Genomic DNA, 57,135 nt, shown 5'->3' with positions numbered 1-57,135 from the left:
TGAGTTTCGAGGCGCCGGAGATGCGACGGGCCCGCGTCACGGTCAATGCGGCCTACGTCAAGCAGCGGCTGGAAGAGGTCGCCCAGGACGAAGATCTGAGCCGGTACATCCTCTAGCCCTCTATCGGTCGCTTCCTGCCTACTACGCCACGTCTTCCATCGCCTCCCCCGCGCTCGGACCGGCAAAGGGAGCGATCGCCGCCGCCTCGCGATGCGGCCTGACGATGACACCATCGCCCCCCAGCGCGTCCAGAAACTTGCGCGGCAGTCGACAATGAATCGTCACGCGATTTTCGTGGTACTGCTTGTCGTGGATCTCCCCATGCGCCGCCAGATACGCGACTAGGCGGCCGTTTTCGACTCCCGCCTCAATGTCCACCTCGACAAAGTGGCGGCTCAAGGCGCCCGACACGGTTCGCGCCAAGGCGTCCATTCCCTGCCGCGAACGCGCGCTGACCGGAATGGCGTTGGGATATCGGGCTAGCAGGCGATCGATCGGTCCGTGATCGGCGACCAAATCGATCTTATTGAGCACCAGCAAGGCGTCCTTTTCTTCGATGCCCAGTTCCTGCAACACGCCGTAGACCGCCGAAATCTGCTCGAATACCGCCGGACTCGCCGCGTCGGCCACGTGCAGCAACAAGTTCGCCTGCTTGGTTTCTTCCAACGTGGCGCGAAAGCTGGCCACCAGATGATGCGGCAGATCGCGTATGAAGCCCACCGTGTCGGAGAGCAACACCGGCCCCCACCCCGGAAGCTGCCAGCGGCGCGTGCGCGTATCGAGCGTGGCGAACAGCTTGTCCTCGGCCAAGACCCCCGCGCCGGTCAGCGCGTTCATCAGCGTGCTCTTGCCGGCATTGGTGTAGCCCACCAGGGAGACCGTCATGTGGTCTCTGCGGCCAGCGACCTGACGCTGCTTGCGTCGCTGAATCTCGTCAAGCTCGTCGCTGAGATCATGAATGCGCTTCTCCACCAGTCGGCGGTCGACTTCCAACTGCTTTTCGCCCGGACCGCGCATGCCGATGCCCATCTTCAATCGCGACAAGTGGGTCCACATCCGTTTCAGTCGCGGCAACGCGTATTGCAGTTGGGCCAACTCAACCGCCAGACGAGCTTCGTGCGTTTGGGCGCGGCCGGCGAAGATGTCAAGAATCAATTCGGTGCGATCCAGCACCTTGACGCCGATCGCCTTTTCCAGATTGCGCGTCTGTGCCGGCGACAGATCGTTGTCGAAGATCACCACGTCGGCGTCTGCGGCCTCGACCGCCAAGCGCAACTCGCTTACCTTGCCGCTGCCGAGGTACGCCGTTTTGTCGGGCGCCTCACGTCGCTGCACCAAGCGCCCCACCACGCGGGCGCCGGCTGTGGTCGCCAGCCCCTCGAGTTCTTCCAGCGGTTCCTCCTGCTTCGGCCGATCCGGCAACAACACGCCCACCAGGATCGCGGCCTCGTGCGCCACGCTTTCCGTGCGTTTTAATTCGGTCACTCTGTAAGCGCCTCTGCGTTGGTTTAAGCATTCAGGCGCGAGCGCGCCTGGCAGAACTATTGTATATTCCCCATTTGCCAGGGACAGCGCGGCGCGCCCCAAGGTTCGACCTGCTCGGCCGGCGGCGGGCGTAGGGCCCATTGCGGCCATCCAGACGACGGCCAACCGCCTCGCCGCCCAGGCAGTTCGAGCTAGACACCTCGTTCCCGGACCACAAGGGACAACACATGCCGAGCACTGCTCAACGATGTTGCCGCTGGTTGATTGGCTGCTGGCTCGTCCTGGCCGGCGCCTCGCTGACTTATGCGGCCCGGCCGAATTTTGTGATCCTCATGACCGACGACCAACGCTACGACGCGTTGTCGGCCGCCGGCAACACCATTCTGAAAACTCCGAACATCGACCGCCTTGCGGCAGAAGGCGTGCACTTTCGTAACGCGTTTGTCACCAACGCGCTGTGCGCCCCCAGCCGCGCCAGCCTGCTCACGGGAACCTACTCGCACACGCATGGCGTGATCGACAACAACCAGCGCCGCATTGATCCTGCCCTGCCCTTCTTGCCCGACCTGTTGCGCCAAGCGGGCTATCGCGTGGCCTTTTGCGGCAAGTCGCATGTGGCCGGTGCGCTGCGCGACCGAAAGTGGGACTACTACTTTGGCTTCAAGGGACAAGGCGATTATCTGCGGCCGATGCTCGCCGAAGGCGTGGACGGCAAGGACAAGCTGTACGACGGGTACATGGACGATGTCGTCACCGACAAGGCCGTCACCTGGTTGAAACAGCAGGGCGCGGAGCCATTCTGCTTGTTTCTGTGGTTTAAGGCGCCGCATCGCAGTTGGCAACGCGCGCGACGTCATCACGACTTGTTTCGCGATGTCGTGATTCCCAAACCCCAGACGTACGACGACGATCTGCGCGGCTATCCCGGCAAGCCGCGAGCCTTCGCCCTGGCCGACAACAAGATCGGCGATTTCGCCGATGTGCGCACGGTGGAAGGCATGGTCAAGGACTACTACGCAACTGTTGTGGCCGTCGACGAGAATGTGGGCAAAGTGTTGAACACGCTCGATGCGATGGGGCGCGCTGGCGACACCCTGGTGATGTACACGTCCGACAACGGCTTTTTTCATGGCGAGTGGCGATTGTTCGACAAGCGCTTGATGCATGAGCCATCGATTCGCGTGCCGCTCCTGATGCGCTTGCCGAAGTTGGCCCGGACTGCGGTGCGCGACGAAATGGCGCTAAACATCGATATTGCGCCCACCCTGCTCGACCTGGCCGAAATCGAAATTCCCGTCGGCATGCAGGGCCGCAGCCTCAAACCACTGCTGTCGGGCGGCGCCGCGCCATGGCGAAAGGACTGGCTCTATGAGTACTTCGAGTTTCCCGGGGTTCACTCGGTGCGCAAGCATCGGGGAGTGCGCACCGAGACGCACAAGCTGATCCATTATTACGAAGCGCCCGAGGAGTTTGAGCTCTACGATCTGGCGCGCGATCCGCAGGAGCGCGACAACTTGCATGGCCGCGCGGAATATCGCGAACTGGAAAACCAACTCCTGCGCCGCATCGAAGAACTTCGTCGCGAAACCGACGACCCGGATCTTGCGCGACAATAAAAAGAGCCGCCACGCGATTGGTTCTCGCGCGGCGGCTCGAAAAGCTTGGCGATCAAAACTGGCCTAGGACTTCTCCTCCACTTCGATCACCATCGGCAGTTGCACCGCGCGTCCGCTCTCAGGAGTGGCGATCACGCGGATTTGATGCTCTCCCAACGGAGCGTCTTCGGCAACCTCCACGCCCACAGTCACCTTGTTCGTGCCGGCCTCCAGCTTGGGATTATCTGGGTTCATCTTGAAGCCCGGGGGCGCTTCAAATTTCAGTGTCACCGCCTGATCGAAAGCGCTGCCACGATCGATCGACAGGCTCACATCTTCCGCAGATCCTCGAGCAATGCCCGTCGATGTCGATGGCACTTTGAGCGTAAACGTGTTGTCCGTGCTGTCGGTTGTGTCCGCGGGAGCGGCATTGTCGGCTGGGGTTGCCGCCGGTTGATCCGTGGCCGGCGCCGTGGGGCCAGCCGATGGCGCCGGCTCCACGGTATCATTCGTTGCGGTCGCGCCAGGGCCGCCCGGAATGCTTTCTTGAGCGCAAGAAGCCAACAAGATCGCGCTCGTCGCCAGCGCCAAACCAAACAAGACTCTCATCACACACCTCCGCTTGTTGAACTGCTGGGACAATCCACTACATAACCCCTGGCCATTTGGCGCCAAAAAACAGTTCAGTCGCTCAAGCATTCGGCGTTCCAATGTGACTGTGTTCGCCGCTCAGTCGACTCTTTTCGCAGGCCCTAACCGGTTTCGATCATGCGGATTGCGATCCGAGCGGATCTGTTGGCGACAAACGCCGAGAGAACTCGAGCTGTCACCAGTGTCCCGAGCATGAGCGCCAAGCGACCAGTGAGAGCGACGACCGCACTCGAAATTTGTCGCCGACCAGACAAACGCCGGCCATTGGCGCAATGTGAAGACGCGAACAGGCCGATGTTGTTGCGATCCTGCGCCGCGCTACGACTGCTCTTGCAGCAGTCGCTGCGAGCAGTACTCCAACACGTCGCGCACCGAGATGACGCCGCAAACGCGCCCTTCGCGTAGCACCGGCAAATGCCGGCAGCCGCCCAGATCCATCTTGTGCAGCGCGTGCGCGACCGGGTCATCGATCGAAACGACAACCGGCGCACTGGTCATGAACTCGCTCACCGGCCGCTCCTTGACCGCGGCGATGTTCGCGCCAATCCGTAGCAACGCGTCGCGCTCGGTGAAGATGCCCACCAGTTGCTCTTGCCCATCGACCACCAGCACCGAGCCAATCTTCCAATTGACCATCCGCCGCAACACTTCGTCGAGCGTCGTGTCGCGATGCACCAGCACCGGTTCGTGTGGCGCGAGGGCGGCGATGGTGTCTTTGAGGAGGTTTCGCTCCAGCACCGACTTGGCATGTGGCTTGGTCAAAAAGACCAAAGTCTGCTGACAGTGCGAACACTCGTCCGCGCCGGCAATGTTGTCGTGGCCGCAGGATGGACAGGCGCTCATGATGGCCAACCTCGCATGCTCGGTTCGTCGTGCCCCGGGGGACAGTTGACGCGCGCTCAGTTAATCTCCCAGGTCTCCCCGGCATGAAACAGCTTTTCCAAACTGCCATCGCCACGCGCTTGGCGGGCGGCCGCGACCTGTTTGTTCAACTCGTCGTCGTAACGCGGTTTTTCCACGGCGCGGAACACGCCGATCGGCTCTGGGAACTCTGGATACCTCATGCGGCTGAGCAAATACGCCAAGCTCGGTTCCGGCGCTTTCTCGTCGTGGAACAGCAGGTCATCCTCGCTAACTCCCTTGCCAAGCTCCACCACTTCCGGGTCCAGGCCATGCAGCCGGATGCCTTTGTCGCGGTTCTTGCCAAAGATCAAAGGCTTGCCGTGTTCCAACTCGATCACGTTGTCGGCCTTCACATTGCGGTCGGTGGCCCATTCCCAGGCGCCGTCGTTAAAGACGTTGCAGTTCTGGTACACCTCGACGAACGACGTGCCGCGATGTTGCGCGGCGCGCTCCAGCACCATGCCCAGATGCTTGATGTTCACATCCACACTACGGGCAACAAAGGTCGCCTCGCAGCCAATCGCCACCGAAATCGGATGGATCGGGTTGTCGATGACCCCCATCGGCGCGCTCTTGTTGATCTGACCCAGCGGCGAAGTCGGGCTGTACTGGCCTTTGGTCAAGCCGTAGATGCGGTTGTTGAACAGCACGATGTTGATGTCCAAATTGCGCCGGATGACGTGCATCAAGTGGTTGCCGCCAATCGATAGGGCGTCGCCGTCTCCGGTGATTACCCATACCGTCAGTTCGGGCCGGCTCACTTTCACGCCCGTCGCGATCGCCGGCGCGCGACCATGAATGCTATGGAAGCCATAGGTGTTCATGTAATACGGAAAGCGGCTGGAGCAGCCGATGCCCGACACGAACACCGTCTTCTCGCGCGGTACGCCGATTGTGGCCAATACCTTTTTCATCTGCGCCAGGATCGAATAATCCCCGCAGCCAGGGCACCAACGAACATCCTGATCGCTGGCGAAATCGCTTGCGGTCAGCACGGGCAGAGCAGTTTCGGAACTCATGATTTCTCTTGCAACGTTGAGAGCGTTTCTTGGATCTTGGATTCGACTTCACGCACGGAGAACGGTTTTCCCTCGACTTTGTTCAGGCCGATCGCGTCGACCAGGAACTCGGCCCGCAGCAACAGGCGCAATTGCCCCATGTTGAGCTCCGGCACGAGCACCTTTTTGTAACGCTTGATGATCTCGCCCAAGTTAGCGGGCAAGGGATTCAGATAACGCAAATGGCACAGGCCCACTTTGGCGCCACGCTCATTGGCGCGGCGAACGGCGGTAGTCAGCGCGCCGTAGGTTCCGCCCCAGCCCACAACCAGCACGTCGCCGCTTGGCGCGCCTTCGATCTCTTGCGGCGGAATATCGTTGGCGATGCCGGCGATCTTGCGGGCCCGCGTCAGCACCATGTGCTGATGATTGGCGGGTTCGTAATTCACGTTGCCCGTCACATCCTGCTTTTCCAGGCCACCGATGCGGTGCATCAGCCCTGGCGTGCCCGGTAGCGCCCAAGGGCGCGCCAAGCGTTCGTCGCGCTTGTACGGCATGAACTTGCCTTGGCCGTCTTCGTGGCGCGCTTCGCCGTCGCCATTTAAGCCCGCCGGATGCTGCACGACGATCGGCGCCAGGCTCTTTACGTCGGGGATCAGCCACGGTTCCGAGCCGTTGGCGATGTAGCCATCGGTGAGCAACATCACCGGCGTCATGAAGCGCGTGGCAATGCGCCATGCTTCTTGCGCCGCGTCAAAGCAATCGGCCGGGCTCCGGGCCGAAATCACGGCCAAGGGACATTCGCCATTGCGGCCAAACATGGCCTGTAGCAAGTCAGCCTGCTCTGTCTTCGTCGGCAGCCCCGTGCTCGGACCGCCGCGCTGCACATTGATGACGATCAACGGCAATTCGGTCATCACTGCCAGCCCAATGGCCTCCCCTTTGAGTGCGATGCCAGGGCCGCTCGAAGCCGTCACCGCCATGGCGCCGGCGAACGCGGCGCCCACCGTCGAGGCCATTGCGGCGATCTCGTCCTCGGCCTGAAATGTGCGTACGCCAAAGTTCTTGTACTTGGCCAACTCGTGCAATACGTCGCTGGCGGGCGTGATCGGATAGCTGCCAAAAAACAGCTCTTTGCCGCTGCGCTTGGAAGCCGCGACCAAACCAATCGCCGTGGCCTGGTTGCCCATGATGTTGCGATATTGGCCTGGTGCCAGCGCGGCCTTCGGCACTCGATATTGGCTATGGAAGGCTTCGACGGTTTCGCCGTAGTTGTAACCGGCCTTGAGCGCCCGCCGGTTGGCCTCGGCGACGGCCGGGTTTTTGCCGAACTTGTCGTCGATATAGCGCAGCGTCGGATCGAGCGGACGATCGTAAAGCCAAAATACCAGGCCCATCGAGTAGAAGTTCTTGCAGCGATCGGCCTCTTTTTGGCTGAGTCCCAAACCTTCGACGGCCAGACGAGTCAGCTTAGTGACGTCCACCTTGAACAGCTTGTATTGGTCGAGGCTGCCGTCTTCCAGCGGATTGCTCTTGTAACCCGCCTGTTCCAGTCCCTTGCCATCGAACGCGTCGCTGTTGGCGATTAAGATGCCACCGGGCTGCAGGTCGCTCAGGTTGGTGACCAGCGCGGCGGGGTTCATCGCCACCAGCGCGTCGAGCTGGTCGCCGGGCGTAAAAATGTCGCGGCTGGCGAAGTGAATCTGAAAACCGCTGACGCCGGCCTTGGTGCCGCGCGGGGCGCGAATCTCGGCGGGAAAATCGGGAAACGTGGCGATGTCGTTTCCCATCAGCGCCGATGTATTGGAAAGTTGCGATCCGGCCAGTTGCATGCCGTCGCCAGAGTCTCCGCAAAACCGTACGGTGGCGGACACCAAATCGACGACAGGTTTGGAACTACTCGCCTCGGTGCTGACAGTAGCCATTGTAGATGGTTTAACCTCTTCTCTTCGCGGCTGTTCGTTCAGTCTTAGGGCGGGAACCGCGGCAGGAAAGCGAAAGGCTTAAGCGCCCTCACGATCCTGCATCGCGACTTGCGTAACGGGGGGTTGGTTGTAAACCGTGGTCGGAAAGTGTTCGACCAGGTAGTGCATGATGGCGGAGGCCTTCAACAGGCCCAAGGGGCGATTCTCGCGGTCGACCACGGGCAAACGTCGGTAGCGCCCGCGCGACATGCGCTGGATCGCGCTCGATACGGTGTCCTCCGCGGACACCGTTACCGGTTGGCGCGTCATGACCGTTTCGATGGCAGCGTCCCAATCGGCGTCCGCGGCCATCAATCGCAACGCATCGCGTTCGGTGAAAATTCCGACCAATTTGCCTGCATGGCAAACCAGGGCGCTGCCACTGGCGTCACGCTGCAGGGCCGACATCACCTCGCGGAGACTCGCCGCGCTTTCAACGCACACGGCGGGCGACGTCGCGACTTGCTGAACCGACTCTGTATTTAGATTGAACTGAATATCCATCTGGCGCGCCTCAGCCGCACACCGGGTCGGACTTCTATTGCTGGGCCGGGGCCGAGTGACTGCGACTCCCAATGGCGTCCACCAAGTGGACGAAGCAGAGTTCTGATCAACAGCTCCCGGGTAGCAAGCCGATCGTGCGATCTTTGGCGCCACGGCTTGCGACACTCAAACTTTAGCACGATTCACTGAGTAGTTAAATCGCGTTTTTCCGCATTTTCCGCAAACTACCGCCAAAATCACCCATCCGAGGGAGGCAGTTGCCCCTCGGCGCCGTAAAACTTGCTTAGATCGATGCCGCCACGCGATTCTTCTTCTTGCAACTTCATCCGCAGCTCCAGCTTGTCCATGCGGCGAGTGAGCAACTTGACCTGCGATTGCGGATCTTCGGACACTTTGGGACGCGAAACCGCTGGATAGCCCAAATGCCGTTGCAGCGCGGAGAATAGCAGCAGCGGGTCCTTGCGGCGATTCGCCAGCGCGATTCGCCCCTCTTTTTCGCCAAATAGCGGTGGCGGCAACGGCGAATCCGCATCGGCGAATTGTCCACGTTGCTTGATATAGAGTTCGCTGCGCACGTATAGCAGGTCCGCGAAATCGACCATGCCGATTTGACGACGAATGGTCAAAATCCACTCGCGCCAAGCGGCGTTGAAGATCGGATCATCCGCCATGGCAGTCAGCCCTCGATCGTAGCCCAGGCGATTGCGCGAGATCGCCTCGAACTGAAAGACAAACACTCCCTGTGGGGTGGGTTGGCCAGCGCGGTAATTTGCCTCCTGTTCCAGCAGCAACAGCGCCGTGAACAGATCGAAGCGGCCGCGCTCGTTCTCCGCCTCGCTGACCAGAAATGTTTGGAATGGCGTGAAGTAGTGCGATAGCTTGGCCATGGCGGGCGACATCACCCCTTGCAGTCGCAACTCGCCAACCAGAAAGTCGATCGCCAGCGGCAGCTTCGTCGTAGAAAGCACTTCGTCCTTGAGCCGCAGCAACACCTCTTGCGCGGCTTCGCTATGCATACGCTCGGCCAGCGCATGAAATAGGTACGCTTGCTCGACGTACTCCTCCCGATCGAGTGCCTGTATCTGGCTCATGGCGCGGCGGTCGACTCCGCTGGCTTGCCCTTCAAGTGCTCATCAAGAAACGCGATGGCCTCTTTGCCCGCCGCGCCGTCGAAGATGGCTTGAATGTGCCCCGCCTTTGGAATGACATAGAGCCGCGTGGCGACCCCGGCCGCCTTCAGGTCGGCCGCCATGGCTTCGGGGCTGGCCATTTGCACCAGCTTGTCGGCGTCGCCGTGGTAAAAGAAAATCGGTGGATCGTCCGCGGTGACATACGCCCGCGGCGAGGCCTGTTCGTACGCCTTGGGGTTGTTTTTGCGCGCGCCATCGAGCCAAAACGCCAATTGCGTCGATTCTTCCGGCGCCTCGCGGAAGTCGCACGGCGCTCCTCCCGCAATCACCGCTTGCAAGCGCGTCGAAGGATCGCCCGGCTTGGCGTCGGCGCCCTCCAGACCGTCATCGGCGTCGGTCGTACCCAAGAGGGCCACCAGATGGCCACCTGCCGAATAGCCCCAACCGGCAATTTGGTCCGGGTCAATCTTATAGTCCTTCGCATGAGCGCGCATCCAGCGAACCGCCGATTTGCAATCCTCAATCTGGGCCGGAAACTTGTGTCGCGGCGCCAAGCGATACGAGATCGCGACCGCCACGTAACCCGATTCGGCCAGCCGTTCGGCGACGAACGTCATTTGCGTTCGGCTGCCACTGCGCCACGCGCCGCCATGCACCACTAGCACCGCCGGAAATGGCCCTTCGCCCGCCGGCAGGTAGATGTCTGCCTCCAAAGGCTCGTCGCCGCGCGTCGCATAAACCACTCCGCGCTGCGGCTGGGGTGGTTCCTCAGCAGATGCGACTCGGCCGCAAAAATCGGCCAAAGCCAACAGGCAGACCACGATCAACCATTTACGCATGGCAAAGCTCCGGCAAATCGTCGCGGTTCAGGCAAGTTCGACGGTTATGGGCCATCGGCCAACGCTCTATAATACAGAAGAATCTCCCTCGCCGAATCCATTGTCCCAATCAGCCTAGGTGAACCGTGGCCGATGAGTTCTCTTCCATTGACGATGCGGCAGCGGCCTTGGCGCGCGGCGAAGTCATTATTGTCGTCGATGCCGAAGACCGAGAAGACGAAGGCGACTTTGTCTGCGCCGCCGAGATGGCCACGCCCGAGCGGGTCAACTTCATGATCCGCGGCGGCGGACTCGTCTGTATGCCGATCCTGCCCGACGTCTGCGAGCGGCTAAAACTCCACCCCGTGGTCGAGTCCAACACAGCTCCGTTAGGCACCCCCTTCACGGTCCAGGTGGATCATCGCTCGTGCAAGACCGGCATCACCGCGGCTGAGCGATCGTTGACCATCCAATCGATCATCGACCCCGAAACCAAACCCGGCGATTTTGTGCGCCCGGGGCACGTGTTTCCACTGGTGGCCAAAGAAGGTGGCGTGCTGCGCCGCGCCGGCCACACCGAGGCCACCGTTGATCTGTGCCGCATTGCCGGGCTCACGCCGGCGGGCGTGCTTTGCGAGGTGCTCAACGAATCGGGAGACCGCGCCAATCGCCGCGAGCTTTTCGAAATTGCCCGCCGGCACAAGCTGCAAATTTGCTCGATCGAAGATCTCATCCGCTACCGCCGCCGCATGGAAAAACTGGTGTTTCGCCTGGCGGAAACGGTCATTCCCACCAAACGGTATGGCGACCTCACCGTGATCGCCTATGGTGTGAAGTACGAATCGAGCGAGCCGGTCGCGCTCGTCAAGGGCGACCCCACCTCCGTCGCCGCGCCGCTGGTGCGGTTGCATTCGTCCTGCTTCACGGGCGATCTGATCGAGTCGCTGCGCTGCGACTGCGGTGATCAGCTTCACATGGCCCTCGACATGATTCACCGCGAGGGAACCGGCGTGCTCGTGTACCTCATTCAAGAGGGGCGCGGCATCGGACTTGTCGAAAAGCTCAAGGCGTACAGCCTGCAAGACAAAGGACTAGATACGGTCGAGGCCAACCTGGCGCTCGGCTACAAAGCCGACGTGCGCGATTACGGCGTCGGCATCCAACTGCTCAAGGATCTTGGGCTGACCAACGTGCGGCTACTGACCAACAATCCCAAAAAGACAGACGCCTTCATCTACGGCGGTTTCGATCTGCATGTGGTCGATCAAGTGCCGATCACGCCGCCGCCCAACGTCCACAACGCCAAGTATCTGGCGACCAAGCGAGAAAAAATGGGGCACCGTCTGCCGGAGCCTCAAATCGGCAAATCGAGCGCCAAGTCAAGCGGTAATGGGGCCACTCCGCCGGTCGGCGAGGCTGCGGCAGAGTAACCGGCGCTCGGCCGATTTGCCAACCCCCCTTTTCTGAACTATGAGTTTCAATGCCGCCGTGCGCGGTCATCACCAGGTTGGCGCCGCAAACCGACCGCCCCTGCCGATGCTCATCGAACTCGCTTTCGCGAAACTCAAGAACGGCAACGCATGGCAACCGCGTCCAATCGCTGGACCAATGAGCAATCGTCGTTTGAACTGGTCGTGCCGGGCGTGTTGGACGCCGACTCATCCGCCGGCCCCGCGAATTTGGATGCCGAGATTCGCACGCAAGTCTGGCTGCTGCTCGGCGCACTCTATCCACAGGCGCGGCCAATCAACCGGCGGCGGTTCCAGCGATATCCGTATCCGCATCTCATTCATTTGACCCCCGTCGGCGAGTCGGGCGAATCGCTCGACGAGCGCCCCCTGGTGGTGGCCGGCAAGAACATCTCCGAGCACGGCATCAGCTTCTTTCACTCGGGGCCGTTGGCCTTGCGGCGCGCGATCGCTTCGCTGGAAACTGGCAGCGGAAATTGGTTCCACTTTTTGGTAGATCTCACCTGGTGCCGATTTACGCACCACGGTTGGTATGAGAGCGGAGGCTTTTTCCTGCGGCCCGTGTCGGCGCCGCCGGCAATGATCCGTGGATAAAAAAAGGGCCCGGTTGGCTCGACCTTCCAACCGGACCCTCACACCCGTGAAAAACGGCTTCGGCCCGTAGCGGGCAACTGTCGTCGTGCGACGATCCGCGACTAAGATTCACGGTTTCTACATGGGCTCCAGTCGCGGACAGGCTGCGGGGCCTGGGGCTGGCGACTGTTCTCGAACGAAGGATGCTTCTCCTTAAGCAGCCTGCGTGCCAAAGCCAATTGCTCGGCCGCGAAGTCTCGGACAATGCCTCCTAAGTGGCCATCGGTGCGTAGTTTGGAGACTTCCGCTGGCATGCGCATGACTTCGCCCCCTCGTCGGCGTTTGTAGAACCTACAAGCGTCCGTTTCCCTCCTCGACAGTCGCGGGCTGCTGCGTCAGACTGACCTCGCGGCAATAGCCAGTATTCTCCTTTCAATCGGAACTGTTGAATGAGGCGCGGCAAGGTTTTACTAATCGCGAGAGTTACGAGCTGCCGCGAAGAGATGCGATCATGACGCGTCGGCATCGCATCGCTGTTTATCCCGGCGACGGCATCGGCCCAGAGGTCGTTGATCAGGCGCTCTTGGTGTTGGAAGCGGTCGCCGCCGACGGGGGATTTGAAGTTGAAACCACTACATTTCCGTGGGGATACGAATTCCACCGCAGAAACGGCAAGGTCGTTCCTGACGAATTTCTTGATCTGCTGCGCCCCTTTGACGCCATCTTTCTCGGCGCCGTCGGTTGGCCCCAAGAATTGCCAGACCACGTCACCTTGGCGCCGCTGGTGCAAATTCGGCAGCGCTTCGAACAATACGCCTGCTTGCGCCCGGTAAAGCTCTATCCAGGGGTGAAAAGCGTCCTGGCGGGCAAGGGAGCGCGCGACATCGACTTTGTCGTCGTACGCGAGAATTCCGAAGGAGAATACGTCGACTTAGGCAACCGCTTTCAGGTGGGGCGGCCAGAAGAATTTGCGCTGCAAACCGCGTTGCACACGCGCAAAGGGGTGGAGCGTGTCTTGCGATTTGGCTTTGAACTGGCGCGGCAGCGTCGCGCGCCACTGACCATGGTCACCAAGTCGAATGCGCTGCGCTATGCTTACGTCATGTGGGACGAAATTTGGGAGTCGCTGCGCGGTGAATTTTCAGACGTGCCGACCGACAAGCAGCACGCCGACGCCTGCGCGATGAACTTTGTCCGCTGGCCAGAGCGCTTTGGCGTAGTGGTGGCCTCCAACCTGTTCGGTGATTTGCTGACCGACCTGGGCGGAATCATCGCCGGCGGACTGGGATTGGCCGCCAGCACTAATATCAATCCGGGCCGCGAATTCCCGTCGATGTTCGAACCAGTGCACGGCTCGGCGCCAGATATCGCCGGTCTCGGTGTCGCCAATCCTTTGGCCGCGGTGCTCAGCGCCGCCTTGATGCTCGACTGGTTGCAAGAAACCGAGGCCGCCGCGCGTGTGCGCGCCGCCGTGGAAAATGTGCTGGTTGAAGGCCATGTGACCCCTGATCTAGGCGGCGCGCTATCGACAGCGCAGGTCGGCGCAGCGCTGATCGATTCTCTGAAGAAGTGATCCACACCCCATGGCGACTGTCTATCTGCCAACGCAACTTCGCGAAGCTGCCGGCGGCAATACTCAATTCGAACTGCCGGGCAGCACGGTGCGCGAGCTGGTGAGCGCCCTCGCGGCGCAACATCCGGGCATTGAAGATCGCTTGATCGACGACAACGAACTGGCGCGCGGTTTGGCCGTCTCGATCGACGGCAGCGTGGCGCCGTTGGGGCTTTTGGCCAAAGTGAAGTTGACGAGCGAGGTGCATTTCTTGCCGGCCATTGGCGGCGGATAAAGCGCTATCGCGGTACGACTTTATGCTCCAGAAGTTCGCGTTCCCACTTGGCGTATTGCGAATCACCTTCGCGGAACGAGAACACGGCGTCAGGCAGCGGGCGACCGTCGGCATCGCACGAAGCGACGCGCACCACGATCGCGCCGTCGCGGCGGCGCTCCACGCGCAAGTCAGAAGTCAAAGCACAATCGCTCAAGGCAATCCTCAAGGCGCGCGCAAGCAAACTGCTTGGCGTCTACTCTGTTCGAATGGTGGTCTTGCGACCTGTCCAGGCGGGAAACGGACGTAGGTGGGATGCGCCCCTGACCACCGAATACTACAACGTGGCCGGGCCCGAGGAAAGAGTAGCTTTTTTCACCCCATGCCGCTGGTCGAAATTCGACCAATTTCACTCGCTACGGAGTGGCCGCCGGCTCCTTGCTTTCGACAAAGCCCGCCTTGATCAGGTCTTGATAACCCGCCTTGATCTTCCGGGCGTCGAATCCCATTTTTTTCAATTGGTCCGCCGCGATGCCGGCCCGCTTGCCCGCCGCGCAATAACAGTAAACGATCTTCTTCTCGGGCAGCATCTTGGTCAATTTCTCTTTGTTCAGTTTGCGAAACTCGGGCAGCGCGATCCAAAGGGCTCCTTCGACGTGCCCCTGGTCCCACTCCCCTTGGTTTCGCACGTCGAGCAGCACTGCTCCTTCGTTCTCGATCCGTTCCTGGATCGTTTCAAGGCTCTCGGTGTCCGCGTCCTTGGCATCGGCGCCCAAGAGCGCTAGCGGCAGCAGGCAGAACAAACTAAGGGTCAACAATCGGCTCATGGCTTGTGGTTCCTGTTGAGATTGGGTTAACCGTGTAGCGCGGACGCGCGGGCTTCGAGCTCCAGCAACCGCCGCTTCGTGCCCAGCCCGCCCGGCGCCGAATAGCCGCCGATGCGCCCCCCGGCGGCCAGCACTCGATGACAGGGAATGATGATCGGAATCTCGTTCTTCGACATCACCGTGCCAACCGCTCGCGCCGCTCCGGTCGAACCGGCGCGCCGCGCCAATTCACCGTAACTGATCGTTTTGCCCGCGGGGATGCGCCGGCAGTGCCGCACCACTTTGGCGGCAAAGGGAGACTTCTCGCCATAGGCGACCGGCACATCGAGAAAATCATCGACCGCGCCTGCCGAATAGTCTTGCAGCCGCGCGATCAAGGGGTGATCCATGTCTGGCTCCACGGCGCCGCAACAAAAATCGAGCGCCGCCAATGCCGCTGCCCGCGAACCGTGACCAATCACTAGACGTCTTACCAGCGGCCCCTCGACGACCAGCGCCATCCAGCCAACCTCGGTCGGAAACACGTAGAGGCGTTGAACTGCCATGCAAACCCAACCTCCGGGCACGCGGCGCGGCGGAAACGCGTGGAAAGCCATGTGACTTTGACAGTCTTTCAACGTGGATTCTATACTGAAACTACTGAAGCACCAACGTTTTGCGTTGCCGTCGCCATGCCGACGCCGACGTGGAGGATAGCGGCACGATGCAGCGGTATGCGTCACTGAGCGACGACTTTTACGTCAACATGAATCTCAGCACGGAGATGGAGCTCCCCCAAAACCGCGATACGGTGCTGCACTTCTTTGAGCACGTGCAAAAACGCTATCCCACCATGCGGAATTTCTATTGCCGCGAGAAGGGAGACTTCGTCCTCGAAGAGGACAAAGAGCGAGGCCATTATCGCTGGGCGACCATCGAAACCCGCCGCGTTTGCTCCGGGCAGGTGAATCCTGAAAGCGTTGAGGGAGCGCTGGAGCAGCATCGGCATGTGCTGGAACTCGCGCCGTATATGCTCTCGGTAAGCCAACTGGATTGCGAGGCCCTCGACTTGTTGTTTGGTTTCGATTTTACCTATCGCGGCAACCAGAACGAACTGGTGGCCGAGGCGCTCGGCTTCAATCCGGCGATGGAGCGCCTGGTCGACATCCCCGGCTCGACCGTAGTGCACTACGAGCCGTCGCTCACCTTCGCCCTCGACGACGACTGTCGCATGCAATGCCGCGTGAGCGTGGAGAACCGCACCACGCCCTATCACATTCGCACGCGCGATTTCCCGGAGGAGCAATTGAGCGTCTACGTCACGGCGCGGCGCTATGGCAGCCTCGGGGCGAACTCCGGCTTTTCCGACGCGCTCGACCAGCTCAGCAAGGTTTGCCACGAGATCGTCGATCAATACGTGATCGACCAGATCTTGCAGCCATTGGCCCGCACCATCGCCCTCAAGTAGGCACGGCGCTACAAGTTCGGTCGGCGCGGATAATCGTCCAGTCGCGACAACCGCTCTTCTAGGGCACGCATCACCGCCAGCACAACGTCTTCGCGCCAGTGTGGCGCGGAGATCTGCACACCCACCGGCAGGCCAGCGCTGTCTTGTTCCACTGCGCGCGCCGCTTTTTCCACCAGATCGCCGCTGGCGGGCCGATCGCTCTCCTCCCCCGACCGCATCCGGCAGACGGGCACGACTCCGCCTGGCGTCCCCAGCAGATTGCCCAGCATGCAATAGCTGCCAGCCGTCGCCAGCCAGGCCGTGCTGCCGTGCGTGAGCGCCGGCAAGGGATGCACCGGGGTAATCCAGGCGTCAATACGCTCGTCGCGCAGTCGATTCATGAATCCTTGTGTGTACAAGCGCCGTTCGTGCGTGAGTCGCCAAACTTCCTTTCCATCGCGCGGCCCCGTGTCGCGCAACAACTCGGCCAACGACGCCTGACCAGCCATGCGCAGCGCCGCGGCCAAGGGGGTGCGCACGGGCCACGCCAGGCCACCCAGTCGCTCCAGCCATTTGACCCGCCAATCGCGCTCGCTGTCGCCAATCAGTGTCTTGAGTTCGGCGCCACCGTCGGCGCTGAGCAAGCCAAGATACAGCGCCATCGCGTGACGCATGTCGGGCGGATCGATGGCCTCCACCGTGGCCCCGGCCTCCCGCAATGCGCCGGCAGCGACTTCGACCGCGCGGCGAATTGCCGGCGCCGGACGAAAGTAATGGTCGTCGGTCCAGTAGCCAATGCGCAAGCGATCGACGTCAATATGTCTCGAATCGCCCACCGAAACGGGCGGCGTTTGATAATCAAATGCTTCCCAGCCCGGCGCTGCCAGCAGTCGATACGCCAGTTCGATGTCGTCCACGCACCGCGCCAATGGTCCTGGTTGCACCCCAACCGCCTCCATGCCGTGCAGATTCTCGAAGCTGTCGGCGTTGCTCAGCCGGCCCGTTGTTGGTTTCAGTCCGTACAAACCGCAGGAATGAGCCGGCTGCCTAATGCTCCCTCCCAGGTCGTTGCCCAGCCCCAAGGCCGAGCCTCCCGCCGCGACGATGGCGGCTTCTCCGCCGCTCGATCCGCCGGGGCCGCGCTCCAGATTCCAAGGGTTATTGGTGCGCCCATACACCGGATTGTCGGTTTCGTGCATCAGCATCGCTTGAGGAATGTTCGTCTTGCCGATCACCACTGCCCCTGCCGAGCGCAGCCGCGCCACCTGTGGGCTGTCGTGCGTCGATAGCTTGCCGACAAATCGCCCCACGCCAATCGTGGCCTGCGTCCCCGCAACATAGAAACACTCTTTCACCGTGATCGGCACGCCCGCCAACGGTCCCAGCGCGGCGCCGCGGGCACGATCGGCGTCGACCGCCTCGGCCTCGTGGCGCGCTTCCTCAAAACGCGGCACGACCACCGCGTTCAGCTTGGGATTCACCGCTTCGACGCGCTCGATGTGGGCGTCAACTACCTCACGGGCAGACACTTCGCCAGCGGCGATCAGCCGCGCCAGTTCGACGGCGTTTTGATAGACCAACTCTTGATCGGCGCGCGTGGAGACGCTCATCGTGGTGCTTTCGCAAAAGGACTAAAAAGCCGATTGGCTGCCCTCAAGTTAACAGCCAGTCAACGGGGTTCAACCGGCCGCATCAGCTCACGAGCGCAATGACAGAACCGCGCCGCGAATTGATGAATACTGAACCTAGCCTTGTGCCCAGACGATCATGGTTTGGCTGCCATGGGACATGTGAATGAAAAAACTGGATATGTATATCCACATTGGCTATCTTTTCGTTCTGCGGCGTACTGTGCCCACTTACTCGAGTGCGAAAGAGACAAAACTCATGCTGCGACAGATTACGGTTCTCGCGGTGGCTTGTGCGGTGGGCCTTCTGTTGTCTGCTGGGCGCGTTTCTGCTGCCGGCGAACCGATCGATCTCGCGGCCCTGGCAGACTGGGATATTGTCGTCGCCGAGGACGCCATCGCCAGCGAAAGCTACGCTGCCCGCGAGTTCCAAAAATGGTTTGGCGAGGCAACGGGACAATCGCTGCCCATCGTGTCGAAAGTCGATCGCCCCGTGCGCCACGTTTTCATCGGCGCCGGTCCGGCAATGCTCGCCAGCCCGGTCGGCTTCGAAGCGGCCCAAATGCCGGCCGAGGATTTTCGCATCGTCGCGCGCGATGGCTGCATCGCGATTGCGGGGGGCCAACCGCGCGGAACGCTTTACGGCGTCTATCAGCTTCTAGAGGACGAGTTCGGCGTGCGATTTCTAACCTTCGACCATACCCACGTCCCCCAGTTGCCGGCCAAGCCGCTCCTCAAGACGATTGACCGCGCGGTTCACCCGCCGCTGACCTACCGCTGCAGTTACTACGGAGAGAATTTCGCCCATCCAGATTTCGCTACGCGGTTGCGTGGCAACGCGTTTACCGACGATCCCCAACTGGGCGGCCGGTCGCGTCGGCAACTCATCAATCACAGCTTTGCGCATCAGATACCCTCGAAATCCTACGGCGTCGAGCATCCCGAATATTTCGCTTTGCGCGGCGACAAGCGATTGGCGCCGGTTGAAGATGACTTCTTCGGGACGGAGCCCTGCCTGACGAATCCCGAGGTCCTCAAGATTGTCACGGCGCAGGTGCTTAAGGAAGTCGACGAACACCCCGACCGAGAAAACGTCTCGGTCAGCCAGAACGACAACAACCTCTTTTGCCTCTGCCCCGATTGCAGCGCGATCGACCGCAAAGAGGGCACGCCGATGGGATCGCTGCTCACCTTCGTCAACAGCGTAGCCGAGCAGGTCGAGTCGAGGCACCCCCAGGTGAAAGTCGGCACGCTGGCGTATTGGTACAGCCGGCGTCCGCCGCTGTCGATTGTCCCAAGAAAGAATGTGCAAATTCAGCTTTGCAGCATCGAATGTTGCCTGACGCATCCGATCACCGACGCCAACTGCCCGCTCAATCGGGAGTTTTGCGACGACATGCGCCGCTGGGGCCAGCTTTGCGACGACATCGCCATTTGGAACTACAACACCAACTTCAGCTCCTACCAGTTGCCCAATCCCAATCTGCGCGCCATCGACGCCAACGTGCGCTACTTCGTCGAGAATCACGCGCGGGGAATCTTCATGCAGGCCGCGGGCAACACCACTGGGGCGGAGTTCTCCGACTTGCGCAATTACCTCATCAGCCGCCTACTTTGGAATCCGGAACTGAGCGGTTCCGAACTGATCGACGAGTTTCTCAATCTCCACTATGGGACGGCCGCGCCCCCGATTCGATCGTTCATCGAACTAGTTCACGACCAGGCGCAGGCGAGCGGCAAACACCAGAACTGTTTTGGCAACCTGGCAAAACGCGGACTCGATGCGAGCCTTGGCGAGCGCGGCATCGCTCTGTTCGACGAAGCGCTGCGCCTGGCGGCCAGCGACCAACAGCGGCAGTGGGTGGAAAAGGCCTCACTGTGCGCCTATCGAGCGGCGATTGAGCCAAGCTGGATACTGGACAGCGAAGATCCGCTCGACGAGGCGCTGGCCACCCAGCAGCGACCACTGGTGAAGAAGTTCTTCGAACTGTGCGAGAAGCACCAGGTTCCCATGGTGTCGGAGCGAACGACAACCGCCGAGCGCTTGAAAGACTACAAGCGCCTGTTTCGCGTCGCCGAGCCCGAGTCGCTGTGAACGCCAAAGTTGAGTCAACTTTTCCCGGCACGCGCCCACGGCGCAGCCGTGAGTGGGAGGAGTGGCGGACGAAGGCCGCCGGGTGAGCGGCCGAGATTCGCTCGCTTCAGTCGGGTTGCTTTAATCCGCCGGTTGATACGTCCGCTTCGACTTTGCCTTGATCTCGTCCCAGTCGAACAGGCCCGGCTTGAACTTGCGCTCCGACAATAGCTTGGCCTGATCGAAGTAGTGCGGCGAGTCGGGCAGGCCCGATTCGCCAAACTGCATCAGCGTGGCCGCCTTCGGCTGGTCCCCAAACTCGACGCAGGCCATGTAGGTGTTGCCCACCACGCCATATTGCTTCTTCATCGAGCGCCCCAATAGCGGTATGGTGATGGTCGGCGTGTAGTAAGTTACAAACGCCACTCCCAGCGGGCCTTGCACTCCGTCGCACGGCAAGCTCGGCAGGTTGTCGTCGAACGGAATGTCGACAAAGTCAGACACATTGGCGTGTCGCTGAATGCGATGCACATCGCCCCACGGCACTTTCCAATCCCCCCACGTTCCCTTGAGCTTGCCCGCCACTTTGATCAGCGCGGTGTACTTCTTTTTGGGCTCCTGGATGTACTCGGGCTTGAGAACCTCGGCGGGGTAGCCAAAGCCATACAACTCCTCGTACCAAGCCTGGCACAATGTGGCTTGGGTGCTGGCGGCGTTGGCCTTGAAGTTCCAATCGAACAAGTGCGTAAGATACGGCTCGACCGCCTCCGCCAAACTGGGGTCGGTCTTTTTCAGCGCCTCGTGCTCGCGTTTGAAGCGCGGAAACTCGGTCATCGGCCAATAGAGCGTGGTGTCGAGCGCGTAGCGCTGCCAGTCCTCAAAGGTGATGTCGCTCATCTGTCGCAGCAGCCACTTCGAGATCTTGCTGCGGCGCTTGTCGTCGTATTGATCTTCGGCCAAGTAACGCGGAAAGTCGCCGATCAGCGGGTTGCCGTCGTCGGTGATGGCAAACGGCGTGCTGTTGCAGCTTTGCACAAAACCCGATGGCGGATTGAGCGATTGCGGCAATTCGCTGGAAGGGTGATATCCCTGCCACTCGGTCTTGGGATTGCTGCCATCGACCGCCTTGGCCCAATCAAAGCTGGGATCACGCTTCGGGATAGTGCCGTTGTAGATGTAAAAAATGTTGCCGTCGCGATCGGCGTAGACGGTGTTCATGAACTGAAAGTTGAGCATCGACATGCCCGCGCGCCACTCATCAAAGTTCTTGGCGCGGACCATCTTGAGCACTTGCCGCAGCAAGTTGCCGTCGTACAGCTTAGCGATCATCGCGCTGGTGAAATGCGTGTCGTCGTCCTTGCGCACGATCGGGCCATGATGCGTCTTGCGAAAGGTGAACTCGCGCTCCTCCACCTTGTTCTTCTGCTTGATCTTGATCGGCTCTTTCCACTCGGTCGCGGTCCGATAGCCGCCGTCGTAGCGGTAGTTGAGCGGGTTCTTGGGATCGTCGAACGTCTCGGTCCAGATATCGGCGATGTCCGGCTCGTTCACGGTGAAGGCCCAGCCGCAATACTCGTTGTAGCCCAGGCCCGGCAGCGGATTGCCGAAGAAGGTTCCGCCCGAGAACTGCCACCCCTCGCCAGAGCGCAAGTGAGCCTCGTAAAACTGGCCAAAGCCAAACCACGGCTGATGCGGGTTGATGTACAGCATGGCCTTGCCGCTCTTGGTGCGACTGCCATTGATTGCCCAGGCGTTGGAGCCAACGTGCATCCGCTCCGGTTGATACAGCGCGCGGGTGTCGAGCGCGGTCCAAATCTCCTTGGTCGAGCGCGGCAAGAAGTCGCCCGACAAGTGCGTGTAGCGAAACACGAACTCCATCAGCACCTGCCGCCCCATCGCCATGATCATCCACGGCTCAAAGCGCGTGATCAGCCGCGGCTTCACCTCGGGGTGCTTCTTGAGGTAGTGGTTGACGCCTTCGGTGAAGGCGATGTACATCTGCTGCATGGCGGGCTCGGCGGCCGCGAAGTCGGCCTTGCTGCGCGGCACGATCTCAAACGCCCGGTTGAGCAAATCGGAATTCAACCCCTTGCGGCCATGCGCCTCGGCATAGCGCCCGCTGCCGAGGATGATGCTGTCTTCCACCTGCCAGAAGTAGTCTTCGCACTGGGCCCAGGCCATGCCAAAGCAGCAGGCGGCGTCGTTCTTGCCGTCGATATGCGGGGTGCCCCACTCGTCGCGATAGATCGTCACTTGCCCGGCAAGCGTTTCGGCGTCGAGCGCCGGGGCCTCGGCGGCCGCCGCCAATTGCGCCGCGCCAGCAGTTAATAAGAGCAGAGCAATGCGAATAGCAGACATCGAAGCGGCTCCGTGCAGTGCGATGTGGGGCAATCGGCAATGGCTTAATGTAGCGGCGCGCGCCGGCGTTGTGGAGTCAATGCGCAAATTACCCGCCGGCCACGACAAACCGCCGATTCGCTCGGGCAGCGCTCAATAGCAATGGACAGTCAATGATTCCATCACCGTGCTCGGTTTCTGGACACGTGCGCTGCGAGCGATCAAGATACTCGCCAGAGTTAGCGACTTGTGTACGCAACCAATGACCGCTTCGCGCTCGCCGCGTACGCGGCAAGTCGAGCGCAGTTCAGAAAGGAAATCGCATGCGAATTGAATTATCGGGTTCCAGTTTGCGCTGGTTGGCGATTGCGGCGCTCTGCGCCACGGCGACCGGCCGCACGACGCATGCCGCCGACGAAAAGCCCTGGGCCAAGGCGACCGAGGACGAACGCGCCATCAAGATCGAAACCGATAAGCTCGAAGCGGTCATCCCCAAGAAAGACCCCAAGCATTGGATGACCGGCATCGAAAAGGGCTCGTTCGTCGACAAGGCCACCGGCTTTCGAGAAATCGGCGACGGCCTGATGGTGGTCGATTGGCTCATGGAGGCGGGCAGCGACGCCGCTTGGCGCGATCAACTCAAGGAAACCGACCGCTATGGCTTCAACAATGTCGCGCACGGCAGCAGCCATCCCAAGCGGATGGTCGAGGGGCCGCAGCTATGCCCTTGGATGAAGCCAGTGCAGCCAGAGATTATTCGCGGCGCCGACTTTGTCGCCGTCAAAACGACTTACAACTACGAGTACGGCGCGCCCGGCCGCAATGCCGGTTCCAAATGGACGCAATTGGTCGTATTCCCGCAAGGCAAGCGATATTTCTTGTTGATGGATCGCATCGACACCGTCAACGACTCGGATGAAATGTTCTTGCGCAACGACACCCCCGGCTGTGTGCGTCACGAACAAGGAGACACCTTCAGCGAGATCTACCTCAGCTACTTGAGCGGCCCCAAAGGGCTGCGGATTCCATCGAGCGAATTCTTCACCCCTTTTCCGCCCGATCTGAAGTTCGGCTATCGCCGCGACACCCATCACGTCCCCCAGCACTTCATTCGCGCCTATCACATGCGCGATAAACAAACAGGCAAGGAAGGGCCCTGGCTCGCCGGACTCACGCTCGAACCGTCCATCGTCTACGAGGCCTGGTGCAGCCAGCGGCCGGGCAACATCATCGTCATGATCGAGGAGGTATACGGCAAACCGATCAAGGCGGGCCAATCGTTTAGCGCCGCGCACATCGTGGGCTACTTCGACACCATCGAAGAGATGCACGCGCTCTTCGACCAGTACAAGGGCAACACCGCCCTCGTCGCCGACCAGAGCGGTTGGCGTCTGGAAAAATAGCCGCGGCCCGGCGCGCGGAACCGAATCTCCCGTCGCACGGCGTTCCGTGCTCAATCACAAAAATGCGCTTGCGACGGCATTGACATATTCCTAATCGGGAATATATTAGTGGTATGCCGCGAGTCACTGCCGATGCCGATGTCTTTAGCGCAATCGCCGAACCGCGGCGTCGGCAGATTATCGATCTGCTCGCCAAAGGCGGATCGTGTGCTGTAGGAGACATTGTCACGGTGCTCAAGTTGCCGCAGCCTGCGGTTTCCAAGCACTTAAGCGTGCTGCGCAAGCTGGACCTGGTGTCCGTCCGCAAACAAGGTCAGCAGCGTCACTATCAACTCAACGCCCATCGGCTGAAGCCGGTGCATGATTGGGTGAAAGCGTACGAGCGCTTTTGGGACCATCAACTCGGTCGAATCCGCCAGCGCGCCGAGCGTCAAGCTGGCCAGCGCCCAACGAAATAGCAACTAACCACTAGCGATCAGGAGTTAATCATGTCGACAATCGCCGCCGAGAGCGCCATGAGCACGTTCGAAATCATCAAGGAGATCAAGATCACCGCCCCGCCCGAGATTGTCTTTGAGTCAATTCTCGCGCAACTGGGGCCAGATTGCGAAATGCCTGGCGGAGAGCCGTTTCCGATGCGTCTCGAAGCCTGGCCCGGCGGTCGTTGGTATCGCGACCTCGGCAACCAGACGGGCCACAATTGGGGGCACGTTCAGGTAATCAAACCGCCGACTCTCTTGGAAATCTGCGGGCCGCTGTTCATGTCGTATGCCGCTGTGTCGCATTTGCAATACCGCCTGACCACCGACGGCAAAGACACGCGGCTCAAGTTTGTTCATACTGCGCTCGGACTCATCACCCCGGACCATCGCGATGGAGTTGGCGAAGGTTGGGGGTACTGGCTGACGAAAATTCGCGAAATCGCCGAACGGCGCGCGTGATATCACCGCGCGTCACAGCAATGCACATTGTCACGGAACGCGTTGGGTTGCGTCCGGGAACATGCAAACCCAGGAGACTTGAAGCGATGCACTACCTTTACGGCAGCAAACCGGGAGTCGAACGGCGGCTGGTGGCGACCTTTGGCTCCGAGCAGCAACTGCGCGCCTATGTCCGCTGGGCGCTCTTGTCCGAGCAGGCGGGCGTGTGCAAGTTCGAGCAAGGCAGCTCGCTGGCCAGCTACAACGGCTGGAGTCATTCCAATCAGCCGCTCACCGACGACGACGCTGATTCCGTGGATCAGAATCCCACACCCAGCATGCTATAAGGGTGGCAATGCCGACCACAATCCAGCTCAAGCGCGCCTATGAAGAGCCATCGCGAAAGGACGGCCTGCGCATCCTGGTCGAGCGACTCTGGCCGCGCGGCCTCAGCAAAGAGAAGGCGCAATTGTCGTCGTGGTGCAAACAGATCGCCCCCAGCCCAGAGCTGCGCAAATGGTTCGGGCACGACTTCCAGCGCTGGGCGGGATTTCAAACACGCTACAAGCGAGAACTGCGCGACAACACCGAGGCTGTCGCCGAACTGCGGCGCATGATCCGCGGTCGCGTGGTCACTTTCATCTATGCCGCTCGCGACGAGCAGCACAACGGCGCGCTGGTGCTAAAACAGTTCTTGGAAGCCAAGTAGCCGCGCCCCAAGCACCCTGCCCCGTTCCAGTCGCCCGCCAACTTGTTTGGTGATCGACTTGGCAAACGATTCACGTCTGTTTCCCGGAGGTCGTCCGGCGTCGCTTCATCCGCCGGCCATGGCCCCGACAATCAACAGCGGCTCGGAGCCGCTGGCGATCGGCTCTGGCAACGGCAGCTCGGGCGCATCGTGCGATAGATCGCGCTCGCACGCGAAGAAACGCACAAACGGCCGCCGCCGCAGCGTGCCATGATCGCGAATCGTCCCGCGCAACTTGGGATATTTAGACTCCAGCGCGTCGAGCACGCTGCGCAACGTCGGCGGATCATCCACCTCAAGGCGCAACTCGCCTTGCGCCTCCGCGATCAACCGCAAATGGTACGGCAAGACCACGCGGATCATGGCAGCGTTTGCACCTCGACCGAGACGACCGCGGGCAGGTCGCGTACGATCGGCTGCCAGCTATCGCCGCTGTTGTTCGATGCGTACACCTGACCGCCCGTGGTGCCAAAATACACGCCGCACTCATCGAGCGAATCGACCGCCATCGCGTCGCGCAGCACGTTCACGTAGCAGTCGCGTTGAGGCAATCCCTTGGTGAGCGCCTCCCAGTCGTTGCCGCCGGTGCGGCTGCGATAGACGCGAAGCTGCCCATCAATCGGAAAATGCTCGGCGTCGCTCTTGATCGGCACCACGTAGATGGTCTCCGGCTCATGGGCATGCACATCGATGGCAAAGCCAAAATCGGTAGGCAAGTTGCCGCTGACCTCCTGCCAGTCGTCGCCGGCATTATCGCTGCGCATGACGTCCCAGTGCTTTTGCATAAACAGAACGCCCGGACGCGATGGATGCATGGCGATGCGATGCACGCAGTGGCCTACCTCGGCGTTAGGGTCGGGAATGCCTTCGGACTTGAGGCCGCGATTGATCGGGCGCCACGATTGGCCGCCATCATCGGTGCGGAAGGCGCCAGCGGCGGAAATGGCGATGTAGATTCGTTTTGCATCGCTGGGGTCGAGCACGATGGTGTGCAGGCACATGCCCCCCGCGCCAGGCTGCCAAAGTGGTCCCGACTTGTGATTGCGCAGGCCCGGCAACTCGCGCCACGATTGGCCACCGTCGGTGGTTTGGAACAAGGCGGCGTCTTCGGCGCCGGCGTAAACGGCGTCCGGATCGGTGAGCGACGGCTCCAGATGCCACACGCGCTTGAACTCCCAAGGATGTTGGGTGCCGTCGTACCATTGATGCGTGCCGGTGGGCCCGTCGTATAGAAACTCGTTGCCGACGGTCTCCCAGGTCTTGCCGCCGTCGCTGGAGCGCTGAATCATCTGCCCAAACCAGCCGCTCGACTGCGAGGCGTAGATGCGGTTGGTGTCGACGGGGGAACCTTTCAGGTGATAGATCTCCCAGCCCGCGAAGTGGGGACCGCTTACCTCCCACCGCTCGCGCTTGCCATCCGACGTCAAAATGAATGCGCCCTTGCGGGTGCCCACCAACACTCTCACTGCGCTCATGCTTCGGTTCCCTACGCTATGGAACGGTGTTTGTTTGGATCGAAATCTTGCCTATTTCTTTTCCGCGATCGCTTTGAGATTGGCCAGACCCACCTCGTAGTCGCTGCCGATCATCTTGTCGAGGTTCATCAACACGCTGCTCACCTTCATCATGAATGAGGTTGGACCTTGCATGTCCCAGGCGATACGCGTGGAGTTGCCCTGCGGCGCCAGGGTGAATTCCGCGGTGTTGCTCGACGTCATCGGCTTGATGAAGTCGAGGCGGATTCTCACCCGATTGGGTTCCGCCACTTCGATCATCTCCATGCGACCCTGACCAACCTGAGAATTGCCAGACCACTCGTACACCGCCCCTTTGCCGCACTCGGCCCCGCTATAGGTCCGCTTGAGCGCGGGATCGCGCTTCTCATACGGCGACCACTCGGTCCAGCGACGAAAGTCGTTGATGAGCGGAAATATCCTCTCGGGCGGGGCCCCAATCGTAGCCTCGCGCCGCACATGCAACCTGTCGGGCTTCATGGCCGCCGCAATCAATAGCGCCACCAGTAACAGGGCCACGATCACGACCAAGGCAATTGCGATCTTAATTAACATGTTTTAGCTCGAGAGATATGGAATGCGTGAGTTAGTGCAGAGGCGTAGCGCCTATTTCTTCAATTGTGACTCGATCAGATCCCGCAGCCGCGATTCCTGTTCTTGCAATTCCGGCGTGAATTCAGCGCCAAAATCCTCTGCCGTATACACCTGCCGGATCTCCAGCACCGACTCCTCCCCCGTGGGGTTTGGGCAGCGCTTCGCCCACTCAATCGCTTCGGCCAGCGACTTGGTCTCCCAGATCCAGAAGCCGGCTACTAGCTCCTTGGTCTCCGCGAAGGGGCCATCGATCACCGTGCGCGATGTGCCCGAAAATTGGACCCGTACCCCCTTGGAGCTGGGATGTAGCCCCTCCCCCGCCAGCATCACCCCGGCGTTCACTAGTTCTTCGTTGAATTTGCCCATCTCGGTCAGCAACTGCTCGCTCGGCATCACGCCGGCTTCGCTGTCTTGGTTTGCTTTGACAAACACGATGAATCGCATCGTTGGCTCGCTTTCAGAGGGGTCATTCATCAGGTTGTATTCGCCGGCAAAGTCCGGTTCTACATACTGGTCGTGCGAGATGCCTACAAATCGACAGCGGATCAGAAAAATCTTCAGAATTATGCGCGGCCCACTCCCCGGCGACGCTTGGGTTACGCCCGCCCGCTGTTTTCCATCTGGACCCCCCCATGGCCCCCCACACCGCCGGCCGAGATGCTCTGAATGCGGCTGCCGTTCCACGTCTCGCCGACGCAATCAGCCCGAAATGACTTCCCATCCATTAGGGTGGGACCGCCTGCGTAATTGCGCCAAACCACACCAAAGCCACTATGGTTCAGGCAGGCGAACAGCTACCTTATACGCGAATTGCCCGAGAAGCCGACCGCAAAGTGCTGCACGACGTCGCATCGCGGTCAGGGGTGGAATCAAAATTCTCGCCACGCCGCGAATAAAATCACCATGGAGGCGCCAACATCATGACTTCGCCATCGCATTCCAATCGCCGCGATTTTCTCCGCTGGACCGGCGCCGCGGGCGCGGGACTAACCATCGCCACCACTACTTCGCTCTCGCGCGCTCAAAACGACAATGCCCCTGACGCGAAGATCGATCCCAAATTGGCCCTCGGCCGTTTGATGGAAGGCAACAAGCGTTTCGTCAGTGGCCAGTCGCGGCGAACCGGTCGCTCCCCAGCCGACTTTGCCACCGACGCCGCCGGCCAGGCGCCATTTGCGGCAATCATTGGCTGCGCCGACTCGCGCGTCTCGCCCGAGTTGGTCTTCGATCAGGACGTGGGCGATCTGTTTGTGGTTCGCATTGCCGGCAATGTCTTCAGCGGTTCGGGGCCCTTGGTCAAGGGGAGCATCGAGTTCGCCGTAGCCGAACTCGGTGTTCGCTTCATCATGGTGCTCGGCCACAGCAAATGCGGTGCGGTGGCGGCAGCCATCCAGCACATCGAATCGACCGACGCGCTGCCGGGCTCAATTGGCGGATTGGTCGAGCTCGTCAAGCCGGCGGTGGTCGCGGCCAAGGGCCAGCCGGGCGACAAGCTCGATAACGTGATCAAGGCCAACGTGCAGCGCTGTGTGGCCCGCGTGAAGGGTTTGGATCCGATCTTGTCGAAGATGGTCGACAAGGGAGAGCTTCAGGTTGCCGGCGGCGTCTATGAATTGAGCACCGGCGCCGTTGAAATTGTTGCCTGATCTAAGCGGAGCCTCCTGTTGCGCGAACACCCCCGGCGACCAAGGAGCGCTTCGGATGTCGCCAAAGTTTCCCCAGGTCGAGCCGCACGATAGTACCGCCGCGCTTGGCAAGTCTGGCGATCGTTGACGGTGGCGCCGCTCAGGCCAACCGGCGAGCGCGATCAGCGCTTGCGGGCCGGTTTGGTCTCGGCGACCACTTTGGGCTGCGCCACGGCGGGCTTGGGCTTTTGCTTCGCTTGCTTGGCGCGCTGCTTGGCTTTGAGTTCGCTCTTGGTGTCTGACAGGTCTTGTCGAACCGCCGCACGCGTCGCGCGGTGCTCGGCGCTGCGCTTGGACTTGGCGGGCGCTGCTGCCTTGGCCGGCTTGCTCCCCGCGGCATCGAGCTTGGCCAAGCGCCCTTGAAACGCGGCCAAAGCGTCTCGAAAAATCTCCGCCTTCAGCGCCGAGTTCGTGTCGCGGACCCCCGTGCCCGTCTGCCGGCTACGCGTCCGCGATTGGCCACGCTCCACGTCTTGCCACTTGTCGCTCAGCTTCTTGGCGCGCGCCGCCAACTGTCGCACTTTGGCGTGGCTCAACTGTTCCAGCTCGGGCTTGCGGCTTGCACGCACCAAGGCGGCTTCCGTTTCGGTGCAGACAGTGCGGACTTTCGAGGCGGCAACGGTCATGGTGTCGGTGTTCCAATGGGTGTGAAGTTCGAACTGCCCGCAATTGTAGCACAACACGCTCGCCCGCAAGGTTTGCCTGGCCGGCAAGGTCAATCGCCGCGGCCCTCACTGGTTCGAGAAATGACCAACGGCGCGCGACGCTCAATGCCGACAATCCGATTACAGCGCAGATTTTCGCCAGTCTGCATTCCAAGCAAAAACCGCTTCACTTGCGACCGATGCGCCCAAGCCTCACAGCCGTCCGTATCGTAGCGCGACCTCCGTCGCATGCCATATGCCAGGTTGCAGCGCTACTGCTTTCGCTCGTCATGTTCCCCGAGCGGGTGGCCGCGCAGCAGGCTGCGGCGGCGCCCACTCCGAGATTGACCGGCGATTGGCTTGGCCTGCGCAGCCGCCTGGAACAGGATGGCGTTTCGATCTTGGCCGATAGCACCAACTTCTACTTTGGCAATACCGCCGGCGGTCGCCAACAAGACTTCGATTTCGCCGGTCACGGCGATTACATCATGCTGATGGACGGCGGCAAGCTGTGGGGCCAAAAGGGCTTCTCTGTCAAGCTTCGCGCCGAACACCGCTATGGCGAAACCATCATCGACGATGTTGGCGCCTTCTTCTCACCCACCATCGTCGCCAACCTGCCGGTCCCCAATAGCGAACGCCTCTACCTCACCAACGTGCTGTTCACGCAGGCCTTGAGCGAGAACTTCGCCGTCTTCGCGGGCAAAATGGACACCCTCGACGGAGACATGAACGCCTTTGCGCATGGCCGCGGCAAGACGCAGTTCTCCAATATCGCCTTCACCTTCAATCCCATCGCAGCCACCACCGTCCCTTACTCGACGCTCGGCGCAGGATTTGTGATCTTGGGCGAGTCCGAACAGACGCTCGGCTTCACCGTTCTCAATTCGATCGACACCAGCGGTACCAGTGGCTTCAAGGAGCTATTCAATGATGGCGCGCTCTTGTCCGCGTTCGTGCGAACGCCGACCCGCTTCTTCGATCTACCCGGGCATCAACTCATCGGCGGCACCTGGAACAACCGCACCTATGCCTCACTCAGCGATGTCTATGTCGACTATCCCAACATCGTGATCCCCAAGACTCGTGGCTCGTGGAGTCTGTTCTGGAACTGCGATCAATACCTGGTCGTCGATTCCGAGAAGCCGCTGCACGGTTGGGGCGCCTTCGCTCGCGCGGGTATCGCTGACGACAACACCAGCCCACTGGCCTGGTTCCTCAGCTTTGGTGTCGGCGGCAACAGCCCGCTGGCGACACGCCCAGCCGACACCTTCGGCGTCGGGTGGTACTACGCCGCCACCAGCAATCGGCTCAGTCCGGTCTTTGCATCGCAATTCGGCACGATCGGCGATGGACAGGGAATCGAGTGCTTCTACAACGTGCAGGTCACGCCCGCTATGCGACTCACCCCCGACCTGCAAGTAATCACGCCGGCGATCGAATCGATCGATACCGCTCTCGTGGTCGGCCTGCGCGCTCAGTTGATCTTCTAACCGCCGCCGCGGTTACGCAGCCTGTAGCCCATTGCGTTGCCAGGTGTGCCGCAACAATTTCATGGGCGGATCGTCGCCCTGAAACTGCCAATCCCAACTACGCTCGACGAAGTAGCTCTGAATCATCGTTCGCGTCACCCGCGGATAACGCGCCAGCGCTCGCCCAATCCGCCACACCAACTTGGGATTGGTGTACAGACCGCGCAGCATTCGCCTCATGCGGATGTCATTGGCCGCTTTGTATCCGGAGGTGCCGTCGACTTCCGCAATCAACGAAAAATAGGGCTGTGCGCACGTCGCCAGTTGCCCGTCAACTGGGTAGTAGCCCCCCATCCAATGGTGCAGGAGACTGAAATGGCGGCGATCACTTCCGCGCGGAAGCTGGCGCCACGGCGTCAACAAATACTCCGGCCGCACTTCGCGCTTCACGTGAATCGCCGTCGTCACATACCGCGCGGCCGGGGCGCTGGGATCGAGCAGCCTGTTCACGATTTCAAACGATTCGTGGTAAATCGAATCCATCCGCCCCGCCTGCACATCCTCGGGCTGCACCCAATGTTCCAGCGAGCCATTGGCGATCACCCCATCGAACTGACCGTGCCGGGCATCGGCTTCCAGCAGGTCGCGGTAGTTGCAGCAATACGCTTTCAGCCGGCAGTCGCGGCAGTAGTGCACCTGCTCTGGCGAAATGTTCACCCCCACGGCCCGCGCGCCGCGTTCCGCCGCCAGTTTCAGCAGATGGCCGTAACCGCAGCCAATTTCCAACAGGCGAAAGCCCGGCCGACAACAGCCGACCTCGTCGAGCAGATAGTTGAGCTGACGCTCGATGCCCGTCTCCAGCGTTTGCTCGCCGGGGAGAAACTCGCCGTCTGCCAAGTCCACAATGCCAACCGCCTCGGCGGCATGCACCAGCGTGTAGCACAGTTCCACCAGTTTGATCGGTGGCGCACGCGGCGTCGGCTGTGGCAGCGAGTCGACTCGATTGGCGAGCGCTTGCGGCTTCTTCGGCGCCGCCTGGGGTAGCATAGTGGTAAGCGACATGGGAATCCTCCCCTGACGCAAATGGCCGGCCCAAGCTCTCTGCCGAATATTGTTGCCGGTTTCCCCAAATTTGGCGAACATTTGCGCGGCTATTTGCTGAGGCAAGTCGCGCCACTACTGGACGATCTTCTCCCATTTGTCGATGCCGATGATCGGCAATGCGAACTGAAAAGCGGCCTCCCAATCGAGGCCGTCCGCTCGGCGAAAGCATTCGTAAATCAACTTTGTTGGCCGTGGTTCCGCCTCGCCCGGCAGGAATCGGCGCAACCCGAGCCGCAATCCCCCTTCGTGCGGATGATCGACATGCCGATGCAGGATGAATGCGTCCACGCCATCCAATGCCGCCACCTTGCGATACGCGGCGCAGTAGGCGGCCGCCTGAATGGCTTCCCCGTCGGGTCCGTCGGGCGTGTGAAACCCCTGTTCGCTCAGGATCACTCGTCGTGGTTTGCCCTGGAACAGCAGTTCCTCGCGCTTCAGATACTGGGTGAGCACCTCCAAGTTCTTGAAGGTGATGCGCGGCGTATCGGGCGTCTGCAGCGCGCTGTGGTCATTCCAATATCGCGGTTCAAACAAATTTTCGGGGTACGGGTGATACGCCAGATGCCAGTCAAAATCGCCCTCGCTCTCACTCCGCGCCGTCCGCGCCAGGTAGTCGATAAACTCCTTGCCGGCGAAGCATTGAGTCTCGTCCCCCGCCGGAAAGCGAATGCCCCAATGGTGATCGAGCGAAACATAAACCCGCGCCCAGGGCGCATGTCGTCGCACCGCGCCGTGAATCAGCCGCAAGGCGCGCAGGTAGTCGTTGGCGAACTCCTGCATTGTCACTCGCCCCATGTTGCTCCACCACCAATGCGAGTTCACTTCGTTGCCGACGATGAACCCTGCTGCCCGGCCAAACTGCTGATCGGGCCGCGACCAGCGCTGGCTCAAAAACTCGATCGTGGCGCGCAGCCACAATCGCCCCTCCTCCGTTTCGGTGTTGAACGCCCCCAGGTGATTAGGCGCCGCGCGATCGTATCGCGGGTGCAACAGCAGGCGATTCACCTCGGCGCGCGGCGATTCGTAAACCAGCAGAATCAAATAGACCACTACGCCATGATCAGACAGCGCCTTGACGCGTTGATCCAGCGCCTCGACCTGTCCCTTGTCAAAGGCGAACTCTTTTCCTTGAAGCTGCCAGGTCAATTCTCCAGCGGCGTCTTCGGCTTCTGGCAGAATCAACTGCGCCAGGTTGACGTTGAGCGCCGCATGCTTGATCCCCAGCGCCAGCGCGTCGTCGACCATCTCCACCTGCAACCCCTTCTTCGACGCGGCGATCGGAAACACCCCGGCGCTGGTCCGCTCCCCTTCGGGCGGTTGCGCCATCGCATGCGCCGCTGCCAGACAGAAGAGGCACGCGCCTGCAATTGCAAACAAAGCCCTCATCGCCGCAAGTCGTCGTAGTCCGCTGGCCGTCATCACAGTCCTCCGCTTGACGCCAATATAACCAACCGGCGCGAGGACCGAGTTCTGATGGCTACGCAAGACTACTGGGCGCGCGAGCTGTTCTGCCCCTACGTCGCCACCAATTCCTCAGCCGGTGCGAGCGCGACCGCAGCGCTGACGACTTCAGTTTGGAACGAGGTCACGCAATGCAAGTCGGTCGCCAGTAGCGCATTGAGCTGATCTTCTGGCGGCAATAGCACCAGCACCTCGTCCGCCACCACCTTTACCGGAAATACTTTCACGGAGTAATCCTCGCCCGTCAGGCATTCCCCCGTTGCCAGCGAAAAGGTCTTCTTATGCAGCGGGCACGCCACTTTCGGCGTTTCCCCCTGGCTGCCGATGATCCCCCGCGACAGCACAAAGGCCCGCTTGTGCGGACACATATTCTGGCTCGCATACCACTGGTTGCGGCTGGCAAAGTGAAAAATGGCGATCTGCACCCGGCCATACTTTACCGCTGCTCCTCCTTCCTGAGGAAAATCAGCTACGCGACCAAGCGGAATCCATCGCGGCGTCGCGTCTTCTCGCGGGCGTGGCTTGCCGTTGCTGCGCGGCGCGTGCTTCTCCAGTAGCGGTTGCAGTTGCACCAGCGCTCCCTCCTTGGGCCAGTCGGCTGGCCGGTGTTGCTCGCGCTCGGTGATGATTTCGATCCCTGTTTCCGTCTCGTCACTATTGACGAATTGAGCAAACTGCTTGCGGCGCTCGGGGTCGTTGACCACGGCCGTCCACTCGCATTGATAGGTGTCGACCAGGTGTTGCGCTCGCCGCTCCAATTCGTCGCAGATGCCAAGCTTGTCGCGCACGATGACATCGCGCAAATGCTCGATACCCCCTTCCAGGCCCTCCAGCCACACGCTAGTGCGCGTCAGGCGGTCGGCGGTTTCGATGTAGTACATCAAGAAGCGGTCGAGATATTTGAGCGCCGTCCCCTCATCGAGATCGGTGGCCAATAGATCCCCGTGTCGCGGTTTGGCGCCCCCATTGCCGCAGACATACAGGTTGTAGCCGTTCTCTGTAGCAATCAGTCCAAAGTCCTTCGATTGCGCCTCGGCGCACTCACGAACGCAGCCGCTTACGGCCCCCTTGATCTTGTGCGGCGCGCGGATGCCGCGATAGCGCTGTTCAACGCGAATCGCCAGTCCCACCGAGTCCTGCACTCCGTAACGGCACCACGTCGAGCCCACGCAACTCTTCACAGTGCGCAGCGCCTTGCCGTAGGCGTGCCCGCTCTCCATCCCGGCGGCGATCACCTCTTCCCAAATGTCCGGCAGTTGCTGCACCTGCGCGCCAAACAGGTCGACCCGCTGTCCGCCTGTGATCTTGGTGTACAGGCCGTATTTCTTGGCGATCTCGCCCAGCGCGATGAGCTGATTCGGCGTGATTTCACCTCCCGGCACGCGCGGCACCACCGAGTACAATCCGCCACGTTGCATGTTGGCCAAAAACCGGTCGTTCGTGTCCTGCAATGTCTGATGGGGCCGATCGAGTATGTTGTCGTTCCACAAGCTGGCCAGAATCGACGCCACGGCCGGCTTGCAGATCTCGCAGCCCTGACCGGCGCCATGACTGGCGAGCAGTTCATCAAACGTGCGGAGCGACTTGATCTTGATGATCTGAAACAGCTCCTGCCTCGAGTAGGCGAAGTGCTCGCACAGGTGGTTGCTGACTTGCTTGCCCGCGGCCTGCAATTGGGAGTTGAGGATCGTGGCGACCAACGGGGCGCAGCCACCGCAACCCGCTCCGGCGCGCGTGCAGCGTTTCACCTCTTCCAGCGTGGTCAGTCCCTGGTCCTTGATCGCGGCGCAAATCGCGCCGTGTGTGACGTTGTTGCAAGAGCACACCTGCGTCTCTGCCGACATCGCCGGCGTGGCGGCCGGTCCCTTGCTGCCGATGATCAACTCACCCGGCGCGCACGGCAGATCGTTCGCGCTCTTGGATAGCATCAACAATTGCGAGTAGTCCGACGCGTCGCCGACCAGTATGCCCCCCAAAAGCCGTTTGCCGTCGCGTGTGAACAGCAGCTTCTTGTAAACGCCGCTGAAGGGATCGTCAAAGCACAACGGTTGGGCCTGCTCCGGCTTGGCCTCGTAATCGCCGAAGCTGGCCACGTCGATGCCCATCAACTTCAACTTGGTCGACATATCGGCCCCGGCAAAAGTGCGGTCGTCACCCGTCAAATTCGCGGCGGCGATTTCCGCCATGGTGTAGCCCGGCGCCACCAGCCCATACGTCATGCCGCCGCACAAGGCCACCTCGCCAATGGCCAGGATGTCGGGGTCCGAAGTTTCTAGCCGCTCGTTGACCAGCACGCCGCCGCGCTCACCCAGTGTCAGCCCGCATTGCTTGGCCAGTTCGTCGCGCGGCCGGATCCCCGCCGAGACAACAATCATCTCCACATCCAGCGTTTGGCCGTCGTTGAACACGATGCCGGTGACCTCCCCTTTGCCGAGCACCTCCTTGGTTCCCTTGTTGAGATGCACCTTCACCCCCAGGTCTTCAATCTTTTGCACCAAGATCTTCGAACCCGCGTCGTCGATCTGGCGCGGCATCAGCCGCGGCGCGAACTCAATGACATGCGTTTCTAGTCCCAGGTCAAAGGTCGCCTTCGCGGCCTCCAGCCCCAAGAGCCCCCCGCCAATCACCGCGGCGCGCCGGGCATTACGGGCGTACGCGATGATCTGCTGCAAGTCTTCGATAGTGCGATAGACGAACACGCCGCGGTTTTGGATTCCCGGCGCCGGCGGCACAAACGGATACGAACCGGTGGCCAATATGATCTTGTCGTAGCGCACATCGATCCCGCGATCCGATCGCACAATCTTCTTCTTACGATCAATCTTGGCGGCTCGGTCGCCAACATGTAGCTCAATCCCCTGTTCGCGATACCATTCGCGCCGCGCCAGCATCAGCTTTTCGGGATCGCGGTGCGCGAAGAACGACGTGAGTCCCACGCGGTCGTACGCGGCTCGTGGCTCTTCGCAGAAGGTCACAATCCGGTGTTCCCGCGTGGTGTCGAACTCGACCAGCTTCTCGCAGAAGCGATGGCCGACCATGCCGTTGCCGATCACAACAATGGTCTTCTGTTTGTTGGCTCGATGGATCATCGGAATAGCGCCATGAGGAGGAAGGATGTTGCCTTGTCGATGCGGATCATGTTTCGCTTGCGTCATGTGGCGCGGCGCGAATCCGCACCGCGCAGTTCTTGTAAGAGGGCTGTCGCGAGTGTGGGTCGAAGTGCGCTAGCGTCAATTGGTTGGTCGCTTCATAGTGCATGGCCATAAACACCTGCCCCGGCTGCACCGTGTAGGTGAGCATCGCTTTGGCCACCAGTGAGCCGCGTTGCGACTCGACCACCACGCGCTGCTCGGGTCGCACGCCAAGGCGCCGCGCGTCCTCCGGGTTGATCTCGATGTAGATCTCGGCCGGATGCAGCTTGCGCAACACCGCGCTCTTGGTGGTGCGCGTGCCAGTGTGCCATTGCGATACGGCGCCGCGCCCCGTCATCAAAAGCAGCGGATAGCGCTTGTTGGGCGCCTCGGGCAGCGGCGCGGGATCATCAAAGAGCAGTCGTGCCTTGCCGTCGGAATGAAAGTACTTTCCATCCTCGAACAAGCGTCGCTCAGTTGCGGGATTGACTGTCCCCACCGCGCAAGGCCACTGGATGCCGCCGCGTTCGTCCAGTGTCTGATAGCCGGCGATGCCACTGAAGTCGCACGGCCGCCCGCGCGAAAGCTCCTTGAGCGAATGAAAGACCGCCTCGGGCGCCGTCCACCGCTTGAGCAGATCGCCGCATCCCCAGGCGTCGGCGATCAATCGAAAAATCGAAAAGTCGGCCAGCGCCGCGCCCGGTGCGCGCGCCACCTGCTTGATTAGTCCGATCCGCCGTTCGGAGTTGATGAAGGTGCCTTCCTTTTCCCCCCAACCCGCCGCCGGCAAGACCAGGTTGGCCAGTTGCGCGGTCTCGGTCGACGCGTACATGTCCTGCACCACCAGAAAGTCGAGCCGCGAAAGCACGTCGCGAAGCATGTGCTGGTTAATCCAGGAGTGGGCCGGATTGGTGGCAATGACCCACAAGCCTTTGATCTTGTCTTGCAAAATGCCTTCGACGATCTGGTCGTAGGCCCAACTGGGGCGGTCGGGGATGCGCTGGGCGTCGATATGCAAGATGCTGGCCACCTCGGCGCGGTGTGCCGGATTTTGGAAATCGCGCCCTCCCAACAGGCTAGTGGTGTTGCTGAACAGGCGCGACCCCATGGCGTTGCACTGCCCGGTGATCGAATTCGCTCCCGTGCCGGGTCGGCCCATGTTGCCGGTGATTAGCGCCAGATTGATCAGGCTCTGCGCGGTTCGCGTTCCCTCGTAGCTCTGATTGACCCCCATCGTCCACCAGAACGAGACGCGCCGGCCGTAGTGAATCATCCGCGCGACGCGCGATAGCGCCGGTGCGTCGATGCCCGTCGCCGCCGTCACCCGCTCTGGCGTGAATGCGGCAACATGCTCTCGAAACGCCTCAAAGCCGGACGTATGCGCCGCGATATAGTCGTCGTCGATCCAGCCTTCGCGAATCAACAGGTGCGCCAGCCCGTAGAACAGTGCCAAGTCCGACTTGGGTCGTAGCGGCAGGTGCAGCGTGGCCGCCATCGCCGTCTCGGTCTTCCGCGGATCGACCACGACAATTTCAGGATGCTGCGGGTTACGGCAGATCCGCTGCCACAAGATCGGATGCGCGATGCACAAGTTTGATCCGACCAACACAATGACGTCGGATTGCTCCAGGTCGTCGTAGGTGTACGGTGGCGCGTCGAAACCAAATGCCTGCTTGTACGCCGTCACCGCGGTCGCCATGCACTGCCGCGTGTTGCCATCGCCATGAATCATGCCCATGCCGAATTTGGCGAGCGCGCCGAGGTACGCCATTTCTTCTGTGGCGATCTGTCCGGTGCTGAGAAAGGCCACCGACTCGTTTCCGTAGCGCCGCTGAATCCCCTTCATCTGCTGGCAAAATGCCGCCAGCGCCGCGCCCCAATCCACCGGTCGCAGCCGACCACTTGCGTCGCGCAATAGCGGTGTGGTCGCGCGATCGGCGGCTTTGAGCGCGGACAGCGCCTCCCAACCTTTGGGGCAGGCCATTCCCAGGTTCACCGGATAATCCGTGGTCGGCGACAAACCAATCGCGTCGCCATCGCGCAGGTGAACCGTGAGCGAGCATCCCGTGGAGCAGTAACCACAAGTCATGGCGGCAGTGGCGTCGGGCACGTTGCCAGCGGGCACCTGGCCCAGGCCAAATCCTCCCGGCCGCCGCGACAACTCCGCAGTGAATGGCCCGGTTGGCTGGCGCAATAGGTGATTCCAAGCCGGCTGCGACAGCGCGCGTTTCGCAAGCGTCTTCATACCGAGGGCGCTCCTGGCATCTTGGGCGCGACCACGGCCGCGAAGAAGAGGTAGCGCTCCAGCATCTCGCCGACAAAGTTCAAGGCGAGCACCAACGCCATCGCCAGCGCCACGGCAAGCGATGACGCGTCACCGTGGCGCACAACAAAAATCAACAGCGCGGCAGGCAGCGCCAGTCCTCCCACGGCGCCGCATGCGAATCGAATCGCCGTGGCCCGTGCCAGGTCACCCGTCATCAAGATCGCCGTGCGTCGTAGCGGGGTAAGCGTCCGCGCCCGTAGCCAGCAAAAGATCGCGGCTTCCATCACCAGCTTGATCGCCGCGCAGGCCAGCAAGATCCAAAGCGCCAGCCGCAAGTGCGCCAGCGCGACCGACGCATCGCGCGCGTCGGCGGTCCATGCGCTGGCGGCCAGGCGAACAAGCAGCGCCACCGGCGTCCCCAGCAGCGCGGCCGTGAGCAAGAACTTGCATCCCGTGTAAACCGGGTTCCACAGCGCCCGCCGCGTGCTGGCGTAGATCATCGTGGAGCAGGCCACCCCCGCCAGTCCGGTGAGCGCCACCACGCCCCCCAACACATGTTCCCAATCGGCGGCCACTGTCGTCCCAGCGCTCTCCAGCCATGGGGTCGCCGCGTACACCGACGCCGCCAACGCGAAGGCGCCAAAAGCCAACACCTCGCGGCTCAACCAACTGCGCCGCCAACCCAGTATCGCGCGGTATGCGAGCCAAGGTCGCCCCAAGTGAAATATTGAGCTGACAAGTCCCAGCATGCCAAGCGCGAACGCGGTCGCCAGGTGAACCGCCCGCGCTTGCGGCGCTGGCGCCGATCCGGTCGCCAGGTCCAAATCGCGCAAGACCTGATCAATCAGGAACGCCCCCACCGACATCTGCGTCAACACCAGCATCAGCACCAGCGGCCAGTGCGCATGCTGCCGCGCCGCCACGAAGAAATCAGCCGGCAACAAATTGGCCGGCAGCGTCTTGCGCGTCTTATAGTGCGTCGTTGGTAGCGTCCAACGCGGCTCAGGCGCTCCGGGCAGAAACAGATTCGCCTCCGCGTTCTCCGCGACCTGCTGTTTCTCGACAACCGTGATGCGGATCGCTCGGCTGGGACACGCCTGCACACAGGCGGGCGCCTCGCCCGCCGACAGCCGATCGGCGCACATGTCGCACTTGCGCACAATGCCTTTCGCGCGACTGTACTTCGGCACGTCGTACGGACACTTCAAGATACAGTACTGGCAACCAATGCACTGGTCATCCAAGTGCCGCACGATGCCGGTGATCGGGTCCTTCTCATAGGCCAACACCGGGCAGCCTTCCAGGCACGGCGGCTCAAGACAGTGGTGACATGCCGTCGTGACATGCTGTAAAACCGGCAGACTGCTGCTGCCTCCTTGCAACAGCCCCACCGACCGCCACAACTCGACTTCTTCCAGGCCATTCAGGTTGTGGCAGGCCACCACGCACGCTTTGCAGCCCGAGCAAGCGTCGAGATCGACTTCAAACGCGTACTGCTCGCCCGCGGCCGGCTTGGAAAGCGGAATCAGATCGCGATAGTGACGCGCCTGTAGCGGCGCGGTCACCGCTTCGTGCCGCTGCGTGAATTTATCGACCGCTGTAAGCTGCTGTTGTTGTTCCAGCAACTGCTCCAGCAGCATCGGCCCAGTGGCGGAATGAAAGTTCCGCTCGGCGCGCGGCGCTTCTATCGACAGAACACTAGCCATCGAGTGCCTGACAAACCAAAGGTGATGAAGCCGCTAACTTGTGCGCGGCTTGCAACTCCGTGGTCCGCCAAAACCCACCGAAGCCTAATTAGAAGTCAAAGCAAATGATGCGCCACAATTGGTAAGTAACTACGCGACCAATTCGTGCAAGTGTCTGCCAGATCGCAAGATGCCGCCGCGACAAATAAATCGCCAAGCTTCGAGATCGCGCATCGAGATTGTCTTCTGCCCGCGATTTGTGCAGTAGCCGCCTAAATCATCAACGCCCTCCCCGCCCCCTAACAGAAGCGCACCAAATCTATTTGCCCGGCACGTCACCCGCGGCAGCGATCGGCGCGCTTATTCTGCTTTCCTGCTCCTTCGCCCCCAACGGGGGCGCGCTCAATAGTCCAGGGCGTTTTCCCAAGAGGAACACGAAACCCCGACCTTACCACTCCCCTCACACCACCTCTGCCAGCCGATCCAACATGTCGATCCAGCTTGGATGGGCGCCCGTTCGCTTCGCCAACGATTCCGACACCGTCTGCCGCAGCGTCAGTCGGGTTTTCTCTCCCACCGGCTCGAATGTCACCGTCACTTCCGTTTCGCGTGGCCAATCGGCGTCCATGCCAACCGCCGTCGGCTCGACTTGGTTCCCAGCCGCGTCGGCCACCGTCATGCTGTAAACGATCCGCTCCGGCGCCACAATCTCTCGATACTCCCCCTTGCACCAGCACTCATGACCATCCGGAGTGCGAATGCACGAATGGAACTCCCCCCCTTCGCGCACATCAATCGCGCGAAACGTGATCGTGCAGCCCCGCGGCGCGTACCACCGCAACAGCGCTTCGCGTTCGGTCCAGGCCCGAAAGACAACCTCGAGCGGCGCGTCGAACACCCGCGTAATCAACACCTCGCGGTCATCCGATACTGCGGTTTTGCTTTTTTCTGTGGGCACGAGATTTCTCCTTGGCTTGAGTTTCTTGCAAGTATTCATCGAGACGATCTAGGGTTTCGTCCCAATGGCGGCGGAACGACTCCACCCAACGCGCGGCCTCCTGAAGACGCTTGGCCTCCAGCCGACAGGGGCGCCACTGCGCGTCGCGGCCGCGCGCGATCAACCCCGATCGCTCCAGCACCTTCAGATGCTTAGAGATGCCGGGCAGGCTCATATCGAACGGCTTCGCCAATTCGGTCACCGAGGCCTCTCCCCGAGCTAACCGCGACAGAATGGCGCGGCGGGTCGGGTCGGCCAAAGCCGCGAACGTCGTGCTGAGCGAATCCATCGTCATTGGGGTATAACCAATTAGTTAAATAACCGAGTGGTAAAATACAGCCGACGCCGCTGCCCGTCAAGCGTTGGTTCAATTCCTTCTCGCCCCCAACGGGCCGCGTTCAATAGCCCAGGGCGTTAAGGAACGCGAGGCCCCGGGAGCACATCAGCCCCGAGAACCCGCCTTCTCGCCCTCCCCGCACAGATCATCCAGCGCGTCCCTTAACTCGCCAAAGCGAAACTCAAAACCTTCCGCCGCCAGCCGCTTCGATACCACGTAGCGACCGTACAGCGCCAACTCGGAGTCGGTGCGCAGCACCAGCGGCGCGCCGAGTCGCACCATCCACGCAAAGGCGGGCAATCCAATCGGCATGTTCATCACTTGGCGCAGCGCGCGCATGAACTCGACCTGCGCCACCGGCTGGGGCGCCGTCGCAATGTAAGCGCCTTGCATGGTCGAATCGTACAGTCCGCGCTCAAACAGGCGATTCATGTCCAGCTCATGAATCCAGCTCATCCCTTGAGCGCCGCTACCGACTTTGCCCCCCAATCCAAACCGCGCGAGCCACTTGAGCCGCGCCAAGGCGCCCCCTCCCGCGCCCCGATCGCGCCCAATGACAAAACTCGTCCGCAAAATCACCTTGCGCTGCGATGGCAGCGCGGCCTGGTCAAACGCTTCTTCCCACGCCTTGCCCACCATCGGCGCAAACCCGCAGCCGAAGGTCGAATCTTCCGTGCAGATCAGGCTCGGTGGATCGCCATAAATGTGCGCGGTGCTCATCTGCACCCAGACCGGCGGCGGCGAATCGATGGCGCGCATCGCCTGCCCCAGCGCGCCAGTCGCCTCGACGCGCGAACGGAGAATCTCGTCCTGATGTTCGGGCGTCTTGACGCAGTCCACGCTGCGGCCGACCAGATTCACCAGTCCATCGGCGCCGTCCAACTCACCGCGCCAGTCGCCCAGCGTGCGCGCGTCCCACGTCGCATGCCTCCACGGTCCGGTCACTGCCGGCCGATTCCGCGAAAGGATCACGACCGATGCGCCTGCGTCACTCAAATGCCGGGCGAGCGACACACCCAGAAACCCACTCCCCCCGGCGATCACAACTCGTTTCGATGCGGCATTGTTTTCCATGCCGAAATGTACCGCATCCACGATGTGGTCGCGACATCAACCATCGCCTGGCGCCACATGAACGCGAATGATCAAAGACCAACATTCATTCACATTCCCCACCCCCAACGGGGGCGCGTTCAATAGCCCGAGGGTGCCAGCCCCGGGACGGCGTTCTATCCCCAAGCGCTCAACCACCCGGGTCGTGGGCCATTGGGGGCGCGGGCGGAACAGTGTTATCAACAAAGATCTTGATTGGCTTCGTTCGATAACCCGTCTTCGTGACAAGAGACACCATGAGTTCGCCGCCGGCTCGGTCGATTTCGTCTCTCGAAAGGAACAAAACGTTTCTGTTCAGGCTCTTCTGAAAACCAGCCTTCTCCGTTGAAGACTCGGCATCTAGCCGCACATGAGCGTACAAGCACTTCGAAATTACATCCGGAAGAAATGACGCAACAGCGATCTTCTCATTAACCAGGATGTCGCGATTCTCATTCTCAATAACCACACGTGCAACGGTGTCTCCTGATTCCAGCCATGCTACCACGAAGAGTAACGAGCCTTTTTCCACGCGATCACTCGGCGTCATATAAGAAGCGACCGGAAAAGGGCGCTCAAAATCCGAGTCGCGAGACGCCTTGCGAACGACATCCAAAGCGGGACGCAAAGCGCTCGTATAATAGCTTTCGACCGGATTGGACGTTGCACATCCCCTGATTAGCAGCGACTCTAATTCTACTTCTGTTGCGCGCAGTTTCGAATCCTCAGCGCTGAACAGTCGTCCACATCCTGAAATGAGAACACTGCTAACTGCGATTGCCAGAGCGGCACAATACACGGCGCGACGGCGCTCGGGCGGCAATACCACATAGCGCGGTGTGACGCGAAGAGTGTTGCAGTCGATCGCCAGGGAATCACCGCAATCGCTTCTTGAATCCATGTTGTGACCGGATCTGGAGTTAGGGCGTCATGCGCTGATCCAACAATAATATATCCGCCGCGCCTTGTTGAAAGCCCATCATGGCCAGCCCCGGGAAGGCCCCCAAAAAAAAGAGGCGCCCCTCGCGGAGCGCCTCTCGGCTCAATCAATCGTTCCTGGCGCCAACCTCATTTGGCCGGCACGTTGAACTGCGGCAACTTCGACAAGAACTTGCTCGGATCCTTCTCGAACGCGGACGGGCAGCCATCGCAGCAGAAATACACCTTCTTGCCGTCATGCTCCACCATCTGGTCGGCCTTGATCGCCTTGCCGCTCACCGGGCAGGTGGTCTGCAGCGTGAACGCCTTCTCCAAGTCGCCAAAGATCGCGGCCAGCACATTGTCGGCGCCTTCCGCCTTGGCCTTGCAGTTGCCGCAGCAGAAGTGAACATCCACGCCCCCCACATCCAACGACTGATCGGCCTTGGCCGGTTTGCCGCTGATCGGGCAAGCGACCTGCGTAATCTGACCGGTGGCGGCCAGTTGCTGTTTGGCCTTCAGCGCGAACTTGTCCGGATTGGCCGTGTACTTCTTGGGGCAGTTCTGGCAGCAGAAGTACACCTTCTTGCCCAGAAAGTCCACCGAGTTGGCTTCCTTGGCCGGCGCGCCCGATACCGGGCAAGTCGCGTGAAACTCCTTCTCGGCGGCGGTCAACACGCCAGCCAGCGCCAAGGTCAGGCCACATGCTGCGGCCGTGAGCAGTTTGGTCTTCATCGTGATTTCCTTCTTAAGTGAGAAGAACTTTGGATGTAATCAATAGCTTCAAAAAAACGCGCGCAGGCGCGATGCGGCCGAAGCCTTGATCGTGGCTTGCGGCGGCTCCCGCCTTGAGAGCGCTGCCGCACAAATATGCGATCCGGCCCGACGCGCAGACGCGAGTCGAGCCGCTAAGGGCGCCAGTTGCAAAACAAAATCTGCGCCGAGCGCTCGTTGGGACGCAATGCGATTTCGGACGGCGCTTCCTGAGTGGAGAAACGCAACGCAGCGCACATCTCGATCGCGGGCGACTCGCGCACTGCGACGAGCAGCTTTTGAATGCCTGTTTTACTTTCCTGCACGTCTGCCGGCAGCACCGCCAAGGCGTCGGCCCCGTGACGGCAGTTGCACTCGCTCGCCACGTTCGTCGTACTATGATTGGTGGCCTGGCGACGCTTGGCGCAGCAACCGCCAGTTTTCGTCGCCGCGGGATGTGTCGCCATCAGCTTGTGGCGGCAGCAAGATGCGACCGGCGTATCGCCAGCAGGTCGCTGCCTGCTTCCCTTTTGACAGCAGCCTCCGCAGTCGACGAAGGCCAACGAAGAGGCCGGGGCGGCAGTCAACACGACTGCGGTCATCAGTCCAGCGATGGCTCGCGTAAAGCGTGCGCCAAGCGACATGGCTCATGTCCCAATTGCGATTCCCCCAGACCCCAGCTTTGTAGGGGGTCGCGGCGGCAGCGTCAAGTTCTGCGCATTGGGTATCGGCGGCCCAGGCCAATTTCCTTAGCCATTCGCTCTAGTCCGCAACTATTTGCTGCTCTTTGCCTTAAATCCCGGCTCAATCGAGTACTTGCCCTGCAAGTGATACAGGTTCATCAGCGCCCGATTCATCATTTGCTCACCCGCCCCAATTTCGACCGGCGACATCTGTGGATCGGCGCCGTAGCCCCCCTCCGACGCGCCTTCAATGGTGGGGTAATAAAGGTTGTGCCCATTGGCGTAACCAAAGAACAAAGTGTGCGGCAGGAACGAACGCTCCTTGAGTCGGTTCGAGTGGTTGCAAAAGAACTCTCCAGAACCAGTCACCAGCCCAATTTCTTGATTCAGCAGTACCGTGTCGAGCTCCGCCGGTATGCCTTCTTGCACCTCGTCCACATAGGCCTGCGCCAGCTCGGGAAAGAACACCCGCGCAAATACGGTCTGGATGATCTTGTTGGTGAAGTCGACGCGCGCATCGAACAGAAAACGATCGACCGTGCCCACGATCTCCGGTTTCGCTGGCACGGCGGTCTTGATGCCAGCCGCCACATTCAGCACCTGGTCGGCCAGAGCCTCGCCAAACTGTTTGGGTCCACTGACGCCGGCCGGTGGATTTGCGCTCATATCCCCTGCGGCCCCTTGCATGAACACGCACTTGGTCTTGAGGCTCGCTTCGACCTTCTTCTTCATCGCGCCGGGGTAATCGGCCGAAAACCGCAAATCCATCGCGTCGATCATCGTCGGATGCGCCGCGAAGTTCACCAAGATCGCGATTGGCTTCCCCGCCATGTCATCGAATCGCACCACCGCCAGCATCGGTTCAACCGCCTTCGGCTCGCGCTTCGAATGGCGATTGCGATTGAGGCTCACGTTCTTCGTGCCCACTCCGATCTTGGCGGGCTGTAGCGACGCATCCGCCTCTTTGATCGCGTCGATCAACAGACCCGGCAGTTTTTGGCTGTACGCCACGGCATCGGCGAATTTCCCCTTGCCGCGCCCTTCTTTGTCGGTCAACTCGATCACCGGGCCGTGATGCGAATGGCTGCCGCTGATGATCACATGTTCGATGCCGCAGGCCGATTTCAACTCGGCGCGAATCTGCTTCATCATCTCACTTGTGGGGCCGCGTCCCAGATCGGTCCCCACAATCGCCAATTTGTCTTTGCCTGCCTGGATGACAATTGCCTTGGCCATGAGCGGATCGGCAACGCCCGTCGATAGCGCCGCGTGCCGTTCGGCGTAACCCCACATAGGCGTCTTGCCCTCTGGCGTCACGTCGCGCTCGGCGACCCCGACCCGAAACTCCTTCTTTTCGTCGGCGGCCAAGGCCGTGCCGACCAATCCCAAAAACAAGAGCGCGTAAGAACAAGTGCGGAAGTGGTGCATGGGTGGCTCGATCGTTAGGTGTTGAAACAATTGACGGCCGGGGCGCGTCGTCGAACTAATTTCTAGGACGCGGACGCCCTGCCAAATGATTGACCACTGCACAAGAGCCGCAACATACCGGCCAACTGAGGGCCGGCATTCGATGACGAAATTGCGCAGCGATCGTGTGGGGGTTCCCCCACGCAGACTTCAATTATACCCCTTCTCCATCAAGGGAAGTGTCACGGCCGAGGTGCCTAACATCCCCTTTTCATCCCATAATGCGCACCGGCTGTGCCCAATGCCATGCTCGTGCCAGGTGCTGGTCGGCGCCAAACGCACCCAGTGGCTCACGGGTTTGCGCACCAGATATAAGGTCAAGTCGGCGTTGGGGTACAACAGCCCCACCTGGCTGGGCATCGCCGGGGCGCCTAGCGCGTTGGTGTAGTCGCTGGCGGCGGCTACCGCGGCCGAATTCGAAAGTGGCACGCCCGGCGTCAAATCGGCGTACACATTCAACCACGCGATTTTGACGCCCGCTTTGTAAATTCCCAAGTCTGTCGCCGTGCGAAATTCGGTGGCCAATCGCGAAAAGTTCCCCGGACGATCAGGCGCCGATGCTTGATTAAACAGAATCATGTCCTCTGGCCGGTCCGGGGGCGGACCAATGTCTAACCCGCTCCCGGCCAAATCGGGAAGCGTCACCTCCGCATAGCTCGTGCGCTGTACGCGGGCGAGCGCGACCTCCTTGCCATCGTGACGGATCGTCACATCCACCAGATGCACGCGCCGTCCCGTTTTGATCAGCTTGGCCTCTACCGCCAGCGGCCGCATTGGGACCGGCTTGACCAGGTCCAACGTCATGCGCGTCGTCACCAAATGTTCGCCCGGTAGCAACTCTTCGGCCGCCGCAACGCACAAGGCCGCCACCGGGCCGCCATGCAGCGCCTCGGGCGACCACGGTCCCACGCACGCCTCTTGCGGAATCCACGTCTCCCCATCACGAACGTAAAGCGCCGCCGGAAGCGCTGTGCTCCGCCCCGTGGCGCTGCTCATTCCCAAACTCCTTCCGAAATGGGCTTCGCCTCCGCCACCTCGATCAGCACGCGGTTCGGCCCCTCCACCACAAAACTCTTCAGCCGAAACTGCGGGCGCTCGGTGATCGGTTCCACGATCGTCACGCCCGCGGCCTGCATGCGCTCGAAGACCGGCTCGATCTTTTCGTACGAAAAACCGATCCGCTCGATCGGCCGATCCTTGGTCGATTGAATTTCCTTGAGCGGCGGATCGGGCCACCACTGCGGCGACGGTTCTTGATCGGGCTTGCCAAAGAAGATGAGCAGCACGTTGTCGCACTGAATCACGTTCATCCAGATGCCGGCCAGTGTGTTCGGGTCCCCCTTCGGCCGAGGAACCTTCGCCGTCCGCGGCTTGAGGCCCAAATTCTTCGTGTACCAAGCGACCGATTCGTTCACGTCGTCGGCAAAGAAATGCACATGCGCGAATCGGTGGTGCCCCATCGTGTTGATCTCGATCAACTCCTTGTCCGGGCCGCTGATGTAAAAATAAAAGTTGTCGCGCCCCGGCAGCGGCGAGAGCGGCGTGTGAATCGTCACGTCGTGTCGCTTCCACCATTCGTATTCGTTCTTCACGTCCACGCCACCCCAACCAATGTGCCACACGCCCGTGTTCAGCGTGCCGTCGGGCGGCGTCTCGACCTGATTGAACAGCAGAAACGATCGCTCGGTCAAAAGCGCGTCGGCCGCGCCGCGGAATTTCACCGGTACCGCGCCGAACGTGTTCCGATAAAATCGCATCGACTTGGCGGGCTGCGTCACGTTGAGCAGCACATGATGAAACCGCGCCGGCTGCACCTCTTCGGCCAGCGACCAACTGCCCGCCAGCAGCAGGCAAGATCCCATCAGGGTTCGCAGCAAAATTCTTCCGAACATTTCAATGTCCTCACGAATCGTCGGTGTGCCGTGGCTATGATAGCCGAGTCCTCCCCGCGCCGAAATCACGCCCTACCCGCTTTGACGCCCCCGCCGTTCTGCGAATATCCTGAACGCTAACCCAGGAGGCTTTTCGCTTGGTGTATTTTTTGCATAGCCGCTATTGGCAGTTGGCGACAACAGTCTTGTTGCCTGGCATCATTCTTTGGTGGCCGTCGCAATGGTCCGCGGCCGCCGAGCCCCTCTCACCGCCGGCGGCGCTCGCCGCATTTCAACTGCCCCCCGGCTTTCGCATTGAACTGGTCGCCGCAGAGCCCGAGGTGATCGACCCGGTTGACGCTCGTTTTGGCGCCGATGGCCGACTGTGGGTCGTCGAAATGCGCGACTACCCCAGTGGCCCTGCCGATGGCCAGCCGCCAAAATCGCGCGTTCGTTGGCTCGAAGATCGCGACGCCGACGGTCGCTACGAAACGGCCCACGACTATGCCGATGGCCTCTTGATGGCCAATGGACTGCAACCGTGGCGCAGCGGCGTCATCGTCACCCTCGCCGGCGCCGTGGTCTACCTGCCCGACGACGACCGCGACGGCCACGCCGATCGCACGGAAGTGTGGTACACCGGCTTTGCGCAAGAAAACGAGCAGCTCCGCGCCAGCAACCCGCGCTGGGCAATCGACGGTCGCGTGTATGTGGCCAATGGACTCCGTGGCGGCGCGGTCCTCGACGCGCGCCGGCCCGAGCAAAAACCGCTGGCGATTAGCGGCATGGATTTCTGCTTCGATCCCATCAGCGGCGCCTGCGAGGCCGTGACGGGCATGGGGCAGTTCGGCATGGCCTTCGACCAATTTGGCAACCGCTTCGTCTGCAGCAACCGCAATCCGCTGATTCATCTGGTGCTGGAAAACCACTATCTTGCGCGCAATCCGCTGCTCGCCATTCCCACCCCCGCGCACGATGTGGTTCGTCCGGCCGAGCACTCGCACGTCTATCCCATCAGCCGCGCCTGGACCACCTCGAATCTTCACGCCGGCACGTTCACCGCCGCCTGCGGTTCGCGCATTTTCAACTCCCCGGCCCTGGGCCCCGAGTACCTTGGCGCCGCCTTCACCTGCGAGCCCACCGGCAACCTCGTTCATTGCGAGCTCATCCAGCCCGATGGCGCCACCTTCAGCGCCCGCGCCGCCTTCGACCAGCGCGAGTTTCTGGCCACGAAAGACGAGTGGTTCCGCCCGGTCAATCTCGCCAATGGACCCGATGGCGCCCTCTACGTGGTCGATATGTACCGTGCCGTCATCGAGCACCCCGATTGGATGCCCGAAGAACTCCGCACCCGTCCCGACCTGCTCGATGGCGTCGATCGCGGCCGCATCTATCGCGTGGTCCGCGACAATCACCCGGCGTCAAGTCGCTCGCGCATGCCCAGCGCGCTCTCCGGCGCCGAGTTGGTCGAAACGCTCAATTCCGAAATTGGCTGGCGCCGCACGACCGCGGCGCGACTGCTGGTCGAACGCCAGGACCGCTCCATTCAGCCCGCGCTCGAGGCGCAAGTCCGGGGCGGCCCCAGCGCGGCCGGGCGCGTGCAGGCGCTCTGGCTGCTGCAAAGTCTCAAACTGCTAACGCCCGAGTTGCTAGCCGCGGCACTGAAAGATCAGTCGCCGCGCGTTCGCGAACATGCGGCGCGTCTTTGCGAACCCGCATTGCCAACGCATCCCGAGTTGGTGGCGGGCGTGCTTGCTTTAGCCGACGATCCCGATGCGCGATTGGCCTTTCAAGCGGCGCTCAGTCTCGGCGCCGCCCCCCCGGACAATGCGATTCGTCAGGCCCTGCTTCGCATTGGCGCCCGCTCAGATGGACATCCGTGGCTGCGCTACGCCGTGCTCTCCAGTCTCAACGCGGCCGATGCGGCGACGATCACCAGCCAGTTGCTGGCGCAATCCGGCGATAATCAGCACGCGGAATTCCTGCACGACCTCGGCATGCTCGTTGGCGCCGGCACCGAACCCCAGCAGATCGAGCGCGTCCTCAGCGCCGCCGGCGCCGAACAGGCCGATGCCAACGCATCGCAAGCGGCGGTCGATGGACTGGCCTCGGGCGCGGCCCGTCGCGGCAAGCGACTTCAAGATTTGATCTCGTCCCAAGCTCCCGCCACCGACGCAGAGTCGCGCCTGGTCGCCATCGCTCGCGCGGTGGCCGATGATGCGGGCGGCGAACCGACGCTGCGCCTGCGGGCGATTCGCATTCTGGCGGCGCTTGGCGACGAAGCTTCGCGCGAGTGCCTTGGCAAGCTCGCTGCCGGCGAGCCCAACCAGGTCGTCCGTGCCGCGGCAATCACCGCCGTGGCGCCCGATCTAACACCGGAGATGGCGCAGCGACTCGCCGCCGATCTATCGTCCGCGACCCCCACGATCCGCGCGGCGCTGCTCGACGCGACCAGCCGCTTTCCCGAGGTCGCTCGTCGCATGGTCGATTTGCTCGCCTCCGGCGAGCTAAAGCCCACCGAACTCGACGCGCCGACCATCCAGCGACTCACGAACCAGGCCGATGCGGCGGACCGCGACCGAGCCATCGCCTACTTCGCCGCGATCGACGCGGAACGGGAGCGGCGGTTGGCGCAGTATCACGCCGCCGTCGAGATGGAAGGCGACGCCGCGCAGGGCAAGGCGCTGTTTCAAAAACACTGCGCCACCTGCCATCGCATCGGCGCGATCGGCGTCGATGTGGCGCCCGACATCAGCGACTCGCGCGTGAAGACCAAGGAGCAACTGCTGGTCGATGTCCTGGAACCTAATCGCGCCATCGACAACAACTACATCAGCTACACCCTGACCACCACCGACGGTCGTAGCCTGGTGGGGGTCATCGCCGCCGAAACCGCCTCGTCGATCACCCTCAAACAACCCGAGGCCAAGGTCGAAACCATTCTCCGCGCCGATATCGATGAACTGCGCTCCAATGGCGTCTCTCTGATGCCGCAAGGCTGGGAGCAGTCGCTCAGCGTGCAAGACCTGGCGAACTTGCTCACCTTTATCAAAAACTGGCGCTATCTCGACGGCGCCGTGCCACTGGCTGAATGACTGCTGCTATCTCTCCCGCTTCGCCTCACTCTTCACCCGCCGCAACTGGGCCGCTTCGGGCAGCTCCTTATAAAACTCGTCCAGCGGATAACAACCCGAGATCAGTCCCGACCGCGGCGCGGTGGTGCAATCGCTGAAAGTGCGGCACACCTGCGACCGGCGCGGTTCGCGCCCCGCCAGACTGTCGGCCGGCAGTTCCGGATACGATAGCGCCATCCGTCCGATGCCGACCACATCCACCCACCCCGCGCGGATCACCGCCTGGGCCACATGCGGCAACCAATCTTGCAAGTAGGTGTAACCGCTGCCGACCACCACGGAGTTCGGCAGCGCGCGCTTCATCTCGCGCGTCGCGTCGATATGGCGCCACACCGCTAACAGTGGATCGAAGGGCGGCGGATAGCCATCGCTCGGTGGAAACGCCGCCGGCCGCTGCAAGTGCGGATTGTAGTAGGGGCTGCCGCAAGTGATGTTGAACAAGTCGACTCCCCCCACGCACAGCGCGCGGGCCAATCGCATCGGCTCGCTTAGGTCGGGCAACAGCGGATCATTGGCATCGGCGCCAAATGCCAGTTCGTACGGCAATAGGCCGTCGAGCGCCGCCGACTCGCCATGGTCGCCCACCCGCGCGAAGGGGGGCGTATCGAAGACGCTCAGCCGCACGCCGATCAACAGGCGTGGCGCCGTCTCGCGCACCGCCGCCACAATCTCGAGCAACAGGCGCGTGCGCCCGTCGAAGTCGCCGCCGTATCGCCCACCGCGTCGTCGCGCGCTCAAGAACTCGTGCAGCAGGTAACCGTGACACGCCTTGATGTCAACAAAATCAAAGCCCGCCTCCTGTGCGGTTCGCGCCGCGGCGGCGTAGTCGTCGATCAGCTCTGCCAGCGCGTCGTCGGTCCACACCTGCGAGTCGTCGCGCTCGTCGATCCCTGTGCGCTGATCGAGCAGCGGGTGGTGATAGGCGATCCGCGGTTCCAGCCGCGCGCCGTTCGGTCTCGAAAACCGCCCGGAGTGCGTCAATTGCAGGCCGACCAGCAGATCGTCGTCGCTAACAAATCGCTCGCGGTGCGCCGATCGCAACAGATCGACCAGCCCCGCTAACGCCGCGCGATGCGATGCTGTCGCCATGAGTTGCCGCGGATTGGCGCGGCCGTCGTGGCGCACCGCCGCCGCCTCGCCCCCCCAAATCAACTTGGCGCCGCTCTCGCCAAATCGTCGCCAGCGGCGCCGCGTCAGTTCCGACGGCGCGCCGTCCAACGCGCCGTCCCAGCCCTCCATCGGGTGGACGCACCAGCGATTGCCAATCACCCGGTCGCCTACCGCTATCGGCGCGGCCAGTGGTGAATCCTCCGCCGCCGACAGCACGCGCTCGTCGACCGGCAACGTAATGCCAAGCTCCGCCAAACGCTCGCGAAAAGCAGTCACCGTCTTGTAATGGGCGATTCGCGGAAACAACGTGCCTCGCGCAGATGCTATGCGCGCCCCGGAGCGACTGCGTGCCTGGTAGTCCACTCCCCGTCGATCCAGCGCCATAGCTTGCCGGTCGGGTTCTTGTCGCGCAGTTCCTTCGGCAGTCGATCGGCTCGCACGTTGTCATAGCAATTGAGCCGAGCAAACCGCCGCAGCGCCGCCGGAATCCCCACCGCCGTAAAGCCGGGGTGCCCCGTCGCGGGGTACGGCCCGCCATGATTCATGGCTGGGCTCACCGCCACGCCGGTCGGCATCTTGTCGTTGAGCAACCGCCCCACTTTCGCCCGCAGCGCCGGTTCGATCCGCGCATAAATCGCATCGTCGGCGCCCGATGGCGCGGAATAGACGCAGCCCGTCAGGTTTCCTTCCAAGCACTCAATCGCCGTCAGCAGTTCTTCCACATCGCGCGCGACGACAACAAGCGACGCGTTGCCAAACGCCTCGGTCTGCAGCGCCTCGGAGCGCTCGATGAACTTGGAGGCCGGCGCCGTCAGCAGCGTGTTGGCATAGCGGGCGCCCGGCGCCGCCTCTTGTCCCCCGCACAGCACCTTGGCGCCGGCTTGCGTCAACTCGCCGACGCTCGTCGCCAACGACTGCCGCACCCGCCGCGAGAGTAGCGCTGCCGTAGGCGCCGCTGCAAAGCGTTCGGAGATGGCCTTAACGAACCTGCTTGTCGCCGTGCTTTCCAACAGCAGCAACAGGCCTGGGTTGGTGCAGAACTGCCCCGCGCCCATCAAACAACTCGCGGCGAACTCGTCGGCGATCGCGCTGCCGCGCTCGTCCAGTCCTCCGGGCAAGATCACCACCGGGTTGACGCTCGACAACTCCAGATAGATCGGCTTGCCCGCTGCGTCCGCCGCGCGCTTGAGCGCCAACCCCGCCGCGCGGCTGCCGGTGTAGCCCGTTGCGCCCAACCGAGGATCGGCCACCAAGCGTTCACCATCCTCGTGGCTGGTGCGGTAAAGCAATTGGATCGTCCCGGCGGGCAGGTCCGCGGTCCGCGCCGCCTCGTGCGCGGCCTGCGCCAATAGCCGTGTCGTGCCCGGATGCGACGTGTTCGCCTTGGCGATCACGGGGTTGCCGGCCGCGATGGCGGCGGCGAAATCGCCACCGCTTGCGCTGTTGAACGCCAGCGGAAAGTTGTTGGGGCCAAACACGGCCACCGGTCCCAAGCTGTCGAACATCGAGCGGATGTTCGACTGGCTGTCGATGGTTGGCAGCCGCCACGATCCGTCGCGCGCCGCTTGGGCCGCGGCGCGCAGTTGATTCGCTGTGCGTGGCAGTTCCACATCGGCCAAGCGCGGCGACTTGGCCAACGCCGTTTCCTGGTGCGCTCGCTCCACCAGTTCGCCAGCCTGCGCTTCGATACGGCCGGCAAAGTCTTCGAGAAACGCCGCCAACGATGCGACCGGCGCCGCGCGCAACTGGCCATACGCCTCATGGGCGGCGGCCAATGCGGCATCGCAATCGGCCCAATCGCTGATCGGGTATTGTTCTGGCAGTGATTCTAAAGTTGCCGGATTCTCGGCCTGAAACGCGCCGCTGGCCGCCGCGGGCCGCCATTGGCCGGCGATTAACACAGGTTGCAACACGGTGACTGACGCTCGCTACGGTTGTGCTAGATTTGCGTGGGGGAATGCCATCCAGCCTGAGTGTACCCGATGGGCCGCGCCGCCGTGCCACTTTCCGCGCGACGGCGCGCAGGCTACCATTCGGACTCACCCGGCGCGCTCCCGCCTTGGGGTCGATCTGCCTTCGTTTCACCCACCCACCCGATCGCATGACGGCGGAAATCGAAGAGGCTGTGCCGGCGCGTCCCGCGATCGAGTCGGGCAAGTCGCTGGCGATGCAACTGGCCGGCGCTGGCCTGGCCGGGCTCGCGCGCTTTCTCAGCGGCGCCAGCGTGCGCTGGATCAACTGCGAGCCAGACACCTGCCAACGCATCTACTACGCCAACCATACCAGCCATCTCGATGTGCTGGTCTTGTGGTCGGCGCTGCCGTACCGGGTGCGCCGAGTCACCAAACCGGTCGCGGCCAAAGATTATTGGGAGGCGGGCGCCGTGCGGCGCTTCATCGCCAAGAGCGTCTTCGACGCGCTGCTCATCGATCGGCACAACATCAAGGTCCACTCCAACCCCGTCAACATGCTGCTCGACGCCATCGGCGACACCTACTCGCTGATTGTCTTTCCCGAAGGCGGTCGCAACACCGGCGAGCGACTCGGCGAATTCAAGAGCGGGCTTTATTATCTCTGCAAAAAGCGCCCCGAGCTCGAGGCCGTGCCGGTGCATATCGACAACATGAACCGCATCCTGCCGCGCGGCGAGTTTCTGCCGGTGCCGCTCTTGACCTGCATCACCTTTGGCGCGCCGATCTGGCTGGAAGAAGGCGAATCCAAACAACAGTTCTTGCACCGCGCCCGCGAAGCGGTGCTCAGCCTCAAGGAACGCTAACCTGATCGAGTTGCTGCAAGAAAGAACGTTGTGGCTCGTGGGCGGCGTGATGGTGGCCTTGGCCATCGCCACGCTGGTCTCCCAGGTGCTGGCCACGCGCCGCGACACCGTGCTCGATCAAGGCACGATCAAGGTCTTCAAGCGCCGGTTGCAGGCCTGGTGGGTGATGTGCGCCGTGCTCGCCGCCACCTTCCTGTTCGATCGCCTGGTGACGGTGGCGCTGTTCGGGCTCATTTCGTTCTGGGCTTTGCGCGAGTTCATCACCCTCACCCCCACCCGCACGGCCGACCACCGCGCGCTCTTTTGGGTCTTCTTTCTGTTCACTCCCTTGCAGTATCTGCTGGTCGGGCTAGATCAATACGGCCTCTATAGCGTGTTGATCCCGGTCTATGGCTTTCTGTTCATCCCGGCCCGCATTGCCATGGCCGGAGACTTCAAACGCTTCCTCGAGCGCTCGGCCAAGATACAGGCCGGTCTCATGGTCTGTGTTTTCTGCCTCAGCTTCGCGCCGGCGCTCTTGTATCTCAAAATTCCCAACTTCAACGACAACGCGCGGCTCCTCTTTTTCTTTGTCGTGATCGTCCAGCTTGTCGACGTCTTCGAATATCTGTGCGAAAAGCTGCTGGGCGGGCATCTGGTCGCCCCCGCCATCAACCCCAGTCGCACCTGGCAAGGCTTTCTCGGCGGGCTGATCGGCGCCACGTTGGTCGGCAGCCTCTTGTGGTGGGCCACCCCCTTTGCCCCCTGGGAAGCCGGCCTCATGAGCCTGGTCATCGGCGTCGCCGGTTTCGCCGGCGGCCTCACCATGTCGGCCGTCAAACGCGACCGCGGAGTCGCCGACTATGGCACCCTGGTCACCGGACATGGCGGCGTGTTGGATCGGCTCGACTCTGCCTGTTTCGCCGCCCCCATCTTCTTTCACGTCACGCGATATTTCTTTACTTAAGCGCGTGGCGCCGTTTCTTCAAACCGCGCCGCGCATGGTCGCCGTGCGCTACAGGTCGCTGGCGCTCATTCCCAACAAGCGCATCTTGCGATACAGGTTTGACCGGTGCAGTCCCAGTCGCTCGGCGGCGTCGCTCATGTTGCCGCCGGCGCGCTCGATCGCCTGACGGATGTACTCCGATTGAAACCGATCGGTGGCGTCGGCTAGCGCCAAGTC

53 protein-coding genes (2 of these 53 only partly in view) are annotated in these 57,135 nt (G+C 61.7%); 18 read left to right on the top strand and 35 right to left on the bottom strand.

Translation table 11 applies throughout. The features are described 5' to 3' along the window. Positions 1-116 carry the 3' end of an ATP-dependent protease ATPase subunit HslU gene (hslU, locus tag K1X71_00700; protein ID MBX7071636.1) on the top strand. Its footprint begins 1,213 nt before the window's first position, so 116 of the gene's 1,329 nt are visible here — the last part of the coding sequence; the start codon falls outside the window, past its left edge; its stop codon occupies positions 114-116. Between the two features lie 25 nt (positions 117-141). Here the strand turns inward: hslU and hflX are convergent, their stop codons facing one another. Beyond that, positions 142-1,626: a GTPase HflX gene (gene hflX / locus K1X71_00695; protein MBX7071635.1), complete on the bottom strand. Its 1,485-nt coding sequence runs from the start codon at positions 1,624-1,626 to the stop codon at positions 142-144. Positions 1,627-1,712: 86 nt separating this feature from the next. On the opposite strand from hflX, the gene K1X71_00690 reads away from it, so the two are divergent. Beyond that, entirely contained in the window at positions 1,713-3,101 is a 1,389-nt protein-coding gene (locus K1X71_00690; GenBank protein ID MBX7071634.1) for a sulfatase, read from the top strand. A gap of 63 nt (positions 3,102-3,164) precedes the next feature. Here K1X71_00690 and K1X71_00685 read toward each other — a convergent pair whose 3' ends face one another. The 7 genes from K1X71_00685 to K1X71_00655 all read right to left on the bottom strand — a co-directional run bounded on the left by K1X71_00685 (position 3,165) and on the right by K1X71_00655 (position 10,069). After that, positions 3,165-3,689, bottom strand: coding sequence for a hypothetical protein (locus K1X71_00685; protein ID MBX7071633.1), 525 nt, complete (start codon positions 3,687-3,689; stop codon positions 3,165-3,167). A gap of 360 nt (positions 3,690-4,049) precedes the next feature. Then, a complete protein-coding gene (locus K1X71_00680) occupies positions 4,050-4,574 on the bottom strand; it encodes a CBS domain-containing protein (protein ID MBX7071632.1) in 525 nt (174 codons plus the stop codon). Between the two features lie 56 nt (positions 4,575-4,630). After that, positions 4,631-5,653 (bottom strand): 2-oxoacid:ferredoxin oxidoreductase subunit beta, encoded by a 1,023-nt coding sequence (locus K1X71_00675; protein ID MBX7071631.1) that lies wholly within the window; start codon positions 5,651-5,653, stop codon positions 4,631-4,633. Then, positions 5,650-7,557: a 2-oxoacid:acceptor oxidoreductase subunit alpha gene (locus K1X71_00670; GenBank protein ID MBX7071630.1), complete on the bottom strand. Its 1,908-nt coding sequence runs from the start codon at positions 7,555-7,557 to the stop codon at positions 5,650-5,652. Before K1X71_00670 ends, K1X71_00675 begins: the two co-directional genes overlap by 4 nt. A gap of 78 nt (positions 7,558-7,635) precedes the next feature. Next, on the bottom strand, positions 7,636-8,100 hold the full coding sequence (locus K1X71_00665; protein MBX7071629.1) for a CBS domain-containing protein: 465 nt from the start codon (positions 8,098-8,100) through the stop codon (positions 7,636-7,638). Between the two features lie 236 nt (positions 8,101-8,336). Beyond that, positions 8,337-9,191, bottom strand: coding sequence for a hypothetical protein (locus K1X71_00660; protein ID MBX7071628.1), 855 nt, complete (start codon positions 9,189-9,191; stop codon positions 8,337-8,339). Then, entirely contained in the window at positions 9,188-10,069 is an 882-nt protein-coding gene (locus K1X71_00655) for an alpha/beta hydrolase (protein ID MBX7071627.1), read from the bottom strand. Before K1X71_00655 ends, K1X71_00660 begins: the two co-directional genes overlap by 4 nt. 125 nt (positions 10,070-10,194) lie before the next feature. On the opposite strand from K1X71_00655, the gene ribB reads away from it, so the two are divergent. From ribB to K1X71_00635, 4 genes are all read left to right on the top strand, one after another. Beyond that, entirely contained in the window at positions 10,195-11,478 is a 1,284-nt protein-coding gene (ribB, locus tag K1X71_00650) for a 3,4-dihydroxy-2-butanone-4-phosphate synthase (protein ID MBX7071626.1), read from the top strand. A gap of 150 nt (positions 11,479-11,628) precedes the next feature. Next, positions 11,629-12,111, top strand: coding sequence for a hypothetical protein (locus K1X71_00645; GenBank protein ID MBX7071625.1), 483 nt, complete (start codon positions 11,629-11,631; stop codon positions 12,109-12,111). A 490-nt stretch (positions 12,112-12,601) separates the two neighbouring features. After that, a complete protein-coding gene (locus K1X71_00640; protein MBX7071624.1) occupies positions 12,602-13,663 on the top strand; it encodes a tartrate dehydrogenase in 1,062 nt (353 codons plus the stop codon). Positions 13,664-13,673: 10 nt separating this feature from the next. Then, positions 13,674-13,937 (top strand): MoaD/ThiS family protein, encoded by a 264-nt coding sequence (locus K1X71_00635; protein ID MBX7071623.1) that lies wholly within the window; start codon positions 13,674-13,676, stop codon positions 13,935-13,937. 4 nt (positions 13,938-13,941) lie between these two features. On the opposite strand, the gene K1X71_00630 is transcribed toward K1X71_00635, so the two are convergent. The 3 genes from K1X71_00630 to K1X71_00620 form a co-directional block, all read right to left on the bottom strand. Beyond that, entirely contained in the window at positions 13,942-14,133 is a 192-nt protein-coding gene (locus tag K1X71_00630; GenBank protein MBX7071622.1) for a hypothetical protein, read from the bottom strand. Between the two features lie 199 nt (positions 14,134-14,332). Beyond that, positions 14,333-14,743, bottom strand: a complete 411-nt coding sequence (locus tag K1X71_00625) for a rhodanese-like domain-containing protein (protein MBX7071621.1) — start codon at positions 14,741-14,743, stop codon at positions 14,333-14,335. Positions 14,744-14,769: 26 nt separating this feature from the next. Beyond that, positions 14,770-15,288, bottom strand: coding sequence for an MGMT family protein (locus K1X71_00620; protein MBX7071620.1), 519 nt, complete (start codon positions 15,286-15,288; stop codon positions 14,770-14,772). Positions 15,289-15,446: 158 nt separating this feature from the next. On the opposite strand from K1X71_00620, the gene K1X71_00615 reads away from it, so the two are divergent. Continuing rightward, complete coding sequence (locus K1X71_00615; GenBank protein ID MBX7071619.1) at positions 15,447-16,190, top strand: hypothetical protein; 744 nt, start codon at positions 15,447-15,449, stop codon at positions 16,188-16,190. 8 nt (positions 16,191-16,198) lie between these two features. Here the strand turns inward: K1X71_00615 and K1X71_00610 are convergent, their stop codons facing one another. After that, positions 16,199-17,779, bottom strand: coding sequence for an amidase (locus K1X71_00610; GenBank protein ID MBX7071618.1), 1,581 nt, complete (start codon positions 17,777-17,779; stop codon positions 16,199-16,201). Between the two features lie 277 nt (positions 17,780-18,056). On the opposite strand from K1X71_00610, the gene K1X71_00605 reads away from it, so the two are divergent. Then, positions 18,057-19,892, top strand: a complete 1,836-nt coding sequence (locus K1X71_00605; protein MBX7071617.1) for a DUF4838 domain-containing protein — start codon at positions 18,057-18,059, stop codon at positions 19,890-19,892. A 120-nt stretch (positions 19,893-20,012) separates the two neighbouring features. Here the strand turns inward: K1X71_00605 and K1X71_00600 are convergent, their stop codons facing one another. Beyond that, on the bottom strand, positions 20,013-22,229 hold the full coding sequence (locus tag K1X71_00600) for a penicillin acylase family protein (protein MBX7071616.1): 2,217 nt from the start codon (positions 22,227-22,229) through the stop codon (positions 20,013-20,015). 302 nt (positions 22,230-22,531) lie between these two features. Here K1X71_00600 and K1X71_00595 point away from each other — a divergent pair, with 302 nt between their 5' ends. The 5 genes from K1X71_00595 to K1X71_00575 all read left to right on the top strand — a co-directional run bounded on the left by K1X71_00595 (position 22,532) and on the right by K1X71_00575 (position 25,240). After that, entirely contained in the window at positions 22,532-23,611 is a 1,080-nt protein-coding gene (locus K1X71_00595) for a hypothetical protein (protein ID MBX7071615.1), read from the top strand. A 113-nt stretch (positions 23,612-23,724) separates the two neighbouring features. Then, positions 23,725-24,069 carry a metalloregulator ArsR/SmtB family transcription factor gene (locus K1X71_00590; GenBank protein MBX7071614.1) on the top strand — a complete coding sequence of 115 codons (345 nt, stop codon included), beginning with the start codon at positions 23,725-23,727 and terminating at the stop codon, positions 24,067-24,069. 30 nt (positions 24,070-24,099) lie between these two features. After that, complete coding sequence (locus tag K1X71_00585) at positions 24,100-24,552, top strand: SRPBCC domain-containing protein (GenBank protein ID MBX7071613.1); 453 nt, start codon at positions 24,100-24,102, stop codon at positions 24,550-24,552. An 86-nt stretch (positions 24,553-24,638) separates the two neighbouring features. Further along, positions 24,639-24,878, top strand: a complete 240-nt coding sequence (locus K1X71_00580) for a hypothetical protein (GenBank protein ID MBX7071612.1) — start codon at positions 24,639-24,641, stop codon at positions 24,876-24,878. An 8-nt stretch (positions 24,879-24,886) separates the two neighbouring features. Beyond that, the gene (locus tag K1X71_00575) at positions 24,887-25,240 is read left to right on the top strand and encodes a DUF488 domain-containing protein (GenBank protein MBX7071611.1); all 354 of its coding nucleotides are present in this window, start codon (positions 24,887-24,889) and stop codon (positions 25,238-25,240) included. A gap of 105 nt (positions 25,241-25,345) precedes the next feature. Here the strand turns inward: K1X71_00575 and K1X71_00570 are convergent, their stop codons facing one another. Genes K1X71_00570 through K1X71_00555 form a run of 4 tightly spaced genes read right to left on the bottom strand, consistent with a single transcriptional unit; the run spans position 25,346 to position 27,831 of the window. After that, a complete protein-coding gene (locus K1X71_00570) occupies positions 25,346-25,642 on the bottom strand; it encodes a MoaD/ThiS family protein (protein MBX7071610.1) in 297 nt (98 codons plus the stop codon). Then, positions 25,639-26,754: an exo-alpha-sialidase gene (locus K1X71_00565; GenBank protein ID MBX7071609.1), complete on the bottom strand. Its 1,116-nt coding sequence runs from the start codon at positions 26,752-26,754 to the stop codon at positions 25,639-25,641. Before K1X71_00565 ends, K1X71_00570 begins: the two co-directional genes overlap by 4 nt. A gap of 51 nt (positions 26,755-26,805) precedes the next feature. Continuing rightward, on the bottom strand, positions 26,806-27,348 hold the full coding sequence (locus K1X71_00560) for an SRPBCC family protein (protein ID MBX7071608.1): 543 nt from the start codon (positions 27,346-27,348) through the stop codon (positions 26,806-26,808). Between the two features lie 51 nt (positions 27,349-27,399). Further along, complete coding sequence (locus K1X71_00555) at positions 27,400-27,831, bottom strand: YciI family protein (protein ID MBX7071607.1); 432 nt, start codon at positions 27,829-27,831, stop codon at positions 27,400-27,402. A 476-nt stretch (positions 27,832-28,307) separates the two neighbouring features. Between K1X71_00555 and K1X71_00550 the strand changes: the two genes are divergently transcribed. Then, positions 28,308-29,033 (top strand): twin-arginine translocation signal domain-containing protein, encoded by a 726-nt coding sequence (locus K1X71_00550; protein MBX7071606.1) that lies wholly within the window; start codon positions 28,308-28,310, stop codon positions 29,031-29,033. Positions 29,034-29,194: 161 nt separating this feature from the next. On the opposite strand, the gene K1X71_00545 is transcribed toward K1X71_00550, so the two are convergent. Further along, the gene (locus K1X71_00545) at positions 29,195-29,698 is read right to left on the bottom strand and encodes a hypothetical protein (GenBank protein ID MBX7071605.1); all 504 of its coding nucleotides are present in this window, start codon (positions 29,696-29,698) and stop codon (positions 29,195-29,197) included. Between the two features lie 218 nt (positions 29,699-29,916). On the opposite strand from K1X71_00545, the gene K1X71_00540 reads away from it, so the two are divergent. Then, positions 29,917-31,209 (top strand): carbohydrate porin, encoded by a 1,293-nt coding sequence (locus K1X71_00540; protein ID MBX7071604.1) that lies wholly within the window; start codon positions 29,917-29,919, stop codon positions 31,207-31,209. 12 nt (positions 31,210-31,221) lie between these two features. Here K1X71_00540 and K1X71_00535 read toward each other — a convergent pair whose 3' ends face one another. From K1X71_00535 to K1X71_00470, 14 genes are all read right to left on the bottom strand, one after another. Further along, a complete protein-coding gene (locus tag K1X71_00535; GenBank protein MBX7071603.1) occupies positions 31,222-32,250 on the bottom strand; it encodes a class I SAM-dependent methyltransferase in 1,029 nt (342 codons plus the stop codon). Between the two features lie 114 nt (positions 32,251-32,364). Beyond that, positions 32,365-33,618 carry a hypothetical protein gene (locus K1X71_00530; protein MBX7071602.1) on the bottom strand — a complete coding sequence of 418 codons (1,254 nt, stop codon included), beginning with the start codon at positions 33,616-33,618 and terminating at the stop codon, positions 32,365-32,367. A 188-nt stretch (positions 33,619-33,806) separates the two neighbouring features. Then, positions 33,807-36,842, bottom strand: coding sequence for a nitrite reductase large subunit NirB (nirB, locus tag K1X71_00525; protein MBX7071601.1), 3,036 nt, complete (start codon positions 36,840-36,842; stop codon positions 33,807-33,809). A 46-nt stretch (positions 36,843-36,888) separates the two neighbouring features. Continuing rightward, positions 36,889-39,129, bottom strand: coding sequence for a nitrate reductase (locus K1X71_00520; protein MBX7071600.1), 2,241 nt, complete (start codon positions 39,127-39,129; stop codon positions 36,889-36,891). Continuing rightward, positions 39,126-40,856 (bottom strand): dimethyl sulfoxide reductase anchor subunit, encoded by a 1,731-nt coding sequence (locus K1X71_00515; GenBank protein MBX7071599.1) that lies wholly within the window; start codon positions 40,854-40,856, stop codon positions 39,126-39,128. The genes K1X71_00520 and K1X71_00515 overlap by 4 nt, the downstream gene beginning before the upstream one ends. Positions 40,857-41,295: 439 nt before the next feature. Next, positions 41,296-41,832: an SRPBCC domain-containing protein gene (locus K1X71_00510; protein MBX7071598.1), complete on the bottom strand. Its 537-nt coding sequence runs from the start codon at positions 41,830-41,832 to the stop codon at positions 41,296-41,298. Beyond that, positions 41,756-42,127, bottom strand: coding sequence for a metalloregulator ArsR/SmtB family transcription factor (locus tag K1X71_00505; GenBank protein ID MBX7071597.1), 372 nt, complete (start codon positions 42,125-42,127; stop codon positions 41,756-41,758). Before K1X71_00505 ends, K1X71_00510 begins: the two co-directional genes overlap by 77 nt. Before the next feature lie 147 nt (positions 42,128-42,274). Further along, positions 42,275-43,243, bottom strand: a complete 969-nt coding sequence (locus K1X71_00500; protein ID MBX7071596.1) for a TIGR01777 family oxidoreductase — start codon at positions 43,241-43,243, stop codon at positions 42,275-42,277. Positions 43,244-43,412: 169 nt separating this feature from the next. Then, a complete protein-coding gene (locus K1X71_00495) occupies positions 43,413-44,162 on the bottom strand; it encodes a hypothetical protein (protein ID MBX7071595.1) in 750 nt (249 codons plus the stop codon). A gap of 167 nt (positions 44,163-44,329) precedes the next feature. Next, positions 44,330-44,914 carry a YHS domain-containing protein gene (locus K1X71_00490; GenBank protein ID MBX7071594.1) on the bottom strand — a complete coding sequence of 195 codons (585 nt, stop codon included), beginning with the start codon at positions 44,912-44,914 and terminating at the stop codon, positions 44,330-44,332. Positions 44,915-45,087: 173 nt separating this feature from the next. Continuing rightward, on the bottom strand, positions 45,088-45,279 hold the full coding sequence (locus K1X71_00485) for a hypothetical protein (GenBank protein MBX7071593.1): 192 nt from the start codon (positions 45,277-45,279) through the stop codon (positions 45,088-45,090). Between the two features lie 426 nt (positions 45,280-45,705). Further along, a complete protein-coding gene (locus K1X71_00480) occupies positions 45,706-47,043 on the bottom strand; it encodes a neutral/alkaline non-lysosomal ceramidase N-terminal domain-containing protein (protein MBX7071592.1) in 1,338 nt (445 codons plus the stop codon). Between the two features lie 189 nt (positions 47,044-47,232). Beyond that, positions 47,233-48,078: a thioesterase family protein gene (locus K1X71_00475; protein MBX7071591.1), complete on the bottom strand. Its 846-nt coding sequence runs from the start codon at positions 48,076-48,078 to the stop codon at positions 47,233-47,235. Then, positions 48,075-48,974 carry a VOC family protein gene (locus tag K1X71_00470; GenBank protein ID MBX7071590.1) on the bottom strand — a complete coding sequence of 300 codons (900 nt, stop codon included), beginning with the start codon at positions 48,972-48,974 and terminating at the stop codon, positions 48,075-48,077. Before K1X71_00470 ends, K1X71_00475 begins: the two co-directional genes overlap by 4 nt. A 137-nt stretch (positions 48,975-49,111) precedes the next feature. On the opposite strand from K1X71_00470, the gene K1X71_00465 reads away from it, so the two are divergent. Further along, positions 49,112-52,048, top strand: coding sequence for a c-type cytochrome (locus K1X71_00465; GenBank protein MBX7071589.1), 2,937 nt, complete (start codon positions 49,112-49,114; stop codon positions 52,046-52,048). A 6-nt stretch (positions 52,049-52,054) separates the two neighbouring features. Here the strand turns inward: K1X71_00465 and K1X71_00460 are convergent, their stop codons facing one another. Further along, on the bottom strand, positions 52,055-53,581 hold the full coding sequence (locus K1X71_00460) for an NADH:flavin oxidoreductase (protein MBX7071588.1): 1,527 nt from the start codon (positions 53,579-53,581) through the stop codon (positions 52,055-52,057). Beyond that, positions 53,521-55,110: an aldehyde dehydrogenase (NADP(+)) gene (locus K1X71_00455; GenBank protein ID MBX7071587.1), complete on the bottom strand. Its 1,590-nt coding sequence runs from the start codon at positions 55,108-55,110 to the stop codon at positions 53,521-53,523. Before K1X71_00455 ends, K1X71_00460 begins: the two co-directional genes overlap by 61 nt. 254 nt (positions 55,111-55,364) lie before the next feature. Here K1X71_00455 and K1X71_00450 point away from each other — a divergent pair, with 254 nt between their 5' ends. Both K1X71_00450 and K1X71_00445 read left to right on the top strand, forming a co-directional pair. Further along, the gene (locus tag K1X71_00450) at positions 55,365-55,973 is read left to right on the top strand and encodes a 1-acyl-sn-glycerol-3-phosphate acyltransferase (GenBank protein ID MBX7071586.1); all 609 of its coding nucleotides are present in this window, start codon (positions 55,365-55,367) and stop codon (positions 55,971-55,973) included. A gap of 49 nt (positions 55,974-56,022) precedes the next feature. Then, complete coding sequence (locus tag K1X71_00445) at positions 56,023-56,919, top strand: phosphatidate cytidylyltransferase (GenBank protein ID MBX7071585.1); 897 nt, start codon at positions 56,023-56,025, stop codon at positions 56,917-56,919. 48 nt (positions 56,920-56,967) lie between these two features. Here the strand turns inward: K1X71_00445 and K1X71_00440 are convergent, their stop codons facing one another. Further along, positions 56,968-57,135, bottom strand: the 3' portion of a protein-coding gene (locus tag K1X71_00440) for a sigma-54-dependent Fis family transcriptional regulator (GenBank protein ID MBX7071584.1). It continues 1,767 nt past the right edge of the window; 168 of the gene's 1,935 nt are visible here — the last part of the coding sequence; its start codon lies beyond the right edge, outside the window; the stop codon is at positions 56,968-56,970.

It is taken from the genome of Pirellulales bacterium (genome assembly GCA_019694455.1).
Taxonomy (GTDB): Bacteria; Planctomycetota; Planctomycetia; order Pirellulales; family JAEUIK01; genus JAIBBY01.
Note: the sequence above shows the minus strand (reverse complement) of the source record. Positions and strands in the feature narration are given on the sequence as shown.

Excerpts from the sequence above, each read along its gene's own strand:
- hflX (MBX7071635.1), bottom strand. The coding sequence starts at position 1,626 with ATGGGCCCTACGCCCGCCGCCGGCCGAGCAGGTCGAACCTTGGGGCGC.
- K1X71_00690 (MBX7071634.1), top strand. The coding sequence starts at position 1,713 with ATGCCGAGCACTGCTCAACGATGTTGCCGCTGGTTGATTGGCTGCTGG.
- K1X71_00685 (MBX7071633.1), bottom strand. The coding sequence starts at position 3,689 with ATGAGAGTCTTGTTTGGTTTGGCGCTGGCGACGAGCGCGATCTTGTTG.
- K1X71_00680 (MBX7071632.1), bottom strand. The coding sequence starts at position 4,574 with ATGAGCGCCTGTCCATCCTGCGGCCACGACAACATTGCCGGCGCGGAC.
- K1X71_00675 (MBX7071631.1), bottom strand. The coding sequence starts at position 5,653 with ATGAGTTCCGAAACTGCTCTGCCCGTGCTGACCGCAAGCGATTTCGCC.
- K1X71_00670 (MBX7071630.1), bottom strand. The coding sequence starts at position 7,557 with ATGGCTACTGTCAGCACCGAGGCGAGTAGTTCCAAACCTGTCGTCGAT.
- K1X71_00665 (MBX7071629.1), bottom strand. The coding sequence starts at position 8,100 with ATGGATATTCAGTTCAATCTAAATACAGAGTCGGTTCAGCAAGTCGCG.
- K1X71_00660 (MBX7071628.1), bottom strand. The coding sequence starts at position 9,191 with ATGAGCCAGATACAGGCACTCGATCGGGAGGAGTACGTCGAGCAAGCG.
- K1X71_00655 (MBX7071627.1), bottom strand. The coding sequence starts at position 10,069 with ATGCGTAAATGGTTGATCGTGGTCTGCCTGTTGGCTTTGGCCGATTTT.
- K1X71_00645 (MBX7071625.1), top strand. The coding sequence starts at position 11,629 with ATGGCAACCGCGTCCAATCGCTGGACCAATGAGCAATCGTCGTTTGAA.
- K1X71_00640 (MBX7071624.1), top strand. The coding sequence starts at position 12,602 with ATGACGCGTCGGCATCGCATCGCTGTTTATCCCGGCGACGGCATCGGC.
- K1X71_00635 (MBX7071623.1), top strand. The coding sequence starts at position 13,674 with ATGGCGACTGTCTATCTGCCAACGCAACTTCGCGAAGCTGCCGGCGGC.
- K1X71_00625 (MBX7071621.1), bottom strand. The coding sequence starts at position 14,743 with ATGAGCCGATTGTTGACCCTTAGTTTGTTCTGCCTGCTGCCGCTAGCG.
- K1X71_00620 (MBX7071620.1), bottom strand. The coding sequence starts at position 15,288 with ATGGCAGTTCAACGCCTCTACGTGTTTCCGACCGAGGTTGGCTGGATG.
- K1X71_00615 (MBX7071619.1), top strand. The coding sequence starts at position 15,447 with ATGCAGCGGTATGCGTCACTGAGCGACGACTTTTACGTCAACATGAAT.
- K1X71_00610 (MBX7071618.1), bottom strand. The coding sequence starts at position 17,779 with ATGAGCGTCTCCACGCGCGCCGATCAAGAGTTGGTCTATCAAAACGCC.
- K1X71_00605 (MBX7071617.1), top strand. The coding sequence starts at position 18,057 with ATGCTGCGACAGATTACGGTTCTCGCGGTGGCTTGTGCGGTGGGCCTT.
- K1X71_00600 (MBX7071616.1), bottom strand. The coding sequence starts at position 22,229 with ATGTCTGCTATTCGCATTGCTCTGCTCTTATTAACTGCTGGCGCGGCG.
- K1X71_00595 (MBX7071615.1), top strand. The coding sequence starts at position 22,532 with ATGCGAATTGAATTATCGGGTTCCAGTTTGCGCTGGTTGGCGATTGCG.
- K1X71_00590 (MBX7071614.1), top strand. The coding sequence starts at position 23,725 with ATGCCGCGAGTCACTGCCGATGCCGATGTCTTTAGCGCAATCGCCGAA.
- K1X71_00585 (MBX7071613.1), top strand. The coding sequence starts at position 24,100 with ATGTCGACAATCGCCGCCGAGAGCGCCATGAGCACGTTCGAAATCATC.
- K1X71_00580 (MBX7071612.1), top strand. The coding sequence starts at position 24,639 with ATGCACTACCTTTACGGCAGCAAACCGGGAGTCGAACGGCGGCTGGTG.
- K1X71_00575 (MBX7071611.1), top strand. The coding sequence starts at position 24,887 with ATGCCGACCACAATCCAGCTCAAGCGCGCCTATGAAGAGCCATCGCGA.
- K1X71_00570 (MBX7071610.1), bottom strand. The coding sequence starts at position 25,642 with ATGATCCGCGTGGTCTTGCCGTACCATTTGCGGTTGATCGCGGAGGCG.
- K1X71_00565 (MBX7071609.1), bottom strand. The coding sequence starts at position 26,754 with ATGAGCGCAGTGAGAGTGTTGGTGGGCACCCGCAAGGGCGCATTCATT.
- K1X71_00560 (MBX7071608.1), bottom strand. The coding sequence starts at position 27,348 with ATGTTAATTAAGATCGCAATTGCCTTGGTCGTGATCGTGGCCCTGTTA.
- K1X71_00555 (MBX7071607.1), bottom strand. The coding sequence starts at position 27,831 with ATGCGATTCATCGTGTTTGTCAAAGCAAACCAAGACAGCGAAGCCGGC.
- K1X71_00550 (MBX7071606.1), top strand. The coding sequence starts at position 28,308 with ATGACTTCGCCATCGCATTCCAATCGCCGCGATTTTCTCCGCTGGACC.
- K1X71_00545 (MBX7071605.1), bottom strand. The coding sequence starts at position 29,698 with ATGACCGTTGCCGCCTCGAAAGTCCGCACTGTCTGCACCGAAACGGAA.
- K1X71_00540 (MBX7071604.1), top strand. The coding sequence starts at position 29,917 with ATGCGCCCAAGCCTCACAGCCGTCCGTATCGTAGCGCGACCTCCGTCG.
- K1X71_00535 (MBX7071603.1), bottom strand. The coding sequence starts at position 32,250 with ATGTCGCTTACCACTATGCTACCCCAGGCGGCGCCGAAGAAGCCGCAA.
- K1X71_00530 (MBX7071602.1), bottom strand. The coding sequence starts at position 33,618 with ATGGCGCAACCGCCCGAAGGGGAGCGGACCAGCGCCGGGGTGTTTCCG.
- nirB (MBX7071601.1), bottom strand. The coding sequence starts at position 36,842 with ATGATCCATCGAGCCAACAAACAGAAGACCATTGTTGTGATCGGCAAC.
- K1X71_00520 (MBX7071600.1), bottom strand. The coding sequence starts at position 39,129 with ATGAAGACGCTTGCGAAACGCGCGCTGTCGCAGCCGGCTTGGAATCAC.
- K1X71_00515 (MBX7071599.1), bottom strand. The coding sequence starts at position 40,856 with ATGGCTAGTGTTCTGTCGATAGAAGCGCCGCGCGCCGAGCGGAACTTT.
- K1X71_00510 (MBX7071598.1), bottom strand. The coding sequence starts at position 41,832 with ATGAATACTTGCAAGAAACTCAAGCCAAGGAGAAATCTCGTGCCCACA.
- K1X71_00505 (MBX7071597.1), bottom strand. The coding sequence starts at position 42,127 with ATGACGATGGATTCGCTCAGCACGACGTTCGCGGCTTTGGCCGACCCG.
- K1X71_00500 (MBX7071596.1), bottom strand. The coding sequence starts at position 43,243 with ATGGAAAACAATGCCGCATCGAAACGAGTTGTGATCGCCGGGGGGAGT.
- K1X71_00495 (MBX7071595.1), bottom strand. The coding sequence starts at position 44,162 with ATGGATTCAAGAAGCGATTGCGGTGATTCCCTGGCGATCGACTGCAAC.
- K1X71_00490 (MBX7071594.1), bottom strand. The coding sequence starts at position 44,914 with ATGAAGACCAAACTGCTCACGGCCGCAGCATGTGGCCTGACCTTGGCG.
- K1X71_00480 (MBX7071592.1), bottom strand. The coding sequence starts at position 47,043 with ATGCACCACTTCCGCACTTGTTCTTACGCGCTCTTGTTTTTGGGATTG.
- K1X71_00475 (MBX7071591.1), bottom strand. The coding sequence starts at position 48,078 with ATGAGCAGCGCCACGGGGCGGAGCACAGCGCTTCCGGCGGCGCTTTAC.
- K1X71_00470 (MBX7071590.1), bottom strand. The coding sequence starts at position 48,974 with ATGTTCGGAAGAATTTTGCTGCGAACCCTGATGGGATCTTGCCTGCTG.
- K1X71_00460 (MBX7071588.1), bottom strand. The coding sequence starts at position 53,581 with ATGGCGCTGGATCGACGGGGAGTGGACTACCAGGCACGCAGTCGCTCC.
- K1X71_00450 (MBX7071586.1), top strand. The coding sequence starts at position 55,365 with ATGCAACTGGCCGGCGCTGGCCTGGCCGGGCTCGCGCGCTTTCTCAGC.
- K1X71_00445 (MBX7071585.1), top strand. The coding sequence starts at position 56,023 with ATGGTGGCCTTGGCCATCGCCACGCTGGTCTCCCAGGTGCTGGCCACG.